Here is a 53,422-nt window from a genome sequence, read left to right on the forward strand (position 1 = left end):
CGCGTCGGTGAGGGCGGTGAGCGCGGTGCGGGCGGCGACGACCGTGATCTGCTGCCCGATCATCGCGCGGATGAGCATCTCGTGCGGATCGGCAGCCCCGGGCACGCGGATGCCGGGGGTCCGCGCCACGAGGGGGGCGAGGGGCGGGTGCGCGGCCAGGGCCTCGTCGACCGCGAGCGGGTCGGCGTCGAGGTCGAAGATGCGGCGTGCCGTGGCCACCAGCGGCGCGAGGTCGCCGAGCTGCGCGACGCGGGCCCGGAGATGCAGCCGCTCCGTCTCCTCCTGACGCACCTCGAACCACGCGGGGCCGCCCGACATCCGGAGATGACGGGAGAACGACGTCGCCGTGGCCTCCTCGACGCCCGTCACGGCTCGCGCGGCCATCCACGCGAAGACCCCGGCCGCATCCAGGGGGCCCCGGTACGGCAGGACGAGGTCGATCGTGCCGGGTACGGCCGCGGAGGGTGTGCGGCGGCGGGCGCGCAGCTCCCCCGGCGTGAGACCGAACACCTCGCGGATCGTGTCGTTGCCCTGACGGACGCTGTGGAAACCGGCGGCGAAGGCGACGTCCGCGATGGGCATGTCGGTGCCCACGAGGAGCATGCGGGCCGTGTGGGCGCGGTGCGCTCGCGCGAGTGCGAGCGGTCCGGCGCCGAGCTCGGTCGTCAGCAGCCGCGTGAGATGACGGCTCGAGTAGCCGAGTCGCGACGCGAGTCCTGGCACACCCTCGCGCTCGACCACGCCGGACGCGATCAGGCGCATGGCCCGCGCGGCCGTGTCTCCGCGGACGTCCCACGCGGGCGACCCGGGGGCGGCCTCCGGCAGGCACCGCTTGCACGCACGGTAGCCGGCCTCGTGCGCCGCGGCACTCGTCGGATAGAACGTGACGTTCTGCGGCTTCGGCGTGCGGGCCGGGCAGCTGGGCCGGCAGTAGATCCCCGTCGAGCGCACGGCGGTGACGAACTGCCCGTCGAAGCGGGTGTCCCGAGCGCTGATCGCCCGGTAGCGCTCGTCGAAGGAGGGGCTCATGTCCTCCACTCTCTCACCCCCGCACGGCTCCGGCTGGCGGAAATCGGACATCGCGGTTCCTTCCCCGAGACCCCGCCTACGCGGCGAGGCCCCGGCGTGCAGACGTGCGCACGCCGGGGCCTCGGCGGAAGACCGGGGGCTCGATCAGTGGAAGAAGTGACGCTCCCCCGTGAAGAACATCGTGACGCCGGCCTTGCGCGCGGCATCGACGACCTCCTCGTCCCGCACGGAGCCGCCGGGCTGCACGATCGCCGTGACACCCGCGTCGATGAGCACCTGGGCACCGTCCGCGAACGGGAAGAACGCGTCGGAGGAGGCGACGGATCCGGCGGCACGATCTCCCGCACGCTCCACCGCGAGGCGGCACGAGTCGACGCGGTTGACCTGGCCCATGCCGACGCCGACCGTCGCGTTGTCCTTTGCCAGCACGATCGCGTTCGACTTCACGGCCCGGCAGGCCTTCCACGCGAAGATCAGGTTCTCCATCTCCTCGTCGCTCGGACGCTCCCCCGACACGAGCTCCCAGTTCTTGGCGACCGAGACGATGTCGTCCGGGAAGCGGTCCGCGTCCTGGAGCAGGAGGCCGCCGGACACGAGGCGCACGTCCATGCGCTCCTGCTGCCAGTCCTCGGGGAGCTGCAGCAGACGCAGGTTCTTCTTCGCCTTGAACATCTCGAGGGCGGCGGGCTCGAACGACGGCGCGACGATGACCTCGGTGAAGATGTCCTTGAGGTTCTCGGCCATCTTCAGCGTCACGGTGCCGTTCGCGGCGATCACGCCGCCGTACGCCGACACGGGGTCGCACTCGTGGGCGCGGAGGTGCGCGCTCGCGATCGGGTCGAGGGCGTTCGGCGCGGTCGTGGCGATCCCGCAGGGGTTCGCGTGCTTGATGATCGCCACCGCCGGCTTGACCATGTCGTAGGCGGCGCGCAGGGCGGCGTCCGCGTCGACGTAGTTGTTGTACGACATCTCCTTGCCCTGCAGCTGCGTGGCCTGGGCGATGCCGTGGCCGCCCGCGCGGGTGTAGATGGCGCCGCGCTGGTGGGAGTTCTCGCCGTAGCGGAGCGTGGCGAGGCGCTCGGCCTGGATCGTCAGGTGCGCCGGGAGGTCGCCCGGGTCGTTGAGGGTGCCCTCGGCGAACCACTGCGCGACGGCCGTGTCGTAGGCCGCAGTGTGCGCGAAGGCCCGCGCCGCGAGCTCCCGCCGCTGGGCGAGCGAGGTGCCGCCCTGCGCCACGGCCGCGATGATCGCCGGGTAGGACTGCGGCGACACGACGATCGCGACGTTGGCGTGGTTCTTCGCCGCCGCCCGCACCATGGCGGGGCCGCCGATGTCGATCTGCTCCACCACGTCGTCACCCTCGGCGCCGGAGGCCACGGTCTCCACGAACGGGTAGAGGTTGACGACGACGAGCTCGAACGGCGCGATGTCGAGGTCGGCGAGCTGCCGCTCGTGGTCCTCCAGGCGCAGGTCGGCGAGCAGGCCTCCGTGCACCTTCGGGTGCAGCGTCTTGACCCGGCCGTCGAGCATCTCGGCGACGCCCGTGACCGCGGCCACGTCGGTCACCTCGAAGCCGGCGTCGCGGATGGTGGACGCCGTCGACCCGGTCGAGACGATCTCGACGCCCGCCTCGGCGAGCGCGGCGGCGAGCACGAGCAGGTCGGTCTTGTCGCTGACCGAGACGAGAGCGCGCCGGATCGGCACGGTGTCGCGATCGCGGTAGAGCGTGGGGTCGTGGCGGGGGCCGGCCATGATGGGCTCCTTCGTGCGGGGGCGTCGGGGGGTCAGGGGGCGGAGGTCAGGGCGAGGTCGCCGGTCGCGATGCGCCGGACGACGTCGATGAGGAGCCGGCGCTCGACCGGCTTGATGCGCTCGTGCAGCGTGTGCTCGGTGTCGTCGGCCCGGATCGGCACGCGCTCCTGGGCGAGGATGGGGCCGGTGTCGACCCCGTCGTCCACGACGATCACGCTGGCGCCCGTCTCCCGGACCCCCGCGGCGAGGGCGTCGCGGACGCCGTGCGCTCCGGGGAACTCCGGGAGGTACGCGGGATGGGTGTTGATGATCCGCGGCGCATAGGCGGCGACGAGGGAGGACGGCAGCAGCCGCATGAGGCCGCTGAGCACCACGAGGTCCGGCGACCACACGGCGAGCTGACGGCCCAGCTCCTCGCCCCACGCCTCGCGGCTCTCGTGCTCGTGCCACGGCACGGTGAAGCTGGGGATGCCGAACTCCTCGGCATGGGCCAGCCCGTCGGCTTCGCGATCCGCCCCGACGACGACGACACGCGCCGGGAAATCGGGGTGACGAGCGGCCTCGAGGAGGGCGCGAAGGTTCGAGCCGGCGCCCGAGATGAGTACGGCGACCGTGAGCACGCGCCCAGTCTACCGGCGTGCCGCACAGGCGCCGTCCCGACCGCGGGGCGGGCAGGGCCGCTAGGGGCGATCGTCCTCGACGGGTCCGCGCGGTGTCCCGCGGTCGCGCAGCGCGTCCAGTGGCGCGGTGTCTTCGGAGGACGGAAAGCCCGGGTGCGGGCTCCGGTCGTCGCCGGCGTCCTCGGAGGTCAGCGTGGACATCTCGGCGATCCAGCGGTCCGTGCGCTCCTCGGCGAGTTCATCCCGGTGACGGGGCGACAGCAGCAGGATCGCCGCACCCACGAGGACCTCCGCGCCGAGGGACAGCGCGAACGGCAGCACCGCCGGACCGACCGTCCCGAGGCGTCCCGGCCCCATCGACCCGTTCGCGAACATCGCGGCGAGCGCGGCGACACCGGCCGCGACCGCAGCGATCCCCACGGCGATCACGGTCCGCTGCGGGATGCCGAGCGGTGTCCCCTCCCACACCAGACGCGAGCGGACGGTCCACCCCGCGAACGCACCGGCGGCCACGGGGATCAGGACCACGATGAGCATCCAGATCGAGGAGTTCTCCGGCAGCAGGCCGAACGCCGGGATGCCGGGCACGACACCGAGCTGGGTGCCGGCGGGCGACACCGCGGTCCCCGCACCGACCGCGAACCCGGGCCCGGCCAGCCACGCGGCAGCCCACACCACGAAGGTCGGCAGATACGCGAGCTGCCCGAGGGTCAGCACGGTCGCGCCGAGGGCGTCGACCCGCGCCGCCTGGAACAGCGCGACGACCTCTCCACCGCGCGTGAGGACCGACAGGGCGACGGCCAACGCGGCGGCTCCCGTCACGCCCACGAGCGCGAACGCGGCGCCGCGCACGATCGAGGAGGGCACCGGCGCCCAGTCCTCCCTGGCGTCCAGGACGTCATGGACACGGTCGAGCAGTCCGCCGTCGCCGTCCTCCCATGCCACCCGCACGGCGCCGCACACCGCGCCCACGAGGTACACAGCGGGCGGCAGCAAGATCGCGAGAGCCAGCGGGACCCGCGCGGCCCCGAGCGCCGATGTGAGGGCGACGACCGTGGAGATGACGGCGAACACGACGGTCCCCGACAGCGACCCCAGAAGCCATGCCCCGGAGCGCGCCGCGCGGCCCCCGGAGCGCGCGGCGAAGAGCAGGGTGAGGAGCAGGAAGGCCAGCGGCGTGACCGAGACGACGAACCGCGCGGCGTCTGCGGGGATCGCCAGGGCGACGAGCAGCGTGTCCGGGATCGTGATCTCCAGGGGGACGCCGTGGCCAAACTCCCAGAGCGTGCCGGTGAGCGGCCAGAGTGCGCCCCAGTCGGCCGTGATCCCGAAGGCCAGCGTCCAGAGGAGCGTCAACGGCGCCAGCAGCACGACGAGCCCGATGGCCGCCGCGATGGCGGCATCGAGGGCGGCGAGGAGCGCGACGAGGAGGCGTTGCATAGCGCTTCCGAGACTACGACGAGTTCCTTCCCGTCCCCCGTGGGCGCGCGCGGGGGCGGCGACACGGTAGCGTTTCTCCGGAGGTTTCCCGATGACAACTGCCCCGCCCGCCCCGGCGTCCACCGGCCCCACCGGTACCCTGGACCGCTTCTTCGAGATCAGCAAGCGCGGATCGACGATCGGCACCGAGATCCGTGGAGGCCTCGTGACGTTCGTCACGATGGCCTACATCGTGATCCTGAACCCGATCATCCTGTCCGGAAAGCCGGACGTCGCCGGCGACATGCTCGACTTCAACGCCGTCGGCGCCGCGACGGCCCTGACCGCCGGCGTCATGACGATCCTCTTCGGCGTCGTCACCCGTCTGCCGTTCGGCTTCGCCGCCGGTCTCGGCATCAACGCCTTCGTCGCGTTCTCCGTCGTCGGCCAGGTCACCTGGCCCGAGGCGATGGCGCTCGTGATGATCAACGGCGTCGTGATCGTGCTCCTCGCCGCCACCGGGCTGCGGAAGGCGATCTTCGACGCCGTGCCGTTCCAGCTGAAGATCGCGATCACGGTCGGCATCGGCCTCTTCATCGCGTTCATCGGGTTCGTCAACTCCGGCTTCGTCACCGCGACCGGCGCCTCGTCCCCGCCCGTCGGCCTCGGCGTCAACGGCTCCGTGGCCACCGTGCCGAGCCTGCTGTTCGTGATCACGCTGCTGCTCACCGGCATCCTCGTCGCACTCCGCATCAAGGGCGGCATGCTCATCGGCCTCATCGGCGGCACCGTGCTCGCGGTCGTCGTCGAGGCGATCTGGCACATCGGCGCCCGCGGCGTCGACGATGAGGGCAATGTCGTCAACCCCGGCGGCTGGGGTCTCACCGTCCCGGCGCTGAACGGCTCCCCCGTCAGCGTCCCCGACCTGAGCCTCATCGGCGCCGTCGACTTCTCGTTCGACCTCGGCAAGGTCAGCCTCGTCGCGCTCGTGATGATCGTCTTCACGCTCCTCTTCACGAACTTCTTCGACGCCATGGGCACCATGACGGGTCTGGCGAAGGAGGCGAACCTCGCCGACGACAACGGCGACTTCCCGCGCATCAAGTCGGCGCTGGTGGTCGAGGGCGTCGGCGCGATCGCCGGTGGTGCGACCTCGTCGTCCTCCAGCACGGTCTTCATCGAGTCCGGCGCCGGCATCGGCGAGGGCGCCCGCACGGGACTGGCGAACGTCGTGACGGGCATCGTGTTCCTCATCGCGATGTTCCTCACCCCGCTGACCTCGATCGTCCCGACCGAGATCGCCGCCGCGGCCCTGATCATCGTCGGTGCGATGATGATGGCCCAGATCCGGCACATCGACTTCGGCGACTTCCGGGTCCTGCTGCCGGTGTTCCTCACGGTCTCCGTCATGCCGCTGACGTACTCGATCGCCAACGGCATCGGGGCGGGCTTCGTGAGCTGGGTGCTCATCCACGCCTTCTCCGGCAAGGCCAAGACCATCAGCCCGCTGCTGTGGGTGGTCGGCGCCGGCTTCCTCATCTTCTTCGCCCGCGGTCCCATCGAGGCCCTCTTCGGCGTCGGGATCTAACCCCGCTTCGAATCGCGCAAATGGCCCCATTCCGACACGGAATGGGGCCATTTGCGCGACTTGAGGGAGGTGGGAGCTCCACCGTCAGGAGGAGTGGGCCGGGGCAGACGGCTCGCCGGAATCGCGTGATTGGTCCCATTCGGCCGCGGAATGGGACCAATCGCGCGACTTGAGGGAGGGGGCGGCAGGAACCGGGGGTATGACGAAGGCCCCGGGGTGGAGCCCGGGGCCTTCAGGTCAAGCGTAGCTCAGATCAGAGCGACTCGATGATCTCGCGCATGAGAGCGGCGGTCTCGGACGGCGTCTTGCCGACCTTGACGCCGGCGGCCTCGAGGGCCTCCTTCTTCGCCTGCGCGGTACCGGCCGAGCCGGAGACGATCGCACCGGCGTGACCCATGGTCTTGCCCTCGGGGGCCGTGAAGCCCGCGACGTAGCCGACGACGGGCTTGGTGACGTTCGCCTTGATGTACTCGGCCGCACGCTCCTCGGCGTCGCCGCCGATCTCGCCGATCATGACGATGGCCTTGGTCTCGGGGTCGGCCTCGAACGCGGCGAGCGCGTCGATGTGCGTGGTGCCGATGACCGGGTCGCCGCCGATGCCGATGGCGGTCGAGAAGCCGAGGTCGCGCAGCTCGAACATCATCTGGTAGGTCAGGGTGCCCGACTTCGACACGAGACCGATCGGGCCCTTGCCGGTGATGTTGGCGGGCGTGATGCCGACGAGCGCCTCACCGGGGGTGATGATGCCGGGGCAGTTCGGCCCGATGATGCGGGTCTTGTTGCCCTTGCTCTGCGCGTAGGCCCAGGCCTCGGCCGAGTCGCCCACGGGGACGCCCTCGGTGATGACGACGAGCAGCGGGATCTCGGCGTCGATGGCCTCGATCATCGCGTCCTTCGTGAAGGCGCCGGGGACGAAGGCGATCGACACGTCGGCGCCGGTCTCCTTCATGGCCTCGGCGACCGAGCCGAAGACGGGGAGCTCGACGGCGTTGCCGTCCTTGTCCGTGTGCGAGACCGTGGTGCCGGCCTTGCGGGCGTTGACGCCGCCGACGACCTGGGTGCCGGCCTTGAGCATCAGCGCGGTGTGCTTGGTGCCCTCGCCGCCGGTGATGCCCTGGACGATGACCTTGGAGTCCTTGTTGAGGTAGATCGACATGTTCTGTTCCTTAAATCCTGTCGAAGCGTCAGGCGTTGGCGAGCTCGGCGGCCTTGTCGGCGCCCTCGTCCATCGTGGCGGCCAGGGTCACGAGCGGGTGCGCGTAGTCGGCGAGGATCGCACGACCCTCGTCCACGCGGTTGCCGTCGAGGCGGACGACGAGCGGCTTGGAAGCCGTGTCACCCAGCGTCTCGAGGGCGCCCTTGATGCCGTTGGCGACGGCGTCGCACGCCGTGATGCCACCGAACACGTTGACGAACACGCTCTTGACCTGCGGGTCGCCGAGGATGACGTCGAGGCCGGCGGCCATGACCTCGGCCGAGGCGCCGCCGCCGATGTCGAGGAAGTTGGCGGGCTTGACGCCGTTGTGGTTCTCACCGGCGTAGGCGACGACGTCGAGCGTCGACATGACCAGGCCCGCGCCGTTGCCGATGATGCCGACCTCGCCGTCGAGCTTGACGTAGTTGAGGCCGGACGCCTTGGCCTTGGCCTCGAGCGGGTCGGCGGCGTCCTTGTCCTCGAGCGCCTCGTGCTCGGGGTGGCGGATCTCGGAGGCGTTGTCGTCGAGCGTGACCTTGCCGTCGAGCGCGATGATGTCGCCGTCTTCGGTGCGGACGAGCGGGTTGACCTCGACGAGCGTCGCGTCCTCACCCTTGTAGACGTCGTAGAGCTTCACGAACACGTCGGAGACCTTCTCCACGAGGTCCTCCGGGAAGTTCGCGGCGCGGGCGATCTCGACCGCCTTCTCCTTGTCGATGCCGGTCAGCGGGTTGACCTCGACGCGCGCGAGCGCCTCGGGCTTCTCGACGGCGAGCTGCTCGATCTCCATGCCGCCCTCGACGGAGCAGAGGGAGAGGTAGGAGCGGTTGGCACGGTCGAGCAGCACGGAGAAGTAGAACTCCTCGGCGATGCGGGCGCCCTGCGCGACCATGACGCGCTTGACGACGTGGCCCTTGATGTCGAGCCCGAGGATGGCCTTCGCGGCCTCGTACGCCTCGTCGGGGGTCTTGGCGACCTTGACACCGCCGGCCTTGCCGCGGCCTCCGGTCTTGACCTGGGCCTTGACGACCACGACACCGCCGATCTTCTCGGCAGCCGCCTTCACCTCCTCGGGGGTGTCCGCGACGATGCCGGCGAGGACCGGCACTCCGTACTTCTCGAAAACGTCTCGTGCCTGGTACTCGTACAGATCCACTGTGCTTCCTTCACTGGGCTGCGGTCTGGTCTGGTGATTCTCTCGATGTCGAGACATCGACCAGTCCCCCAGCCTACTACCGCAGGCTGAGCGCTCCGACGCCCCGACGCCCTCCCCGACGCGCCGACGCCTCCGGTACGATTCTTGAGCGTCGAGGCAGGGGAGACGAGATGACGGACACCTTCGACTGGTCTGATCCGGTGGCGACACGCGCGCGCATCGAGCAGCAGGTGAAGGACGCGGAGCGCCGCGCCGCGCAGGCCGCGCAGGTGCGCGACGACATCGCGGGCGTGCGCGAGCAGGCGGCCTCTCCGGGCCGCGACGTCACCGTGACGGTGGACGCCTCCGGGCGCCTCGCCGACGTCGCGCTCACGGACGCCGCTCTGCAGCGCTCCCCCGCCGCCCTGGGCGCCCTCATCGTCACCCTCGCCGCCACCGCGCAGAAGGCGGCGGGAGCACGGGCGGTCGAGATCGCGGCGGAGGCGTTCGGCGCGGAGGACGCGGCGGTCGCGCATCTGCGTGAGGAGATCGCCGAGCTCCCCGACCCGAGTCAGGACGGCCGACCGCAGATCGAGTACCGCTGATGGCCGAGCTGATCGCCGTCGACACCGAGACCGTCCGCCAGCACGCCCAGCGCGTCGCGCAGATCGCCGCGGACGTCCGGCTCGCCGAGAACGCCGCCGGCTCGATGAACGTGGGCGGCGGCGCCTTCGGCGTGATGTGCGCCTTCCTCGTCCCCCCGGCACAGATCGTCTCGTCGATCGCCGCCGGGGCGATCACCGCCGCCGCGACGATGCTGGAGAAGTCCGAGGAGCAGCTCCGCGGCCTGGCGGACGACTTCGATGAGGGAGAGCAGCGTCAGCTCGATTCGATCCGCGGGCTGCTGTCGTCCGTGGAGGGCGCTCGCCGATGACCCCGCCGAACCCGCTGGTGGCGGGACCGATCGACCCGACGACACCGTTCAGCGGAGCCGGTCTGCTCGAGGACGGCTACGACCTCGTGAACGCGATCGAGAGCGGGGACTGGGTCTCCGGAGGACTCGCGTCCTTCTCCGCCCTCGCGAACACCGTGGCCACGGCCATGGATCCGCTCGGCTCGCTGATCGCCGCGGGATTGGGGTGGCTGATGGACCACCTCGAGCCGCTCAAGGGCTGGCTCAACGACCTGACCGGCGATGCGGGCGAAGTCGCCGGTTTCGCGGCGACCTGGGGCAACATCGCGCAGCAGCTGCAGCAGGCGGGCGAGACCCTCGACGCCCGCCTCTCCGACGTCAGCTCGATGTCGGGCGAGGCGATCGCGGCCTACCTCCGGCTGCAGTCCGACGTCGCCGCCCACATCTCCGCGGCCGCTGCCTGGGCCGGCGGGATGAGGACCGGCATGGAGACCGCGTCCATGCTGGTGCAGATCGTGCACGAGCTGGTCCGCGACACCCTGTCGCAGCTGGTCGGCTCCCTCATCTCCTATGCGAGCACGCTCGTCGTGTCGCTGGGCACCGCCACCCCGTACGTCATCGCGCAGGCCACGAGTCGCGTCTCGGCCATGACCGCCCGGATCTCCGGCACCGTGCTCAAGCTCGTGGATGCCGTGACGGCCCTCACGAAGCACCTCGACGAGCTCAAGTCGCTGTTCCAGCGCCTCGGCGACCTCTTCTCGCGCGGCCCGGGCGGTGGGCATGGCCCGTCCGGCCCCGGAGCCCCGCACGGCCCTGACGGCAGTTCCCCCGGGGGCTCGTCCCCCGACGGCTCGTCTCCCGACGGCACCTCGCCTGGCGGCTCCGGCCCCGCGGGCCCCAGCGTGCGCGACCAGAGCACGCTCACAGACGAGCAGATCCAGACGTACCTCGACCGCAACTACCCGGAATACGCTGACGACTTCGCGGACAACGGCACGCTCCCGCCCGACGTCCAGATCCCCAAGGGACCGGACGTGCTCCAGCCCGACGGGAGCATCGACTGGAGCCAGGTTCCCGGCGAGGGGTACGTGCTGGATTCGGGCGGGGAACCGATCCGGCAGCCGCACACTCCACAGGTCGGGGACGTCCTCGACCGCTACGGTCCTCCGGAGGGCCGTTACACATCCCCGGTCCCCGAGAGCGGCCCGTATACCTACGATCAGCGGTCCCTCCCGTATGTGGAGAACCCGGCCCACTACCACCGCTATGAAGTGGTCGGCGACATGTCCGATCTTCGGAGCGTCTACGACCGCGCTCCGCAAGACGTCAAGGACGAACTCCTGGCGGGCGGGTTCAAGCCCGAGTATCTGGGTTCGCAGGGCTACCGAGGAGACATCGCGCCCGGGTTCGGCTCGACGGGTGGCGGGGTGCAGGTCCAGCTTCCCCTCACGGCCGCACAGTTGATCACACTCGGCGTATTGAAGGAGATTCCATGACCGAGCTCACCTCCGACGACGTGCAGCGCATCATCGCCGATGAGAAGCTCACCGCCACCGCGAACTGGTTCGGCCTCACCGGTCGACCACAGTCATCGGCGTGGATCGACCGCGACGGCGACGCGTGGATCGTGTGGGAGACGGACGAGCGTGGCGGCAGATTCCACGATCCCGTCCGCTTCGACTCGGAGTCGGAGGCGTTGGACTTCTTCCTGCGGATCGCGCGCCGCTACCGGGCGTCGGACTCGCACGCCGTCCGACGGATCGAGGGCCGGGAATGACGGAGCTGTGGATCGGACCCGACGGCGTCGCGATCGATCGCGAGCCGCTCCCCCGCGGCGCGGAGGTGTGGGACATGTACGGGCCGCTCAACACGCGCTACGTCTACCTCGTGGAGAACGGACGGCCGGCCGCCTATCCGGAGCGCTCCCTGCCCTGGGTCGAGAACCCCGCGGCGTACCACCAATTCCTCGTCGTCGGCGATTGCGTCCACATCCGCGCAGCATACGAGTGCTCGGAGGACGCCGTCCTCCGACGGGACCTGGACGACCTCGTGGACATCGGCTACTACCGCTGGGACGCCCCGATCTTCCGCGGCACGGTGGCCCCGGCCTTCGGCGACCCCGGCGGCGCGACCCAGCTCCTGCTGCCCCTCCCCCTCACGTTCTACCTGCGTCTCGGCCTGGTCCGGGAGCTGGCCGTCCCCGGAGCATCCGCATGAACCGCGACACCGTCCTCGCCGACCTCCGCGCGCGAGGCTCCGTCGGCTTCTGCTTCTTCGACGACCCCCGGGGCAAGACGAACACCGTCGTGGTGTCGTACGGCAGAGAGGGCTACCAGACCTGGATCCAGGACGAGCGCGCGCAGCCGATCGAGGGGTCGCTGCGGGTGTTCACCGCAGAGCAGGAGGCGCTGGCCGACTTCGCCCATCGCGTGCAACTCTGGAACCGCGTCAGCGGCGTGCTCTCGCCGGGGCCGTCGGGCGCGAGCCCCACGGCGGTCTAGGCTTTCGCCATGCACGAATCCGCAGAGCTGCGCACCGGGGGCGTCGTCGCCGCCGCGCTCGAACTCTTCAGCGCCCAGGGGTTCGACCAGACGTCCGTGGAGCAGATCGCCAAGGCCGCCGGCGTCTCCCGGTCGACCTTCTTCCGGCAGTTCGGCGGCAAGGAGGACGTGGTCTTCGCCGATCACGAGGTCCTGCTGGAGCAGCTCCGCGAGTTCCTCGACGAGGGGCACGACGATCCGTGGGGCGCGGTCTGCGCGGCATCGGAGTCCGTGTTCACGCACTTCGCGAACGACCCGGAGCTCGCGCGACGGCGCTACCAGATCGTGCGGGAGGTGCCGGTGCTCCGCGAACGCGAGATCATCACCGTGTTCCGCTACGAGCGGCTGTTCGACGAGTACCTGCGCAGTGCCCTGCCGGGGGTGGATCCGCTGGACGCGGTGGGCTTCGCCGCGCTCGTGACGGCGGTGCACAACCACGTGCTGCGGCAGCTCCTGCGCGGACGGAAGAAGGTGCCGCTGTCCACCCTCCAGTCCGCGCTCGCGGATGCACGTCGGCGGTACGGCGTGGGCGAGGCCGCCGACGCGGGCGCTCCGGACGACGTGGTGGTGGCGGTCTTCCCCCGGTCGATGCCGATCGCCGAGGTGACCAGGAGGCTCCGCTCCGAGCTCGACTGAGCCGACCGGGGCGGTCGTGGTACCGAGTATCGAGGAGTACGATACCTGGTGTCACGAAGGAGCACCCATGAGCACTGAAGCCTCCCCCTTGCACGGCGAGCGCGTCTCGTCCTACGACGTCACCGGGCGGCAGGACAGCGACTACTACGCGGTCTTCGCCGACATCCCCGCCGCCGACCGGGAGGCCTGGGACCGCGCGAAGGGGTACGTCGATGAGGTCGCCCCGCAGATGGCCGAGGCGTGGGACCGCGCCGAGTACCCGCTCGACGCCGCCCGCCGCATGGGCGAGATGGACCTCGTCGTCGACGGCGTCGACCACCCCGCGCTGACCCGGCTCTCGCCGCTCGCCGCGGGCCTGGTCAACATGGAGATCTCGCGCGGGGACGGCTCCCTCGGCACGATCCTCGCGGTGCAGGGCGGGCTCGCGCTGCGGACGCTCGCGCTGTTCGGCTCGCCCGCCCAGCAGGACCGCTGGCTCACGGCACTCGCCGACGGCACGGTGCTCGGTTCCTTCGCCCTGACCGAGCCCGACCACGGCTCCGACTCCGTCTCGCTGGAGACCGTGGCCCGCCGCGACGGGGACTCCTGGGTGCTCCGCGGTGCCAAGAAGTGGATCGGCAACGGCGCTTCGGGCGGGATCACGTTCGTCTGGGCGCGGGTCGACGACGAGTCCGCCGCCGAGCACGGCGCGGTGCGGTGCTTCCTCGTCGAGCAGGACACCCCCGGATACACCGGCACCGTGATCCGCGGGAAGGCCTCCCTCCGCGCGATCCATCAGGCCCACATCCGCCTGGACGACGTGCGGGTGCCGCGGGACGCGGTGCTGCCGGGGACGAAGAGCTTCAAGGACGCCTCGACCGTGCTGTACGCGACCCGGTCCGGGGTCGCCTGGTCGGCGCTGGGTCACGCGACGGCCTGTTACGAGGCGGCGCTGGCCTACGCGAAGCAGCGCGTGCAGTTCGGCAAGCCGCTCGCGAAGTTCCAGATGGTGCAGGAGCGGCTCACGCACATGCTGGAGGATCTGACGGCGATGCAGCTCTACTGCCGCCGCATGGCCGATCTGGAGCAGGCGGGGGCGCTGCGGCCGACGCAGGCCTCGCTCGCGAAGTTCCACAACACCCGGGCGGCCCGGCGGATCGCCGCGACGGCGCGGGATCTCCTCGGCGGCAACGGCATCCTCCTGGAGAACGGCGTCATGCAGCACCTGGCCGACATCGAGGCCATCCACACCTACGAGGGCACCGAATCCGTGCAGGCCCTGCTGCTCGGCCGCGACATCACCGGGATGAGCGCCTTCGCCTAGCCCTTCGAATCGCGCACTTTGCTGGATTCGGCGGCCGGATGCAGCGAAGTGCGCGACTCGAAGCAGAGGAGGCGGTCGCGGTCGTCCCAGGGGTCGACGGGACGGAAGCCGCGGGACGCGTAGAGCCGGATCGCGGCGTCGCGCCAGTCCCAGACCGACAGCCGCACCGCGCCCTCGGCCTCCACCAGGACGGCGTCGAGCAGCGCGGAACCGACGCCGCGACCGCGGACCGCCGGATCCGCCCAGAGCCGCTTGATCTCGGTGTACCCGGCATGCGGAAGCGCGATCACCACGCCGACCGGAGCCCCGGCGAGCTCCGCCACGAGCACCCGTCCGCCGGCGTACGCGGTCGCCGGATCGCGGACCTCCGGCCGGTATCGCTCGGGGAGTTCGGCCTCGGGCTCCGCGGGGTCACCCAGGACGTCGTGCTTCTCCTGCTCGGTCTGCCGGAGATACGTCGACACCGCGGCACCGACGAAGGCCGCGTCACCCGGCCACTCCGCCTCGCGGACGGTGACGCCGCGGCGCGACGCGGAGGCGGCGGGCATCAGTCGCAGCCGCAGCCGCCGGCGGGGGTCTTCACCATGAAGCACACGTCGCACACGCCGTAGTCGCGCTCGACGGGCTTCGGAGCCGCGGGCGTGCGGGGAGCGGCGGGGGTGCGCGGCGTCGTGGAGCGCTTGGCCTTGACCGGGGCCTGCGGGGCGAATTCGCTCGGGTGCGTGACGTAGAAGTAGGGCGCGCGCCCCTCGCTGGGCTGCAGGCGGAGGCGGGTGGACCCGACGGTCACGACCTCGTCCTCCGTGAAGCCGTTGGTGTACGTGCGGCCGATGTGCAGCGCCGCCCCCTCGCGGCGGATCGCCTCGATGTAGCGACCGCGGTCGATCAGCGAGGTCACCCCCGCGACCTCGACGATCTCGGTGATGAACGCGTGGTTCACCGGATCGATGCGATGGGCGCGGAGCGCCTCGGGAAGCGAGCGGTACGGACGGGAGGTGCCGGCGGGGGTCGGGCCCTGGACTTCATTCATCCCTTCCAGGATCGCACGGCGCAACCCCCTCCGCTGACCGCGGGCTCGCGTGCGAGACTGGCCGCATGGCACTCGCGACGATCATCGGATCCGGACCGAACGGCCTCGCCGCCGCCGTCTCCCTGGCCCGCGCCGGCTACCGGGTGCGCGTGCTCGAGGCCGCGGACACGGTGGGAGGCGGCCTGCGCACCCAGGAGGCCACCCTCCCCGGCTTCCGTCATGACGTCTGCTCGGCCGTCCACCCTGCGGCCGTGGCCTCGCCGTTCTTCCAGGCGTTCCGGCTCGACGAGCGGATCGAGTGGATCCGCCCCGAGATCTCGTTCGCCCATCCGCTGGACGGGGGCCGTGCCGCCATCGCCTGGCGCGACATCGAGCGCACCGCGGCCGAGCTCGGCATCGACGGCGACGCGTGGCGGCGCCGGCTCCGCCCCCTCAGCACCCACATCGACGGCGTCACGGACTTCACCGGGAACCAGCTCCTCCGCCTCCCGCACGACCCGGTCACCGCGGTCCGCTACGCGATCCGCATGCTCGACCAGGGCACTCCCCTGGCGCGCGCCGCCTTCCGCACCGAGGAGGCGGCCGCGCTCATGGCGGGAGTCGTCGCGCACGCGAACTCCCCGCAGCCCACGCTCGCGGGGGCTGCGGCCGGGCTCCTGCTGGCCGGACTCGCCCACGCCGGCGGCTGGCCGTACCCCCGCGGCGGCTCGCAGGTGATCGCCGACGCCCTCATCGCCGACCTGGAGGCTCACGGGGGCTCGATCGAGACCGGCACCCGGGTCACCGATCTCGCCGCGCTGGACTGGGGCGACCCCACCCGCGGCGACGTGCTCCTGCTCAACGCCTCCCCCCGGCTCGCCCTCACCCACCCGGACATCCCGGCGTCGTATGCCCGTGCGCTCCGCGGCTACCGCTACGGCGCCGCGGCGGCCAAGGTCGACTTCGCGCTCGACGGCCCCATCCCGTGGACGAACGAGCACGTGCGGAACGCGCCCACCGTGCACGTGGCCGGGACGAGGGACGAGGTGTGGAACAGCGAGAACGCGGTCGCCGTCGGTCGCGTGTCCGAGCGCCCCTACGTCCTGGCCGTCCAGCCGTCGCTCTTCGACCCGACCAGGGCACCCGACGGCAGGGCCGTGCTCTGGGCGTACATCCACGTGCCGAACGGCTCCGACCTCGACCCGACCGAGCTCATCACCGCGCAGGTCGAGCGGTTCGCGCCGGGCTTCCGCGACCGGATCCTCGCCCACCACGCGGTGCCGGCCTCCTCCCGCGAGGCGATCAACCCGGCCGAGATCGGCGGCGACATCTCCGGCGGCGTCTTCGATATGCGTCAGGCCCTGCGCCGCCCCGTCCTCTCCCCCGCGCCGTGGCGCACACCGATGCCGGGCGTGTACCTCGCGTCGGCCTCCACTCCGCCCGGGCCCGCGGTCAACGGCATGGCCGGGTGGCACGCGGCACACACCGTGCTCCACGATGCCGGCACGCCCGCGGAACTCGACGACCTGTTCGGCTGATCCTGCCCTTTCCCCCGCTCGCCGCCCGGTCCAGGATGGGTGCATGCGCTACGAGATCCCGGCCCCTATGCTCGCCAAGGCCGTCGCGGCCGTCCCCGACCCCGACAAGACCCCGGGCGGGCTGCTCTACGAGCCGAAGTGGGACGGGTTCCGGGGGCTCATCGCCTGGGACGGCGAGACGGTCGAGATCGGGTCCCGCGGCGCGAAGCCCCTCACGCGCTACTTCCCGGAGCTCGTCGATGCGATCCCTGAGCTGCTGCCCGTGCCCTGCCTCCTCGACGGCGAGATCGTCGTGGCCACGGGTCCGCACGGCGCGCAGCGTCTGGACTGGGAGGCCCTCAGCCAGCGCATCCACCCGGCCGCCTCCCGGGTCGCGAAGCTCGCCGTCGAGACCCCGGCCCTGTTCATCGCGTTCGACCTGCTCGCCTCCGGTGAGGACGACCTGCGCGACCAGTCGTTCGAGACGCGGCGGGCCCGGCTGGAGACGCTCATGGAGTCCGTGGAGCACCCGCTGCACCTGACCAGGACCACCCGCGACCGTGACGCCGCCGTCCGCTGGCTCCAGGAGTTCGAGGGCGCGGGCCTCGACGGCGTCGTGGCCAAGCCGCTGGCGCAGCCGTACGCACCGGGGAAGCGCACCCTCTTCAAGATCAAGCACGCGCGGACCGCCGACGTCGTCGCCCTCGGCTACCGCATCCACAAGTCCGGCACCGGGGTCGGGTCGCTGCTCGTCGGGCTCTACGACGCCGAGGGGACCCTGCGTCAGGTCGGCGGGGTCGCGGCATGGAGCGACGCGAAGCGGAAGCAGCTCGTGGAGGAGCTCGCACCGTTGGTCGAGCGTGACGAGGACGGCGCGGCGGTGACGGGCGAGGGCGAGCGCTCGCGGTTCAGCGGGTCGAAGGATGTCTCGTTCGTGCGGCTGCGTCCCGAGCGGGTGCTGGAGGTGCGGTACGACCAGCTCGAGGGCGCCCGCTTCCGTCACACCGTGCAGTTCGAGCGGTGGCGGCCGGACCGCGACGCCCGCTCCTGCACGTACGACCAGCTCGACACCGTCGAGGGCTACGACCTCGCCGACGTCCTGAGCTGAGCCCGCTCAGTCGTCGGCGGGGTTGCCGTCGGCGTCCCAGTTCGCGGCGTTCTTCTTGCTCGGCTGCACGCGCGGCGGCTCGCCCGGCATCTTCGGGAACTCCGGCGGGAAGGGCAGCTCCCCGAGGCCGTTCGCCGTGTCGCGCTCCCACCACTCCAGGAGCGTGTCGATGCGCCCGGGCTTCGCCTGCATGTCGGCCCACGGGTCGCCGACCTCTTCGAGCCGCTGCGGGATGCTCCGCACGGTGAAGACGCGCGGGTCGAGATCGTCGAGCTCCTCCCAGTGCACGGGCGTCGCGACGGTCGCACCGGGGAGGGCACGCGGACTGTACGCGCCGGCCATCGTGCGGTCGCGGTTGGCCTGATTGAAGTCGACGAAGAGGCGCTCGCCGCGCTCCTCCTTCCACCAGTTCGTCGTGACCCGGTCCGGCATCCGGCGCTCGAGCTCCCGGCCGGCGGCGATCACGGCATGCCGCACGTCGAGGAACTCGTGGGTGGGCTCGATCGGGGCGAAGACGTGCAGGCCCCGGTTGCCGCTCGTCTTCGCGAACGCCTCGAGGCCGGCCTCCCGCAGCACCTCCCGCAGGGCGTGGGCCGCGGGGACGGCCTCGGCGAAGCCGGTGCCCGGCTGCGGGTCGAGGTCGATCCGCAGCTCGACGGGGTTGTCGGAATCGGTCGCCAACGACGCCCAGGGATGGAAGACGATGGTGTTCATCTGCACCGCCCACACGATCGCGCTGGTGCGGTTCAGGACGATCTGGGGATGGCGGCGGCCGCTGTTGTACGTGACCGTGACGGCGTCGACGAAGTCCGGAGTGCCCTTGGGCGGGTTCTTCGAGAAGAAGCCCTCCGGCCGCGGTCCTCCGGCGGTCCCCACGCCGTCCCGGAAGCGCTCCAGAGACACCGGCCGGTTGCCGTTCGCCGCGAGGAACGGCACCGACACGAGCTGCACGTACTCGGCGAGCTCGGCCTTGGTGATGCCGAGGTCGGGCCAGACGACCCGGTTCGGGCTGGAGAGCGCGACCTCACGCCCTCCATCGGTGTCGGCGACGGTCAGGGTCACGCGTTCAGAGGCCATGCTCCGACCCTAGGGCGCGGTCACGACCCGCGGAACCCCCGGCGACTCCGGGTGCGCGCCGTCAGTCCTCGATCCGCACCGCGCGCACGAGCACCGGCGCGAGGGCGTCGCGCTCCACCACCATGGAGGGCCCTGCGGAGTCGATGATGACGCCGGCCATCTCGGAGTGGCTCGACAGCACCTTCGCGAGCTGGTCCGGCTCGAACGGCAGCGGGCGGTCGCCCCGGCCGAGCGCGATGACCTCCAGCGGGTGCGAGAAGAGCTGGAGGAAGCGGCGGCCGTCGGCGGTCTGCGCCTCGGCGATGCCGACCTGCCCGGTGCCGGATCCGTCGTTCACCGCCACCCACATGCGGGTCGTGGCGAGAGCCTCGCCCACCTTGGCGGGCGAGTCCTGCTCCCGCGGTGCCGCGAGCAGGGACTTCACGGTCATGTCGACGTCGGCCTGCTCGAGCGTCTTCTGCAGGAGCTCGGTGGGGAACACCACACGATGCGGCGCGGACGCGTTGTCGATGATGAGACCTGCGAAGTCGCCGGAGACGACCTGCTGCATCACCGAGGTCGTCGGCTGGGCGACAGCGGAGGTCGCGGACGGATCGGCTTCGAGCTGCACGGAATCCCGGACGGCGGCCGCCGAGCTGAACGCCAGCATGAACTGGCGCTCCCCATCGCGGACCACGGCGACGGCGAGCGGCTTGCCCTCGCTGATCTGCGCGCGGGCATCGCCGTTCACGCGGATGTAGAGGTGCCCCTGGAGAGCCTGGCGGAGCACCCCGAGGAGCTGCTCGTTCGAGGCCCCCGCCTCGATCTGCGCCAGGGACTCGCGCAGAAGGACGTTGTCCTTCATGCCGGCCACGGTCTCGGTCTGCTCCGGCGGGAGCGCGGGAGCGAGCGGGAGCTTCCGCTCGGCCGCCGGTGCCGCGGGCTCCGCGGTGGGGCTCGGCGGCGTCGGCGCGGCAGCGGGCGCCGCGGCTGCCGCCGCGGCCTCCGGATCCGGAAGCGCGACCTCGGGCCCGGCTTCGGCGCCGACACCGCGGAACGCCTGCACCGAGATGCCGACGGTGGGCGAGGCCTCGGCCGTCGGAGCCTCCGACTCCTCGGTCGCCGTGCTCGCGTCCTCCTCGCTCTCGGTGGCCGGAGCGGCGGAGGGGGCGGGAGCGACGGCGTCGTCGCCGGACTTCTTACGGCGGGAGAAGAGGGCCATGGGAGCCAGCCTAACCGTGTCTCCCCGCCCTCTCCGCCGCGACGTCAGAGCTTCTGGATCGGGGCGACCTTGATGAGCAGCTTCTTCTGCCCTGCCGTGTCGAACCGGACATGGGCGATGCGCTTGGCGCCTTCGCCCGTGACGGCGTCGACCCTCCCCTCGCCGAAGTCGTCGTGCCGGATGCGGTCGCCGGCGGCGAGCTCGAGGTCGCCGTTGTCGCGCATCTTGGCGGTGACGCGGTTGGGGATCTTGTCCATCGCCGTGGAGAGCGGCTTGAGGGACTCGCGGGGCAGGGCCTTCACGCCGAAGCGGTCGCCGGACCCACCGGAGCGACGGGCGTTCAGCGCACGCGACTGCATGCCCCCGCGGGAGTTCACGTCGCCCGGGGACTGCCGCCAGTCGATGAGGGAGGCCGGGATCTCCTGCAGGAACCGGCTGGGCATGGCGACCGTCACCTCGCCGAACTGCGCGCGGGTCATCGCCAGGGACAGGTGCAGGCGCTTGCGGGCGCGGGTGATGCCCACGTAGAACAGGCGTCGCTCCTCCTGCGGTCCCCCGGGCTCCCCCGCCGAGATGCGGTGCGGGATGAGGTCTTCCTCGACGCCGGTGACGAAGACCGCGTCGTACTCCAGGCCCTTGGCGGTGTGCATCGTCATGAGCGAGACCGATCCGGACTCGTCGTCGAGGTCGTCCGCGTCGGAGACCAGCGCGACCTCGGTGAGGAAGTCGGTGATGGTGCCCTCGGGGTTGTTGCGCGCGAAGTCGCGGGTCACCGCCACGAACTCGTCGAGGTTCTCCACGCGGGCCTCGTCCTGCGGATCGCGGCTGGCGCGCAGCGCGTCGAGGTAGCCGCTCTTGGAGAGCAGCAGGCTGAGCCCGTCCGCCACGGAGGTGGGCGGCGGCACCTCCCCCGTCGGCGGCAGCATGATCGCCGTCGCCTCGGCGAGCACGGCGTCGAGCTGGGCGATGGCAGCCTGGATCTTCGGTCCCACGCCGAGCTGGCCCGGCAGCGACAGGGCATCGCGGAAGGAGATGCCGTGCTCCTCGGCGAAGCGGGCGATGGCGGTCTCGGTGACGTCGCCGATGCCGCGCCGCGGCTTGTTGAGGATACGGCGCACCGCCATCTCGTCGGCGGGGTTGGCGACCGCCACGAGATAGGCCAGCGCGTCCTTGATCTCGGCGCGCTCGTAGAACTTCGTGCCGCCCATGATCTTGTAGGGCACGGCCGAGCGGATGAAGATCTCCTCCAGCGCGCGGGACTGCGAGTTCGTGCGGTAGAAGACGGCCATCTCCGAGTACGGCATGCCCTTGCGGTGCAGGGCCTCGATCTCGTCGGCGACGAACTGGGCCTCGTCGTGCTGCGAGTAGCCGGTGAAGCCGATGATCTTGTCGCCCTCGCCGCGGTCGCTCCAGAGCTTCTTGTCCTTGCGGTCGAAGTTGTTGCCGATGACGGCGTTCGCCGCGGAGAGGATGTTCTGCGTCGAGCGGTAGTTCTGCTCGAGGAGCACGACCTTCGCCCCCGGGAAGTCGCGCTCGAACTCGCTGATGTTGCGGATGTCCGCGCCGCGGAAGGCGTAGATCGACTGATCCGAGTCGCCGACCACCGTCAGCGACGCCCCGGCCTCACCGGCTCCCGGCGCAGGCTCGGGATCGGGCTCGAAGATCATCATGCCGTTGGCGGCATACGGCTCCGGCGTCGCGCCGACGCCGGACACCGGACGGGTGAGCTCGTGGATGAGCGCGTACTGCGCGTGGTTGGTGTCCTGGTACTCGTCGACGAGGATGTGCCGGAAGCGGCGGCGGTAGGTGTCGGCGACCTGGGGGAACGCCCGGAACAGGTAGACCGTCTGCCCGATGAGGTCGTCGAAGTCGAAGGCGTTGGCCTTCTGGAGCTGGCGCTGGTAGTCGGCGAAGACCTCGACGAAGACGCGCTCGGCCGGGTCGCTCATGTTGGCCTGTCGCGCGTAGGACTCGGCATCGGAGAGTTCGTTCTTGAGCTTGGAGATGCGCCCCTGGACCGCCGCCGGGGTGAGCCCGTAGGCGTCGGCCTCGTGCTCCTTGACCAGCCGCTTGAGGAGGGCGCGGGAGTCTCCGGAGTCGTAGATGGTGAAGTTCTTGGTGAACCCGAACTGCTGCGCCTCGCGGCGGAGGATCCGCACGCACGCGGAGTGGAACGTGGAGATCCACATGCCGCGCGCGGCGTCGCCGATGAGCCCCTCGACGCGCTCGCGCATCTCGCCGGCGGCCTTGTTGGTGAAGGTGATGGCGAGGATCTGGCTCGGCCACGCCTCGCGGCTGCGCAGGAGCGAGGCGATGCGGCGCGTGAGCACGCTCGTCTTGCCCGAGCCGGCACCGGCGACGATGAGCAGCGCGGGGCCGCGATACGTGACGGCCTCGAGCTGCTGGGGGTTGAGGCCGGCGAGGAGGTCGTCCTGCGCGGGGGCGCCGGAGGACTGCGGGCCGACGGAACCGGGGACGATGAGAGGGGCTTCGGTCATGACCTCTCGAGTCTAGGCGGCGGCACCGACATCGAGGTCCCCGCCGGGGAGGGATGCAGGCGACCGCCCGCACCCCTCCCCCGGTCAGGCGGTGCGCTTCCGACGGCGCAGCGCGAGGACCCCGGTCGCGAGGAGCATCAGCGCGAGCGCGGTGGCGGCCACCGGCAGGTCCGCTCCGGTCGCGGCCAGCCCCTCGCCCGCGGCAGTGACGCGCAGGTCGGCCCAGCCGAGGAGCGTCCCATCCGCCGCGTAGACGGCGATGCGGTGCGCGCCCAGCGGCGCGTCCATCGGAACGGTGACCGTGAGGGCACCCGTCGCCGAAAGCGTCCCCGCAGCCAGGCGGACCGGGTCGGAGTACATCCAGACCTCCGCCCGCGCTCCGACGGCATCCGCGCCGACCGTGACGGTGACCCGCTGCCCCCGTGCGGCCACCGCCGGATCGACGGTGACGCCGTGGCGGTTGCCGTCCTCGAGCTCCGAGCCGGGAAGCGGCGGGTTCTCCCCACCAGGGTTCTCCCCACCAGGGTTCTCGCCGCCGGGGTTCTCGCCGCCGGGGTTCTCGCCGCCGGGGTTCTCGGCGCCTGTGCCGCCCGGCAGCGTGCCGGTGCGCAGCGCCTCCGAGGCGAAGCCATCGGCGAACCACCACACCGGACGCCGTCCGTCGACCGCGAGCGACGCGGGAGCCGTGGCGAAGCCCTCGTTGTTGATGACGGGCATGCCGGCGGGCCGCGCGTAGTGGGCGATCCCGGGCTGGGCGGTCCCGTTCAGGGTGAGCTCGGCGGAGCGGCCCTGGCACCCGTCGTCGCACACCGCCCACAGGGTGCCGCGGACGGCATCCCAGTCGAGCGCCATGACACCGGTGAGCCCGGGGGAGATCTCGGAGACGAGCGTGGCCGTGCCGTCCCCGGCGAGCGCGAAGGCGTAGACGTGCCCATTGTCCTCCACCGCGACGAAGAAGAGACCGTCGCCGTGTCCCGGATGCACGGCCGGGTCGTAGGCCGTCCCGGTGGTGTCGTCGAAGAGCTTTCCGTTCAGCGCACTGTCCGGCACCCACTGCACGGCCTCGATGCCGAGGTTCGCGCCGACCGCCGGGAGCATCGCCGTGAGATCCCATTCCCGCTGCGCCACGAGATCGCCGGCCGCCGCGTCCGGATCGACCTGCAGCAGCACGTTCTGGTTCACACCCTTGGCGCTGTTGTCGCGCTCGGACGCCACGTAGACCAGGCCCCTCCCGTCGACCGTGATGCCTTCGGTGTCCGGCCCTGCGGCGCCCGGGTTCCCGGCGTCCTTGGCGAAGCGCACGCGCTTGCCCTCGTCCCAGCCCGCGGCCTTCTCCACCGAGCCGTCCGCGTGGGCCTCGAGCTTCCAGATGCGCCCCTCGCCGTTGTCCACGGCCCAGAGGAATGCCCCGTCCGCGGTCTCCTGCACGTCGAGGCCGGAACTGTCCTCGAGGAACGTCGGCACGTCGTCGAGCACCCGCACCTCGGCCGACCCCGGCCAGGTGCCGACGGCGACCTCGCCCGCGCACACGTTCGGCGCGCCCTTCGTCGGCGTCGCGGTCGCCGCGAAGGCTCCCGTGGTGTCAGGGCAGCGGCCCCAGGAGGTCGCCGCGTGGCCCTCGCCCCAGGCGGTCTCGTCGATGAGCAGCTCACCGTCGAAGAGGCGGACGGCGTCGCCCGCGCCCAGCCCGAAGCCGAGGGCCGAACGCTCGATGACGAAGAAGCCTCCGGCCGGGATCGTCGTGCCGACGGGGACGGTGTAGGCGTGGGCGTCGTCGTCGTCCTTCACGACGGCGCCACCGATGTCGAGCGAGGCGCCGGTCGGGTTGACGAGCTCGATCCAGTCGTCCGGCGCCCCACCGTCGGACTCGACCTCGTTGATCCGCACCGGGTTCCCGCAGGCGTTGCGCTGCCCCTTCGTCGCTGCCGGCGCGTCGATGAACGTGCCCGTCCCGTCGGCGCAGCGCGCCCAGACGCCGTCGGCATGCGCGGAGTAGACGTGCTCGTCGATGGTGAGTCCGTTCGCGTCCCGCAGCGTCACGGTGTCGCCGTTGCCCAGCCCGAAGACGAAGTCGGTGGGCTGATCGAAGACCCGGTATCCGCCCGGGGGCAGCAGCGTCCCCGCCGGCAGCGGCGTCGTCTCCGAGGCGTGTCCGACCGGATCGCCGTCCATGACGGTCCAGCCGGACAGGTCGACCGTGGCGCTGCCGGTGTTCACGACCTCCACCCAGTCGGTCGCGTCGCCGTTGGACTCGATCTCGTTGATCGCGACGTCCGGGAGGACGCAGGAGTTCGCCGCTCCCGGGGTCGCGTGGGCGAGCACGAAGGCGCCGGCACCGTCCGGGCAGCGCGCGAGCGTGGCGGCGGCGAAGTCCCCGTCGATGGCGGCGTGTCCCTCCCAGGGCTGCGTGTCGTCGACGAGCGTGCCCGCGGTGTCGAAGAGGCGGATGCGGTCGGCGCTGCCGATCCCGATGGAGTCGCGGAACGCCGCCTCCACGCCGTCGACGAGCCCGATCGTGCCCTCATCGACGACGAGGAACGCTCCTGGTTCGATCGTGGCGCCCGGCAGGAAGCGCCACCGGTGGTCATCGGAGTTGTCGCGGATCTCGTATCCGGAGACATCGAGCGCCTCCGTCCCCGGGTTGTGGAACTCGACCCAGTCGGCCGGCTGCGAGTCGACCTCGTTGATGCGGATCGACCCCGCGACCGGCGCGACCCGGCAGTCGTTGGGCGCGCCCGGTGTCGCCGCCATGGCATGCGCCCAGGCGCCCGTCCCGTCGGCGCAGCGCGCCCAGACCGCCAGCGGCGCGGTGTTCGCGTAGGCGTAGGAATCGACCTCGACCCCCTCCGGGTCGTGGAGGACGACCTCGTCCCCCTTGCCCAGGCCGAAGGCGAAGTCCACGTCCTTCACCAGGACGAGGAACGCGCCCGGTGCGAGCACCGTCCCGGCCGGTGCCGCGCCGAAGCTGTCGCGCTTCTCGTCCGAGACCCTCCAGCCGGTCAGGTCGACGCTCGCCGAGCCCGCGTTGTAGATCTCGATCTGGTCGGCGAGCCCGGTCGCCGCGTCGTCGTACACGATCTCGTTGAGGACGAGCCCTGCTTCGCCGGTCGGCGCGGGCTCGCCGGGAGGGATGGCACCGGAGGCGGCGACGGGGGCGGAGATCAGGGCGGCGGCGCTCAGCGCGCACGCCGCCGTGACGGCGGCCACGGAGTGCAGTCGGGGCATGGGGGCTCCTGGAAGAAGGCTCGACTGAGCGCAGACGGGTACCCGTCCAGACCACCGCTGCCGCATGGCCGTCCGTCGACCCGTCGGTGGACGGCCGGTGAACGGTCGGTGGCGTCTTCCTCGGCCCCGACGCTCAGGCGATCCGCGTGCCGGGCGGCAGCCGCCGCGCGGGCGTCCGGGTGCGGGCCCATGCCCCCGCGAACAGCGCCCCGGCGAGCACGACCTGCACGCCGAGCCCGACGAACCAGCTCGGCACGGTCTCGTCGATCACCTGTTCGGCCGTCTGGGAACCGCTCTCCGGATCGCAGTCGTCCCAGCGCTGCTCCAGCGGCGAGAGCTGCGCGCTGCGGACGCCCCACTTGATCTGCCCGTACAGATCGACCGGGTAGCCGTCCTTGCTGAACTCGGTGGGGGTCGCGTCGGCGAGCACGACGAACGGGTTGGCGGCGAGCGCCCACCACACGAGGTCGAACCGCGGCGCCTCGTACGTGTAGCTCTCCCAGCTCTCGCAGTCCACGTTGCCGTTGTTGTCGTAGGGGCGGCTGTAGCTGGTCGCCTCGCTGCGCACGGCCAGGCCGCCGAGCGCGAAGACGATGATCGTGCCGATGACGAGCGCCGAGACCACGAGGTAGGTGGACGCGACGGAGAACAGCGGGCGGGCGATGAGGCCGCTCAGGCCGACGCCGATCGCGGCGACGATGACGATCTCGACGGCGAGGATGAGCAGCGCCACGAACAGCACGATCGGATCGGTCCCGCCCGCCAGCAGCGACGCCGCGAGGAAGGGAACCGCCACCAGGAGGAACGCGCCGCCCGTCGCGATCGCCGCGAGCAGCTTGCCCAGCATGATGTCGCCGGTCGATGCCGCGGTGACCTGGATCGGCGCGAGCGTGGCCGCATCCCGGTCGCCGTTGATGGCGTTGCCGCTGAGCGTCGGCGAGACGAGCACGACGAGCAGCAGGACCACGTTGACGACGATGGACGACACGCCCGCCCCGACGTCCTCCCCCCAGGAGTACACGGCGAACGACAGGCCGGTGACGCCGAGGAGCACCAGCGCGAAGACGCCGAGGAGCACGTACCAGCCGACGCTCCGCAGCCGCTGGGTCAGTTCCAGGCGCGCGATGACGCCGATGTTCGCGAGGCTCATGCTCCCGCCTCCGTTCCGTGGGGTGCCGCAGGCGGCGGGGGCGGCGGGGTCGTCGCCGCGAGCGGCTGGGGGTGCCGGAGCGCGAGGAACGTGTGCTCCAGATCGCTCTGCGCGGGTGCGAACTCCGCGACCGGCAGCCCCGCCTCCACGAGGAGACGCAGCGACCGGGCGGCGGCGTCCTCCCCGGGGAAGCCGACGAGGACGGCGCCGCGGTCCACGGCGAGGGACTCAGGTGCCAGTCCGAGAGTCGACGCGACCTGCCACGTGTCCGCGTTCAGGCGCTCCGCGGTGGCACCGGCGAGCCGCACCCGCCAGGCGCGGACCGTGCTCTGCGCCGGAGCGGCATCCACAACGGCCCCGCCGACGAGGAAGACGGCGTCGTCGACGACCTCTTCCAGCTCGGACAGCACGTGGCTGGAGATGAGGACCGTGCGCCCTTCGGCCGCGAAGCGGCGCAGCAGCACCCGCAGCTGCACGCGGGCCTCGGGATCGAGGCCCGACGCCGGCTCGTCGAGAAGCAGCACCTGCGGGTCGTGGACGAGAGCGCGGGCGAGGCCGAGCTTCTGCTTCTGCCCGCGGGAGAGCACCTTCGCGGCGGAGTCCGCGAGTTCTCCCAGGCCGACGAGACCGAGGAGGTGCTGCGCCCGCCGCTCCGCGTCCGCGCGGTCGATCCCGTAGAGGCGGGCCGTGGTCACGATGGTCTCGCGGGCCGTGAGCGAGGGCCAGGCGCCGAGGGCGTCCGGCATCCACCCCAGCACGCGACGCGCCGCGAGCGGATCGGCTTCGGGGTCGATGCCGCCGATGCGGATCGAGCCGCTGTCGGGGGCGAGCAACGAGGCGAGCATCAGGAGCAGCGTCGTCTTGCCCGCGCCGTTCGGGCCCACCAGGCCCGTCACCCTTCCCGCCTCTGCGCGCAGCGTGGCCCCTCGCACGGCCTGCACGTCCCCGAACGCCCTGCTGACGTCGTCCACCACTATTCCGGTCATGCGGTCAGTCTGGCATCGACGGGCGCGAGCGCCGGGGACCTCCGGGCTGATGCCCAGCCGCGCCGCCCCGCGGGTGACACAATCGCTGTATGCGCACGATCCTCAACATCATCTGGGTCATCCTCGCGGGCTGGGCGCTCTTCCTCGGCTACGTGCTTGCCGGCCTGCTGCTGTGCATCCCGATCGTCACGATCCCGTGGGCCATCGCGTCCTTCCGCATCGCCGCCTACGCCATCTGGCCGTTCGGCCGCGAGGTCGTCAGCAAGCCGACGGCCGGCGTCGGCTCGTTCCTCGGGAACGTGCTCTGGGTCATCCTCGCGGGGTGGTGGCTCGCGCTCGGCCACATCGTGTCGGGACTGGCACTGTGCATCACCATCATCGGCATCCCGATGGGCATCGCCGACTTCAAGATGGTCCCGGTGTCGCTCATGCCGCTCGGCAAGGAGATCGTCTCCACCCGTCAGGGCGCGTTCGACCGCACGCTCTGACCCCGACGGGTCAACTGCGGAAGAACGCCACGCCGAGATCGGGGTGGTCGACGAAGACGCCGTCCACGCCCTGCCGGGCGATCACGCCCCACTCGGCCTCGTAGTGCCCGAAAGCGCTCTTGCCTCCCGGACCGCGGTAGGGCGCCGCGAGGAAGGCGTTCTCCGGACGGCAGGTCCAGGTGAAGACGGTCAGGCCGCGGGCATGGGCATCGGCGACCAGCGTCGTGCCCGGCGCCATGAGCATCTTCTTGTCGACGCTGATCCCGTCGACCTGACCGACCAGGCGATCCAGATTCCCGGGGGTCACGGTCTCCGGGTAGCTCAAGGCCTTCGATCCCTCGGCGACGAGCAGGTCGTACGGCTGTCCCGCCGCCTCGATCAGGTACACGAAGCTCGCGTCGACGCCCGCGGCGCGGAGCTGCCCGAGCACGGTCGACTCGAAGCTCTCCACGATCAGCGGCAGCTCCCCCGCCGCCCATCCGGCGTCGCGCAACTCCCGCGCGATGAGGGGCGCGAGGTCGAGTCCGATGCTCGCGAAATGCGTGGCGTGCTTCACCTCGAGCACGACGCCGATCGGCCGACTCTGCTCCTGCGCGGCCGCCCGCACGAGGTCGAGGACGTCGCGCAGGCGCAGGATGGGTTCCGTGCCGTCGAAGGAGGCGCTGGACGCCCGGAGCTTCGGCAGCCGTTCCCGGCAGCGCAGCGTGGACAGCTCCGCCCAGGTGAAGTCCTCCGTGAACCAGCCGGTCAGTGCGGCACCGTCCACGCGCCTCGTCGTGCGGCGATCCGCGAACTCCGGGTGATCGGCGACGTCCGTGATGCCGGAGATCTCGTTCTCGTGCCGCACGACCAGGACACCGTCTTGGGTGGCGACCACGTCCGGCTCGACCGCGTCGACCCCCATCGCGAGAGCGAGCTCGTAAGACGAACGGGTGTGCTCCGGTCGGTGACCCGGGGCACCGCGATGCCCAATGACGAGCGGGGATTTGCTGGGCACGCTCACAGCGTAAGGCACCCCGGGAGTGTCGCCTCACGGGTATCGTGGAGGAAAGCGACCTACGACCCCCCTTTTGGAGTGAGGCCCACCTGATGAGCAACTTCGCTTTCAACAATCCTGCTTTCCAGCAGCAGGACCCGCGCAACGTCGCGACCTACCCGGGTGCGCCCCAGGGCGCTCAGGGCGCGCAGGCCGCGTCGCTCCAGCACGGCGCGATGGATGCCGCCGCCAACGCGCAGCTCGAGGGCATGTACGCCGCTCCCGCCGCAGGCGCCCTCGAGACCGACCGGATGTCCGTCGAGGACACCGTGTGGAAGACCGCCGGCCTCTTCGGCATCCTCCTCGTCACCGCCGTCGTCGGCTGGGTGCTGACGCTCGGCGGCCTCGACGTGCCGCGCTACGACCCGTACAACCCCGCCGCCGTCAACGTGCTGCCCTGGGCCCTCGGGGCGCTCGGCGGTTTCGTGCTGGCGATGGTCATCACCTTCACCTCGCGCAAGAAGGTCCGCCCCGCACTGATCTTCGCCTACGCGGCCTTCGAGGGTCTCTTCATCGGCGGCATCTCGGCGTTCTTCGAGGTCCGCTGGCCCGGCATCGTCTTCCAGGCGACGCTCGCCACCGTCTCGGTCGTCGGCGTGACCCTCGCCCTCTTCGCGAGCGGCAAGATCCGCGCCTCGAAGAAGGCGACCAAGATCTTCATGATCGCGATGATCGGCTACCTGGTCTTCTCGCTCCTGAACCTCGTCCTCATGTGGACGGGTGTCAACACCAACGCCTTCGGGCTGTTCAGCCAGGAGATCATGGGCATCCCGCTCGGCCTCATCATCGGCGTCCTCGTCGTGATCATGGCGGCGTACTCGCTGGTGCTCGACTTCGACCAGATCCAGCAGGGCGTGCGCAACGGCGCTCCCCGCAAGTACGGCTGGCTCGGCGGCTTCGGCATCATGGTCACCGTCGTCTGGCTGTACGTCGAGATCCTCCGGATCATCGCGATCGCCCGCGGCAACAACTGACGCGATCCGTCGCGACGAGAGGCCCGTCTCCTGGGGAGGCGGGCCTCTTGCCATATCCGGGAGGCCGCGCGCAAGGGGTTGGCACGCGAATCCGGAGCCGGGCACAGTAGGTGTCACGAGGCCCCGGCACCCCGGGGCTCCTGACCCAAGGAGCTGACCATGAGTTTTCTCGGCTTTCTTCTTCTCGGCCTCATCGCCGGAGCCATCGCGAAGCTGATCCTGCCCGGCAAGCAGGGCGGCGGATGGTTCATCACCCTGCTGCTCGGCGTCGTCGGCGCCCTGCTCGGCGGCTGGCTCGGCAGCCTGATCCTCAACCGTCCGCTCACCGAGTTCTGGGACCTCGGCACCTGGCTCCTCGCCATCGGCGGTTCGATCATCGTGCTGCTGATCTACGGTCTCATCGCCGGCCGCGGCCAGCGGGTCAACGACTGACGCAGACCCCACTCGACGCGCCCCGCGTCACCCACGCCCGTCCCTCACGGCTGCGAGAGCATCCGTGAGGGGCGGGTCTTTTCGTGCTGCGGACGATCAGCTCCCGGCACCGCGCGCCTTGCGCTCCAGGAGTCCGCGCTCGCGGTCGTTGCCCGCCAGTGCCGCGGCGGTCGCGAACTCGCCGCGCGCCTCGCTCTCCCTGCCGAGTCGGCGCAGCAGCTCGCCACGCGTGGCCGGGAGCAGGTGGTAGCCGCGCAGCGCCCCGGACGCCGCCAACTCATCTATCAGCCGCAGCGCGGAGGCGGGCCCTGTCGCCATGGCCACGGCGGCCGCGCGGTTCAGCTCCACCACCGGGGACGGGGTGAGCCGGCCCAGCGCCTCGTAGAGGACGACGATGCGGTCCCAGTCGGTCTCCTCCACGGACGGCGCGACGGCATGGCATTCGGCGATGGCGGCCTGCAGACTGTAAGGCCCGCGTCCGCGGCCGAGTCCGTCCGCCCGCGCCAGGGCTGCTCTCCCCCGCGCGATGCGGCTGCGGTCCCACCGCCGACGGTCCTGATCGGCGAGCAGCACCGGGTCGCCGTTCCGGTCGGTCCGCGCCGGGAAACGTGCGGCCGTGAGCTCCAGGAGCGCGAGCAGGCCGTGCACCTCCGGTTCCCGGGGCTGCAGCGCGGCGAGCACCCTGGCGAGCCGGATGGCCTCGTCGCTCAGCTCCGGCCGCATCCACTCCGGACCGCTGCTGGCCGCGTGCGCTTCGTTGAAGATGAGATAGAGCACCCCGAGGACCGCGCCGAGCCGCGCCGCATGCTCCTCCCGCGGTGGCACCTCGAACGGCGCGTGCGCGGCCGCCAGCGTCTTCTTCGCGCGCACGATCCGCTGCTGCACGGTCGCCGTGGGGATGAGGAAGGCGCGGGCGATCTCCTCACTCGTCAGACCGCCCACGACCCGCAGCGTGAGCGCGACCTGCGCCTCCCGGGAGAGGACCGGGTGGCACGCGATGAAGAGGAGGCGCAGCACATCGTCGTCCACGGCATCCGGGTCCCACGGCAGCTCATGCCCCTGCGCCTGCTCCTGCTCCTGCTCCAGGTCGTGCGCGATCAGCGCCAGACGGTCGTCCAGCCGCTCGCGGCGGCGCCATCCGTCCATCGCCTTCCGCTTCGCCACGGCCGTCAGCCACGCGGCGGGATTCTGCGGCACGCCCTCGGCGGGCCATTGCCGCAGCGCGGCGACCAGGGCCTCCTGCGCGAGATCTTCTGCCAGGCCGAAGTCGCCGACCATCCGCGTCAGTGCGCCGACGATGCGCGCGGACTCGATGCGCCACACGGCCGCGACCGCGCGCTCGGCCGCCTCCTGCGCGGAGGCGGCCGAGGTCGTCGCGGGGCCCGGGGAGCCGTCCATCAGCGGACGGGGGTCACGCCTGCTCGGCGCGGCGGGCCTGCTCCTCCCGCCAGCCCGCCTCCTTCTCGATCCACTCGTTGTCGGCCGGGAAGTCCTCCGGGCCGGTCACCCGGCGCACCTCGAGGAACGATCCCGGTCCGAGCGGCGCCCGGCTCGCCCATTCCGCGGCCTCCTCACGCGAGGAGACCTCGATGATCCAGAAGCCGTTGAAGAGCTCCTTCGTCTCCCCGTAGGGGCCGTCCGTGATGAGCGGCTTCTCGGCGCTGAAGTCGACGACGAAGCCCTCCGCCGCGTCGGTCAGGCCTTCCCCGGCGACGAGGACGCCCGCCTTCATCATCGACTCGTTGTAGCGGCCCATGGCCTCGATGACCTGCTCGAAGGGCATCTCCTGATAGACCGCCACCGCGTCGTCGGTCGCGCGCATGATGAGCATGAACTTCATGATGTTCTCCTTGTTCCGAAGGGCCGTTCCTCGACCCTCTCATCACAGACGTCGAACGGGAACGGCGGAGATCGACATCGGGGCGAAAATTCCTCCCGGTCTTCTGCCGAGAGCCACATCGGCATAGAGTTTCAGTTCAACCCCTTTCAGTGGAAATTCTTTTCCAGATCGAACGAGGACTCGATGAAGAGACGCATCGCCGCCACCGCCGCGGCCGCCCTGCTCCTGCTGGCGCTCCCCACGACCGCCGGAGCGGCCCCCGACGAGGAGCCGCTGACCCGGTACGTCAAGGACGCCTCCGGCACCTACGGCTACGGCACGGAGCCCGTGCACACCTATCCGGGATCCGGCGAGCAGGTCGCCATCCCCACGACGCTGACGCCGGAGAACCGCCGCTTCTCCAGCGCCTGGGTCGGGACGATCGGCAACCTGAACTTCGGCAAACCCGCCGACGCGGCGGACTTCGACGCCCGCTACGCGACGGTGCTCGACGACTTCGCCTCCTGGAACATGAACGCCGTGATCTTCCAGGTGCGTCCGCTGCTGGACGCCTACTACCCGTCGGCGCTCAACCCGTGGTCCGAGTTCCTCACCGGCGCCCAGGGCGCCGATCCCGGCTATGACCCGCTGCAGCGCATGGTCGAGGCCACCCATGCCCGCGGCATGGAGTTCCACGCGTGGCTGAACCCCTATCGCGTGACCAACGCGAAGATGACCTCGCCGGGGATCCTCACCGCCCTCGGCCTCACCGCGGACCAGGTGAAGGCACTCTCCATCCCGCAGTACATCGCGGCACTGAACGACGCCGGCATCCTCGCCGACGACAACTTCGCCGTGCAGCACCCCGACTGGGTCCTGTCTTTCGAGGAGAAGCTGTTCCTCGACCCCGGCCAGCCCGAGGTCCCCGCGTACGTCGCGGCCACCGTCGCCGAGATCACGGAGAACTACGACGTCGACGCCATCCACTTCGACGACTACTTCTACCCGTACCGGATCACCGTCGACGGTCAGAACGTGTTCTTCGGCGCGCAGGGCGAGGACCGGGCGACGTTCGAGGAGTTCGGCCTCACGGCGGGCTATCCCGACACCGTCGCCGGCATCGAGGCGTGGCGGCGCGACAACATCACGGGTCTGATCACCCTCGTCGGCGACGCGATCGACGCCGGCAACGCGGCCCGCGGCACCGCCGTGCAGCTCGGTATCAGCCCGTTCGGGATCTGGGAGCACGAGGCGCTCGACCCGGCCGGATCCCACACGCCGACGAGCTCGTCGCAGACGTACAGTCAGGCGGTCTTCGCCGACACCCGCGGGTGGGTGCAGGACGAGCTGATCGACTACATCGTGCCGCAGATCTACTGGAGCTTCGATCAGGCGGCCGCCCCGTACGGGGAGCTGGCGCAGTGGTGGAGCGACGTGGCCGCCGGCAGCCGCACCCAGGTCTACGTGGGGCATGCGCTCTACAAGCACGTCAACAACGGCGGCTGGGAGCAGGCCTGGATGAATCCGGAAGAGGTGCCGAATCAGATCCGGTACAACCAGAAGCTCGACGGCATCGAGGGCAGCGTCCTGTTCAGCTACAACGACATGAAGCCGAGCGACCTGGCCGCTCTGCCCGCGGATCAGCAGCCCAAGCACGAGGCGAAGAACACCGCGATCGAGCTCCTCGAGGGCGAGGCCTTCGCCCACCCCACGCTCGTTCCGGCCAAGCCCTGGCTCTCGGACGGACAGGTGGCCGCCCCGGTGGCCCCCGAGGTCGTCGACGGCGAGCTCCGCTGGCAGGCCGGCGACGCGCGGGAGGCCCGCCAGTATGCGATCTATCGCGGTACCGGCGATCCGGCGCAGATCGTCACCACCCCGGGCGCGCTGGTCGACACGGTCTGGGCAGGCGGTGCGGCGTCGTTCCGCTTCCCCCTCCCCGCCGACGAGGCCCCGGCCGCCGCGCGCGCCGCGACGGAGACCTGGGTGGTGACCGCGCTGGACGCGGCCGCCGTCGAGAGCGCGCCGGTGGCTGTCGCGGTGGACGAGCCGGTGGATCCCACCGATCCGGGAACTCCGACGGATCCCACCGATCCCGGCACGCCGGAGGACCCGGACTCCGGGGGTGACGATGACGCCGCCGCCTCTCCCGTCGGCGGCGCGTCGCGCGGCGACCGCGGCGACCTCGCCGCGACCGGCGGCGATGTCCCGATGATGGCGCTGCTCCTGGGCGGACTGCTGCTGACCGCCGGCGCCGTCACGGTCGGAGTGACCGCCTTCCGGCGGCGCACGCGATAGGACCGTCGACCGCCGGGGCGTCGTCCGCGACTCTCCGGCGGTCGACCGGGTCGCGGACGGTCAGCGCCGCGAGGGAGCGCGGACGGCCGCGGCGATCGTCGCGGTCAGCGCCTCCACGGAGCGCGCCGGGCTCCACGCCGCCGCGACGAGCGGCGCCTCCGCGCGGAGCGCCGCGAGCCGGTCCGGATCGGTCAGGAGGTCCCGCAGCGCCTCCCCCAGCGCCGTGACGTCACCGGCGGGCACGAGCACACCTCCGCCGGCGCCGAGCACATCGCGGATGCCGTACCGCACGTCGTACGACACCACAGGGGTGCCGTGCAGCAGCGCCTCGACCACGCCGAGCGGCTGTCCCTCGAACGCGGTCGAGGTCACCAGGACGGACGCACGATCGAGCACGGTCGCCGGATCGGCGGTGTACCCGCAGAGCCGCACGCGGTCGGCGCCGTCGAGCTCGGCGATCAGCGCCGCCAGCCGCTGCTCCTCCGCACCCGTGCCCCAGATCTCCATCCGGGTGCCCGGCACGTCCGCCGCCAGGAAGGCGCGGATCGCGTGGTCGACGCGCTTGCCCGCCGCGAGTCGGCCCAGCACGACGACGAGGCCGTCCTCGCGCAGACTCTCCCGACGTTCCACGGGCTCGATGGGGTTCGGCACCACGACGTGGTTCGCGGAGGAGCCGAATCGCGCCACCACGTCGTCGCGCTGCGTGGCCGTCGGCCAGATCACCGCGTCGAAGCGGTCGGCCAGGCGGAACCACCGCGTCCAGAGCGTGTTCATGGGTGCGTCCGGCGTGTAGGGAGCCTCGACGTGCATGGTGTGGATGGGGTGCAGGATGCGCACGCGCGGGTCGTCCCAGTCGGCGACCAGTTCGCCGAGCTGACGGGATTCGCAGATCACGACGATCGGCCGGTCGCCCAGCGCCGCCGCGAGGTGGTCGAGCCAGGCACCGTAGAGCCCGCGGAAGCCGTGCAGCGCCCCGACGACCGCACCGCTCTCGTCGTGGACGAGGACGGGCTCGTCCGTGAGGTGCCAGTCCGGGTCGCCGGGGATCACCGGGAGGGCCACGAAGGGACGACCCTCCGGGTCCGCGAGCACCCGGTACTCCACGTCGGGGTCGGCCGTCACCGCGTCATCAGCCGCGTCTCGCAGCCAGGCGGCGGCTCCGCCCTCCGGGGCGACGGCCTCGTCGAAGAGGTTCCGCAGACGATCCGGGTCCGCAAGCGCGCCGCGGTCGGCGAACACGCGGCGATGCTCGGCGTGATCGGCGATCGTCCCCGGATCGAAGGTCAGCAGCTGCGGACCCCGGCCCTCGCCGGCGCCCGCTCCGGCGAGCAGCCGGGCTCGCGCGAGTGTCGCGATCGTGTACCCGCCGTCCAGCCCGGGGATCAGACGGCTGGACAGCACCAGGTACTCGGCGTCCGGGAGGACCGGTGCCGAGACCGGGGGCATCGCGCCCCCTACTCCCACTCGATCGTCCCCGGCGGCTTCGACGTGACGTCCAGCACCACCCGGTTGACGTCGCGGACACCGTTGGTGATCCGGTTCGAGATCTTCGAGAGCACGTCGTACGGCAGACGGGTCCAGTCGGCGGTCATCGCGTCCTCGCTGGAGACCGGACGCAGCACGATCGGGTGGCCGTAGGTGCGGCCGTCGCCCTGCACGCCCACCGAGCGCACGTCGGCGAGGAGCACGACCGGGCACTGCCAGATCTCCTGGTCGAGCCCGGCCTTGGTCAGCTCCTCGCGGGCGATGGCGTCGGCCTCACGCAGGATCTCGAGGCGGTCAGCGGTGACCTCACCGATGATCCGGATGCCGAGACCGGGCCCCGGAAACGGCTGGCGCCCGACGATCGCCTCGGGGATGCCGAGCTCGCGGCCGATCGCGCGGACCTCGTCCTTGAACAGGGCCCGCAGCGGCTCGATGAGCTCGAAGTCGAGGTCGTCCGGAAGACCGCCCACGTTGTGGTGCGACTTGATGTTGGCGGTGCCCGCACCGCCGCCCGACTCCACCACGTCCGGGTAGAGCGTGCCCTGCACGAGGAACTTCACCGGGGCGCCGCCGTCGGCCTTCGCCTCCTCCACGAGGTCGAGCTGCACCTTCTCGAACGCGCGGATGAACTCGCGGCCGATGATCTTGCGCTTCTCCTCGGGGTCGGTCACGCCCTGGAGGTGACCGAGGAAGGTCTCCGCGGCGTCGACCGTGATGAGCCGCACACCGGTGGACTCGACGTAGTCCTTCTCGACCTGCTCGCGCTCGCCCTTGCGGAGGAGACCGTGGTCGACGAAGACGGCCGTGAGCTGGTCGCCGATGGCCTTGTGCACGAGAGCGGTCGAGACGGCGGAGTCCACGCCGCCGGACAGCGCGGAGATGACCCGGGCGTCGCCGACCTGCTCGCGGATGCTCTCGATCTGCTCGGCGATCACGTTGTCGGGGTTCCAGTCGGACGCGAGGCCCGCGCCCTTGTGGAGGAAGTTCTCGAGCACGCGCTGACCGTGATCCGAGTGCTTGACCTCCGGGTGCCACTGCACGCCGTAGAAGCCGCGCTCCTCGTTCGCGAAGGCGGCGACCTTCGTGGCCTCCGTCGTCGCGAGCACCTCGAAGCCCTCCGGTGCCTTCGCGACCTGGTCGCCATGGCTCATCCACACGTTCTGCTCGGTCGGCTGCCCGCTGAGCAGCGTGCCGCCGTCACCGGAGATGACGGCATCCGTGGCGCCGTACTCGCGGAGGCCGGTGTGCGCGACCTCGCCGCCGAGGGTCTGGGCCATGTACTGGAAGCCGTAGCAGATGCCGAGCGTGGGGACGCCGAGGTCGAAGACCGACGGGTCGAGCTTCGGCGCGCCCTCCTCGTACACCGACGAAGGTCCGCCGGAGAGGATGATCGCGACGGGGTTCTTGGCGGCGATCTCCTCGGCCGTGGCGGTGTGCGGCACGATCTCGCTGTAGACGCCGGCCTCGCGGACGCGGCGGGCGATGAGCTGCGCGTACTGGGCGCCGAAGTCGACGACGAGCGCGGGGCGCTGCTGGGTCTCGGACTGTTCGGTCAACGGACACCTTCCGGGGCGATCGCGGAGGCCTCGGCGGCCTCCCGGGTGGCGAGATAGGTCTTGACTTCACGGGCGACGATCGCCTCCATGAAGAACGACAGCAGCGGGATGACGCCGCCGAGGGCGAGGAGGATGAACCGGCGGAACGGCCAGCGCATCAGGCTCCACATGCGGAAGCACGCGAAGAGGTAGACGACGTAGAACCAGCCGTGGGCGACGAGGATGAACAGCGAGATGTTGAAGCCGTCCCCGAGGGAGGTCATCTCGCACGAGTTCGTCCACGGCGCGAACAGCGACCACCACTGGCAGTCCGGCCCCGCGATGACGCCAGCGAACCAGAGCGGGCCGCCCGATCCTCCGGCGAAGAGCTCGAGGTGGATCGGCGTGTACTTCAGCACCATCTCGGCGAGCAGCAGGAGCAGCATGACTCCCGTGATGATCGACGCGATCTGGTAGAACTTCAGCGCACCGCGGATCGCCGGAAAGCTGGCGACTTTCGGTTCGGGCATGCCCCCAGTCTAGTCGGCGGCGGGCGACGCCCCGACCCCGCGGAAACGACGGAGGCCGCCGGGTCTCCCCGACGGCCTCCGCCTCGTCATCCGCCGATCGGCATCAGAACCATCCGGTCAGGAGGTCCCACAGCCAGTCGACGATGTCCTTGATGATCCCGCCGATGCCGCCGGCGCGGTTGACGGTGACGGTGGCCGTGGCCTCGTCCCCGTCGGCCTGCGCCACCGCGACGGTGTACTTGCCGGGCTGGGCGTTCTTCGGCACCGTCACCGAGGTGCTGAAGGTGCCGTCCTGCCGGACCTGCACCGTGCCCACCTGGACGCCCTGGCCCTTCTTCGGCCGGAGCTCCACCGTGACGGTCTCGCCGGGCTGGTAGCCCTCGCCGGTGACGTCGAGCTTCTTGCCCGCGGCCACCTTCGAGGAGCCGAGCGCGATGGTCCCCGCGAACTCCTCCTCGCCGGCGATCGTGAACGGCACCTGCACCGTCGTGCCCGTCGCCGGGACCTCGACCGTGAGCTGCTGCTCGCCGAACACCCCGGACGGCACCGTGAAGGTGAGGGTGGCGCGGCCGCCCTCGTCGGTGGTGTCCACGATGGTCGGGTCGACCGTGCCGGCCGCGAGCTGGGTGTCGCCGAGCGACAGCGTGACCGCTCCCGGCGCCGCCTCACCACCGCTGAACGCCAGCGAGGAGAGCGAGACCGTCACCTGGTCGCCGGCGCGGTAGCCGTCGGCGTCCGCCGGACTGACGGTCACACCGACCGCACGCTGGGCGAGGTCCGGCGAGGCCGTCTTGTTCGCATCGAACCAGTCGACCATCGACTGGAGGTCGATCTTGCCGGTGTCCCGCTTGCCCGCCCCCTCCTTGAAGGTGGCGAAGTTGTCGCCGCCCGCCGCGAGGAAGGAGTTCGCCGCCACCGTGTACTCCCCGTTCGGGTCGATCGCGGTGCCGTTCAGCGTGATCGAGGTGATCCGCGAACCCGCGGCCGCCGTCGGGTCGTACGTGTAGACCAGACCCTCGGAGACGCCGAGCTTGAGGAACGGTCGGGCCGATCCGGCGGGCTGCCACTGCTCCTCCAGCACACCCTTCAGCTGCGTGCCGGTGAGGGTCAGCGTGACGAGCGTGTTGGCGAAGGGCTGGACGGTCGCCGCCTCCCGATAGGTGACGTTGCCGTCGGGGTCCTCGGGGTTGCTCGACGCGTAGGTCAGGTTGGCACGGATGCCACCGGGGTTCATGAGAGCGATGTCCGCACCCGTGGACCACTTCTGCACGTCGGCGACGAAGTTGCCGATGGTGGACTCGCCACCGCGGTTCTCCGAGCCGTTGGTCTGCCGCGCGCGGTTAAAGTCGGCGGTGATGTCGCCCACCTTGACCGCTCCCAGCACGTCGGCCTCCGCCTTCGCCTTGTCGACGATGGCCTGCACCTCCGGCACCGCCGGGTACAGCGGCTTGCCTGCGGACGTGAGGGGCTTGATCTCGTTGGTGATCGAGAGCAGCTCCTTCGTCTTCGGGTCGACCTGGATGTTCATGAGGCCGAGGTTCTCGCCGTACTGCCCCGCCGAGACGACCGGCCGGCCGTCGATGACGTGGTTATAGGCGAGGTGCGTGTGCGCCGAGACGATCGCGTCCACGTCGTCGTCGACTCCGTAGACGATCTCGCCCAGCGGCGAGTCCTCGGTGATCGCGGACAGCGCGGTGCTCTCCGCACCCTCGTGCACGAGCAGGATCACGACGTCCGCTTCGCCGTTGGCCGGGTCCCCGTCGCGCAGGTCGTCGGCCACGGCGTTCACGGAGTCGACGATGCTGCGCACCTCGAGATCCGCGATGCCTTCGGGCGAGACGAGCGAGTCGAGATCCTCCGTGACGGCGCCCACGAAGCCGACGCGCACGCCGTCGAGCTCCTTGACCCAGGCCGGGGCGAGCGCGGGCTCACCGGTCTCCGTGAGGAACACGTTCGAGGAGATGTACTCCCAGTCCGCGCGCTCCTGCACCCGGTCGCGCAGGTCTTCCCAGCCCTGATCGAACTCGTGGTTGCCCGCGGCGCTCACGTCCAGGCCGGCGGCGTTGAGCGCGTCGATGGTCGGGTTGTCGTCGTTGATGAAGGAGGTGAACGTCGACGCACCGATGAGGTCGCCGGCTCCGGCGAAGATCGTGTTCGGGTTCGCCGCACGGAACTGCTGCACCGCCCCCGCGAGCACGGCGGCGCCGGCCGCGGCCCCGTCGGCCTCGATACGGCCGTGGAAGTCGTTCACCGTCACGACGTCGATGTTCACCGGCGGGACCTCCGAGGAGACGCCGACGAGGATCGGGTCGTGGTCGCTGGACCGGTACGGGGTGCCCTCCTCGGTGGCGCCGAACGCGTAGCCGCGGTCGCTCCACTCCGGCGAGTTGATGCCCCACACACCGGCGCCCGTGATCGAGGAGACGAGCGACGGCGAGGCGATCACGTGGTCGAGCGAGCCGAGCTCCCCGTCGAACGTGTACGTGTACTGCCCTGCGGCCTTGTCGGCGGCCACGTCGCTCCACCCCTGCGAGGTGAACACGTCGATCGGGTCTTCCTGCCCATAGGCGTTGAAGTCGCCGATCAGCAGCATGTCGCTGCTGCCGCTGCTCTCGGTCAGCTCATCCGTGAAGGCGAGGATGGCCTGCGCCTGCTTCACCCGGTCGGCGTTGAAGAACCCCTGGCCGTCGGCCGGCTCCGCGCCGGCACCCTGCGGCGGGGACTTCGACTTCAGGTGGTTGGCGACGACGGTGACGACGCGGCCGTCGATGTCGAATGCCTGCGCGATCGGCTCGCGGGCGTTGCCCCACACCGACTCGTCGGTGACGGTGGCGCTGTCGCCCACCGTGCTGACGGCGTCCTTCTTGAAGATGATCGCGTTGGTGATGTAGTCCGTCGTCGCCGGGTCCTGCAGCGCCTTGGGCGTGCGCACGTAGTCCCACACGTCCGCGCCCGCGTCGACGTTGAGGCCGGCGACGAGGTCCTTCAGGGCGGTGTCGACGGGCTTGCCGAGCTTGACCGAGTTCTCGATCTCCATCAGCGCCACGATCTCCGCGTCGAGGCCGTTGATGGCCGAGACGATCTTGGACTTCTGGATCGCGAACTGGGCGGCGTTCGCCGCACCGCGGGCGTCCGCGTTCTCGCTCTTCAGCGTCGTGAAGTAGTTGTAGACGTTGAACGACGCCACCTGCGCGTCGCCGCCCACCTCGGGGGCCTTCTCGGGGCGCGGGTTCGTCGGCTCGAAGGTGACCTTGCGCTCCGCCGGGGAGGCGTCGTCGATCGGGACGACAGGCTGCAGGCGCCAGTCGTCGAAGCCCCACTGGAGCACGTAGCCGTTGGACCCGAAGTCGACGGTGTCGCCGTTGCGGACCACCGTGTCCTCCGTGAAGTACGGCTGCTGGCCCGGGTGGCCGTTGTTGGTCACCTGGATGGACCAGGCGTCGTCGAGCAGGATGCGGTTGGCGCGGTTCTCGGCCGCGATGGCGGCCGCGTCGGCCCCGGGACGCGTGGTCTCGGTGCTCTTGACGTTGAGGTCGTCGCCGGCGTTCAGCCACAGCGCCCCGTAGTTGTACAGCTGGTGGCTCGACGCGAGCCGGTAGGTGCCGGTCGGGGCGACGTACATGTTCTCGTACTGCTCGCGGTCGGCACCGCGCACGGTGTCCGGGAGCGGCGTGAGGGCCGGCACGCCCACACCGGCGGTGACGACGGAGACGTCGGCCACCGCGGCGGGAGCGATCTGGGTCTGGCCGTAGTACTCGCTCACGGTGCCGGTCACCGAGACGAGGTCGCCGATCTCGAGCGTGGGCGCGAGCGCGTTCAGGAAGACGAACACGCCATCCGAGGCGCCGGGAGTCGCGTCGGTCTCGCCGCCCGAGCCCTGCGTCTGGATCACGATGCCCTTGTAGCCGCCCGTCCGATGATCGGCGGTGACGACGCCCTCGACGCGGACGCGCTGTCCGGCCAGCGGCGAGACGTCGCCGGTGCCCTGGACCTCGGCGATCGTGGCGGTCGTGGGCTCCGTCTCCGGCTCCTCGCCCGGGTCGGTGCCGGGATCGGTGCCGCCGGAGTTCTGCGGGGTGATGGTCGCCGACAGCGCGAAGTCCGTCTTGTTGTCGTCCGCGTCCGCGCCGTCCGTGCGGTTCAGCGACCGGACGTCGGTGTTGCTCGTGGGGGCGGCGGCGGCCGCCGTCTCGAAGGTGTTCGAGGTGCCGTAGCCGAGGAGGTCGATCACGCCGTCGACGCCGACCGTCGAGCCGGGAGTCAGGGTGACCGCCGCGGTGCCCTCGACGAGGGCCAGCGTGCCGTTGGTGCCGCTCGGGCTCAGCGTCGTCGTGGCGTCGGGGGTCGGGAGGGCGGCGCCGTTGGTGCCGTTGCTGTTCCCCTGCACGAGGAAGTAGCCGCCCGCGGGGATCGTCCCCTTCAGCGGTGCGACGCCGTTGAAGGCGCCGGTCCCGGTCGCGGAGCGGTACTGCAGGGACAGGCCGTCCAGGGTGACGGGCGCCGTCGTCGGGTTGTACAGCTCCACGAACTTGTTCGTGAACGCCGCCCCGGCGCTGCCGCCGGACAGATACGCCTCGTTGATCACCACCCCGGTGCCGTCGGTGTTCGCCGACGCGGGCGCGGCCACCAGCGAGCCGAGGCTCAGGGCGGCGACGCACGTCGCGGCGAGAGCGCCCACGCGCCCTCGGATTCTGCGGTGCGAGACGGGGGTCAGGGTCTCCCCGTGCTCAGGAGCGGACATCATCGGTGCTGTCTCCTCGATCGTGTTCCGGCGCTGCTCAGGACGCTGTCATCGCACACATCGGGAACTCCCAGCGTGCGCACATGGAGCGAGCATACGGAGCGGTTCAGACATCCTCAACGGAGTTTTCCCATTGGTCACCGAGCGCTCACCGAATGGCCGCGACACCCCCTGACGAAGGTTCACACCGGGCCGACCCGACGCGCAGAAGCGCAGCATCCGACGCGCGGATGCGCAGCGGGTGTCAGGGAGCCGCGGAGCCCTGCGCCTCGTCGAACTCCTCCACCTCGCGCTCCCAGGCGTCCTTCGCCAGGCGGTACCAGAGGTAGAACGCGAAGCCGGCGAAGATGACCCACTCGGCGGCGTAGAACACGTTGAGCCAGTTGACCGGCGACTGCTCGTCGGGCGCCGGGGAGGCGATGTCCACGAGTCCCGCGGTCGCGGTCGTGGCGGTCAGGTAGGGACGGTAGACGTCGAGCTGCTCGGTGTCGTGCCAGCGGCTCAGGAGAGCGGCCGGCGACATCCGGTCCATCTGCTCCGGATCCGAGCGCGGAGGCACCGCCGGCCCCTCATCCGAGATGATGCGACCCGCGACGGGGACCACGCCGCCGTCCGCCTCGGCTTCGAGGCGCTCCACCGCGGCATCGGCGGCCTCGCGATCCGGCGCCCAGCCGATCGCCACCGCCAGCGAGACGCGCTCGTCGACGCGGAGCTGACCGGTGACCCAGTACCCCTCGGCGCCGTCGTTGAAGCGGCTGCCCACGACGAGGAAGTCTCCGGGGATCCAGACGCCCTCGGTCTCCACGCGCTGTCCGACGAGGGGCTCGGGCAGGTACTCCCCCGGCTCCACGACCTCGTCGAGCGGTCGGACCTGCTCGGTCGCCCCCGGCGCCGGAGGATCGGTCTCGATCGCCCGCTCCAGCTGCCACTGGCCGAGCCAGGCGAACACGCCGGCGACGACCAGGCACAGCAGCAGCATCGCGATCCAGCGTCCCCGCAGCATGACCTCACGGAGGGTCGGCGGGAAGGGAGCAGGTGCGGTCACGGTGATGCGGAGACCTCAGGCCTCGTACGGAGCCAGCACGACCTCCACCCGCTGGAACTCCTTGAGGTCGGAGTATCCGGTGGTGGCCATCGACTTGCGCAGCGCGCCGATGAGGTTCGCGGTGCCGTCGGCGACCGGGGCGGGGCCGTAGAGGATCTCCTCCAGCGTTCCGATGCCGCCCACCTCGACGCGTCGTCCGCGCGGGAGCTTGGGGTGGTGTGCCTCGGGACCCCAGTGGAACCCCTGTCCGGGGGCGTCCGTGGCACGGGCCAGGGCGACACCGAGCATGACCGCGTCGGCGCCCATGGCGAGCGCCTTCACGATGTCGCCCGAGGTGCCGACGCCGCCGTCGGCGATCACGTGCACGTAGCGCCCGCCGGACTCGTCGAGGTAGTCCCGACGCGCGGCCGCCACATCCGACACCGCGGTCGCCATGGGGGCGTGGATGCCGAGAGTGGCACGGGTGGTGGACGCCGCACCGCCGCCGAAGCCCACGAGCACGCCGGCCGCGCCGGTGCGCATGAGGTGGAGCGCCGCGGTGTAGGTCGCCGCTCCGCCCACGATCACCGGAACGTCGAGATCGTAGATGAACTTCTTGAGGTTCAGCGGCTCCGCCACGCTCGACACGTGCTCCGCGGAGACGGTCGTGCCGCGGATGACGAACAGGTCGACCCCGGCCGCGGCGACGGTGTCGTAGAACTCCTGCGTGCGCTGCGGAGTGAGGGAGCCGGCGACGGTGACGCCCGCCTCCCGGATCTCGGCGAGGCGGCGGGTGATGAGCTCGGGCTTGATGGGCTCGGAGTAGAGCTCCTGCATGCGCACGGTCGCCCGGTCCTCCGCGAGGCCCGCGATCTCGGCGAGCAGCGGCTCTGGGTCCTCGTAGCGGGTCCAGAGCCCCTCCAGGTCGAGCACTCCCAGACCGCCGAGCTGCCCGAGCATGATCGCGGTGCGCGGGCTGACGACCGAGTCCATCGGCGCACCGAGCACCGGGATCTCGAAGCCGAAGGCGTCGATCGTCCACGCGGTGGACACGTCCTCCGGGTTGCGCGTGCGCCGCGAGGGCACCACCGCGATGTCGTCGAACGTGTACGCGCGACGCGCGCGCTTTCCTCGGCCGAGCTCGATCTCCATGGTCACCCGTCCAGCCTACCCGGCACCCGGCGGCCTCCGCGGCGGTCAGCGCGCACGCGCCACCCGCCGCTCGTCCCACACCGGCTCGTCGGACTCGTAGACCTCGCCGTCCGTGCCGAACACGAGGAACCGGTCGAAGGAGCGCGCGAACCACCGGTCGTGCGTGACCGCCACCACGGTGCCCTCGAAGCGTCCGAGCGCCTCCTCCAGCGCCTCGGCCGACTCGAGGTCGAGGTTGTCGGTGGGCTCGTCGAGGAGGAGCAGGGTCGCGCCGGAGAGCTCGAGCAGGAGCACCTGGAACCGCGCCTGCTGTCCGCCGGAGAGCGATTCGAACGGCTGCTGGGCCTGGCGGACGAGGCCGTATCTGTCCAGCGCCGAACTCGCCGCGTCGCGGGGCATCCCGTCTCGGAGGTCGTCCCCGCGGTGCAGGATCTCGAGCAGGGTGCGGCCGACGAACTCCGGATGCGCGTGGGTCTGCGCGAAGAGCCCCGGCACCACGCGGGCGCCCAGCACCGCACGCCCCGTGTGCGCGACGGGACGGAGCTCCTCCGCGACCGCGGTCACGTGCCCGAGGGACGGGTCCGGGTCGGTGCCGCCGCAGGCCAGCAGCCGCAGGAAGTGCGACTTGCCCGAGCCGTTGGAGCCGAGCACGCCGAGGCGGTCGCCGTACCAGATCTCGGTGTCGAACGGACGCATGAGGCCGGTCAGCTCCAGCCGGTCCGCGACGACGGCCCGCTTGCCGGTCCTGGCGCCGCGGAGGCGCATGTCGAACTCCTGCGCCGGGGGCCGCTCCTCGGGCGGGCCCGCCTCCTCGAACTTCCGCAGCCGCGTCTGCGCCGCCTGGTAGCGGGACGCGAAGCCGTCGTTCGCGGACGCCTTGACCTTGAGGTTCGCGACGAGGACGCGGAGCTTCTCGTGCTGCTCGTCCCACCGTCGGCGCAGCTCGTCGAGCCGGTCCATCCGATCGGTGCGCGCCTGGTTATAGGTGGCGAAGCTCCCGCCGTGCACCCAGGCGGTCGACCCCGCCGCGCCGGGCTCCAGCGTGATCAGACGATCGGCGGCCCTGGCGAGGAGCTCGCGGTCGTGCGAGACCAGCAGCACGGTCTTGTCGGTGGCGCGCAGCCGCTCCTCGAGCCATCGCTTGGTCGGCACGTCGAGGTAGTTGTCCGGCTCGTCGAGCAGGAGCACCTCGTCCGGGCCGCGCAGCAGCGCTTCCAGGGCGAGCCGCTTCTGCTCGCCGCCGGAGAGGGAGGTGAGCTCGCGGTAGCGCGCCCGCTCGAACGGCACGCCGAGCGCCGCCACGGTGCACTGGTCCCACACGGTCTCGTGCTCGTAGCCGCCGGCATCCGCGTACTCGGCGATCGCGGAGGCGTAGGCCATCTGGGTGTCGTGCTCGTCGCGGTCGATGAGGGCGTTCTCCGCGGCCTCCAGCGCCTCCGCGGCGGCACGGAGGCGGGTGGGAGCCACCCGCACGAGCAGCTCGTGCACGGTCTGGCCCGGCTCGCCGTGTCCGACGAACTGGTCCATGACGCCGAGGCCGCCGTCGATGGTCACGACCCCGTCGTCGGCCGGCTGCTCGCCGCGGATGATCCGCAGCAGCGTCGTCTTCCCGGCACCGTTCGGTCCGATGAGAGCACTCGTCGAGCCCGCCCCGACACGGAACGACACCTCGTCGAGAAGCGGTCTGCCATCGGGAAGCGTCAGCGAGACTCCGGATGCGTCGATGTACCCCACAGGCGTGGCCGTCCTTCCGCCCGCGGACAGCGAGCCGACCAGGCTATCAGTCCGCGGGGCTTCGCGACGACCGGGACGAGCTACGGTCGTAGCTGCTCGATGCGCCCGCCGTCGCCCCATGCCCGGTCCGCGGTCAGCACCGCCGCGTCCATCCGTTCGGCGAGCGCCAGGCACAACCGGTCTCCGAGAGAGAGCCCGGTGCCCCGGGCCCAGAGCGCTGCCGCCCTTTCCGCGTCGCGATGCGAGACGGGCTCGATCGTCAGACGATAGCTGAGGAGGAGTCCGGAGGCGATGCCCCAGTCGGCCCCGGCGGCGCGCACCTTCTGGGCCACCTCCGACCAGTTCGCCGCACCGATGACGCCGCCATCGAGAGCCTGCTCCACGCGGGCGGCACCGGGCTCGTCCTGAAGGAATGCCAGCACAGCCGACGCGTCGAGGACCGTCACGCCGCGTCGTCCTGCGCAGCGGCCGCGCGGCGCTCGGCGAGCAGAGCCTCCAGGACGCTCTGCCCCTCGAGCTGACTGCGGATGAGCGCCTTCGCCTGTTCGCGAGTGAGGAGGACGACGCCGCCCTCCGCTTCGATCATCAGGAGGGGAACGCCCTGATCCCAGTGCTGCCGCGCGCGCAGCTCAGCCGGAATCACCAGACGGCCGCGGTCTCCCATCGGAGCGACGAAGGTGGTATCCATCAACCCACGATACCACTGCCCGTCCTCGCGTGGTCAGTCCGCGCGGCTGAGGGTCTGCAGCACCTCGGTCTTGGGAGCCGCCGGGAGGAAGAACCGGAACTCGGTGCCCACCCCCTCCTCGCTGGTCACGTCCATGGACCCGCCGTGGGCCAGCACGATCGCCCGCGTGATCGTGAGCCCCAGCCCCACCCCCGGCACGGCGTTGCGGGTGGCCGTCGAGGCCCGGAAGAACCGGGTGAAGAGCATGCGCTGCTCGTCCTGCGGGATCCCGACCCCGGTGTCGGCGATGGCGACCTGCACCCCGCCGTCGAGGCGACGCACGGCGGCCGTCACCCGACCCCCGCGCGGGGTGAACTTGATGGCGTTCGAGAGGAGGTTGTCCACCGCCTGCCCGAGGCGTCCGGGATCGACGAGCAGCGGGATCGGCTCGTCCCCGACCTGCAGGTCCAGCTCGATCCCCTCGCGCTGCGCGTGCGGCCCCGCCGAGGCCACGGCCGTACGCACGAGCGCCGCGACGTCCGCCTCGTCCCGTTCCAGGGGGAAGCGCCCCGACTCCACCTGCGCCGTGAAGAGCAGGTCGCCGACGAGGTTCAGCAGGCGTTTCGCGTTGCGCTCGATGATGCCGACGAACTCCTGCTGGTCCTCCGTCAGCGGCTGACCCGGATCGTTCTGCAGCAGGTCGAGGAAGCCGATGATCGCGCTCAGCGGCGTCCGCAGCTCATGGGAGATCATCCCCACGAACTCGTCCTTCATGCGCGCGACCTCGACGGCTCTCGTCTCATCGGTGAGCACGAACAGGTAGCCCTGCTGCGCGCCGGACGGATCCTTGTGCGGCGTCACGGTCACCCGGGCGGGTACCGTCGTGCCGCCCGCGGTCTTGACCTCGATGTCGCCGTCGACCGTGTTCCCCGCGTCCGCCTGGGCGAAGAGCTCGCAGAGGCCCTCCGGCACGTCCGCGCGCTCGTCGGGCGCACCGGGCACGCGCGGTGCGCGCGCGACCCCCTCGCGTGCGGCGGTGTCCTCGGCCAGCATGGTCAACGCCGACGACGAGAAGAAGCGATCGACACGTACGTCGTCGAGAGCCTCGTCGTGAGAGAGCCCGAGCAGGCGGACAGCCCCGGGGTTCCAGGCCGTGACGCGCCCCTCGCGATCGGTGCCGATCACGGCCTGCGCGGTGATCGACGCCCACAGGCCCTCGAACGAGTCGAGCAGCACGCGGTACTCGTGCTCCTTCTGCCGCAGCTGCACGATCATCGAGACGTTCTCGGACAGCGCCTTGGTCCGCTCCGTGACGAGCTCCTCCGCCTGCTGCACCCGCAGGCGCTGTTGCCGGGAGAGCTCGTTCACCACGGCCGCGACGGCCGCGAAGACGAGAGGACCGACGACGCCGCGGAGCCACACGACCGCGTTCGTCGGCGGTTCGATGACGTAGGGGATCAGGAGCGCGAGCGACGTGAACGCGCCGACGACGAAGACCCAGCGGATGCCGGGCGCCGCCGCGATCCAGATCACGGGGAGCAGCACGAGCGCGCTGAAGAGCGAGGCCGCCCCTCCCGTCCCCGCGCGGAAGAGCCCCAGTCCCAGGATGTCGACCATCGGGACCAGGAGCACGATCCAGCCCTCCCGGATGTGCAACGCGCTGAGCACTCCGGCGTGGAGCGTCGCGACGAGGACGATCGCGAGGCCGGCGAGGGCGAGGGTGAGATCGGTGAACGGCAGGCTGGGGATGGCCCAGGTCATCACGCCCGCGATCGCCGCGGCGACGAGCGTCGGGACCTGCTTGATGATCGGGTTCGGGTTGTCGACGACCCGGTACCAGCGGTTCTCGGCGCGCTCCAGCGGTGTCGCCCTCATCGCGGAACCCGTTCCACGGCGCGATGGAGGTCGGCCCCGGTGATCGGCTTCGGCAGGGCCGCGTCCGCCGGCGGGTACTCCGCGACATCCAGCACCGAGCTGACGATGAGGAAGCACTCCGGATAGCGTTCGTGGATCAGGCGGCAGCAGGCCTGCCCGGAGATGCCGGGCAGCAGCAGGTCCAGGACGGCGACCTGGGGGTCGATGTCCGGGAAGGCGGCGATGGCAGACTCCGCATCGGGCGCGACGAACACGTCGAAGCCCTCCCGGTCGAGGTACCGCCCCAGGAGGGTCGCCTGATCCGGAGCGTCCTCGACGACCAGGGCGAGCGGCCGTCCGGTCATCGCAGGAGCAGCTCTCGGACGACGACGATCACGACCACGACGGCGAGGGAGATGAGCGCCTGCGGGATGAGGCGGCGCTCCTTCCGGGCGTCGGCCGCGATCTCCTCCACCTCGGCGTCGTGCGATGGTGCGTCGGTCATGAGTCGACCCGTCCGATCTTCTCGGTCTTGATCCAGGAGGCGTCCGCGCGACGCCACTCCTTGAGGTACGAGTCGGCGGTGATCGCGCACAGCAGCGATCCGTACCCGCAGACGTAGAGCAGCAGGCCCGCGAAGAAGCGTCCGGCCGGAAGCGGCTCGACCGCCCGCGCGAGCCAGATGCCGAGCATCGACACCGGCCCCCAGAGGGCGAACGCCATCAGCCACAGCACCCGCGTCTGCTCCGTCGACTCCTGCCCCGCCGCGCCGATCAGACCGTCCAGGGCCCAGGGGAACAGCGCCAGGGCCATGAGGATCAGCGCCCCGAGCCCTGGGAACATGATCGCCTCGCGCCAGGACTGCCGCCCGATGCGCGGATCGAGCTGGACGGAGTAGAGCATCGAGAAGATGTAGATGGCCGCCGCGGCGATCCACATGAACCGGAACACGAACTCCGCGACGTCGCTGTGCAGGAGCAGGAGGACGATCATCGCGGTGGCGGCGAGGAGCAGGAGCGCCGGCATCAGCAGGATCGTGAACCAGGCCAGCCCGAAGGGGATGCTGCCCAGGTTGTGGTCGCGACTCGGACGGAACCAGAGCTTCTTGTAGATCGAGGTGAGCTGCACGTTGCCGCGCGCCCAGCGCAGCCGCTGCTTCCAGAGACTGTCGATCGTCCGCGGCTCCTCGGCGAGCACCACGGCGTGCGGTTCGAACACCATCCGGCGGCCGTGGAGCTGACTCTCGAAGGTCGTCATGGTGTCCTCGGCGAGCGTGCCCGTCGGGATGCGTCCGCCGATCGCCTCGAGGTTCGCGCGGGAATGCAGCTGGGCGCCCCCGGCGAGGCAAGCGATCGCTCCCCCGACGTTCTGCGTGCGCCGTGCCGAGAGCTGGCCGATGACGTACTCGATCGCGATGAACCGGGTGAGGTAGTTGCGGTCCCTGCTGCCCTCCGCGATGTAGGCCGTGACGGCCCCGACCTCCTCGTCCGCGAGGTGCCGGGTGAGCTTGCGCAGGGAGTTGCGCGCGAAGATCACGTCGGCGTCCATGATGAGCACCGCCTCGGTCCACGGGTCGGCGAGCACGACGTCGAGGCCGTGGTTCAGCGTGTGCGCCTTGCCTTCGCCACCCTTCTCGCGTCGCAGGTGGACGACCCGCCCCGGATAGGTCGCCGCCTTCTGCTGCACGATGGCCGGGGTGTCGTCCGTGGAGGCGTCGTCGACGACGAAGACACGGAGGCGCTCGGCGGGGTACTCGAGCTGGAGCAGCCGCTCGATCGCGGGGCCGATGACGAGGCCCTCGTTCCATGCCGGGATGACCACGGCCACGTTCGGGTGGTACGGGGCGGCCTTGCCGTAGTGATTGCGGAAGGCGTGCAGCGGCAGCATGAGGAACTGCAGACCGGTGTTGACGACCGGCAGCGTGCCGATCAGCACGCAGAGGAGGAGGATGACGACGACGACCGTCTCGATCCAGGTCAGTTCGGGCATCAGCGTCCTTCCGTCCCGGTGAGCAGCGGGACGATGCGGGAATACCGGCCGACGTCTGCGGCCACGTGGCTGTCGGTGGAGGCCACGATGCCGGCGCCCGCGCGCTCCAGGGCGTTCAGCGCCTCCGCCCCGGGGCACACCCATTTCTCGTTGACCTCGACGAGCGTGTCCGTCTCGGCGGCGGCTCGCGCCCACGCGTCGAGGCGCTCGCCCCCGAGCTCCTCCTCCGCGAGGCCGATCTTCGGCAGGATCGAGAAGCAGTGCGCGAGCTGGTTGCCCGGATGGCGGCGCATGGTGGCGATGACGGCGTCCACGAACTGGTCGAGGACGTCGGCCGGCGCCCAGCCCGCGGCGATGCGCTCGCGGACCGCGGTGGGTCCGAGCGGCCCGTCCACGCCGGGGAACTGATGATCGGCGATGAGGATCCGGTCGATGCCCGCCGGAAGCGCCGGGATGTCGAGCGCGCCCGAGGCGTCGAGGATCTTCGCCTCCACTCCGGTGAGCACGGTCAGCCCGTCCGGGACGGACAGGCCGCGGACGGCGGCGAGGTACTCCGGCACCCAGGTCGTGCCCTGCCGCACGTGGTCGACGAGACGGACGGTGTCGAGACCGACGGCCGCAGCCGCGGCGACGTTCTCCTCCAGGGTGGAGACCGCGTCGTCGGAGAACGTGGAGTGGACGTGGTGGTCTCCGCGCAGGGCGGGATGACTCACAGCTCCTCCTGGTGACCGGCGTGCGCCGACACGAGCACGTCGTCGACCTCGACGATCACGTCCTCCAGGAAGCGCACGGAGGCGACCTCACGGAAGGGCACCTGCACCGGGATCTCCCGGCCGAGGAAGAGATCGGCGACGAGCGACGGGATGTCGACCCCGGCGGCGATCGTCAGCGGGAGCGCCCCGGGGAAGCGCGGGTTGACCTCGAGCAGCACGGCCCGCCCGTCCCGGTCGCGGCGGAGCTGCACGTTGGCGACGCCGACGAGGCCGATCGCCCGCGCGATGGCGGCGGCGGTCTCCTCGAGCTCGGGGTCGCGGAGGGTGCGGCCGGCGATCGCGACCCCGGAGTCCACCCGGGCACGGGTGCGCGGCACCGCCGCGACCACGCCACCGGAGGCGTCGGCGATCACATCGACCGAGTACTCCTCGCCGGGGAGGAAGTCCTGCACGATCAGCCCCTCATCCGTGGGGAGGGCGGCGAGCGCCTCCGCGTCGGGGACGAGGCGCACGCCGCGGCTGCCCGCCCCCTGCCGGGGCTTGGCGAACACGGGGAACTCCCACGCGACCTCCGCGGCATCCGGGCCGGCGAGCACGGTGCGCGGCACACGACCGGTCGGCGCGCAGCGCGCCGCGAGGGCGAGCTTGTCGAGGGCGGTGTGCAGCGTGTCGGCGGGCGGCGCGGCGAGGACCGCGGGGGCCAGCTCGTCCCGGCGGTCCGCGAGCGCGATCAGCTCCACGTCGACGGTGGAGACCACGAGGTCGAGACCGTCCTCGGCGACCATCCGCGCGATCGCCGGCACGAAGTCCGCGTCCCGCCCCGGGGGAACCAGACGACGCTGCGCCGGCGGGACGAGGTAGATGCCGCTCGCCCAGCCGTCCATGTCGGCCGCGAAGACCGTCAGATCGGACCGGCGCAGCAGGGAGCGGATCACCGCGACTCCGGCGGGGCCCCCGGCTCCGGTGACCAGTACGCGCTTCGTCATCAGCTCTCCCGTCGGGTCAGTTCATGGGCGCCGATGAACTCGGCGGTCTCGCGCACGACCTAACTGC

47 protein-coding genes (1 of these 47 only partly in view) are annotated in these 53,422 nt (G+C 71.2%); 15 read left to right on the plus strand and 32 right to left on the minus strand.

Annotation, left to right across the window (positions count from 1 at the left end; translation table 11 throughout):
- The 4 genes from B7W94_RS12585 to B7W94_RS12600 all read right to left on the minus strand — a co-directional run.
- Nucleotides 1-1,029, minus strand: the 5' portion of a protein-coding gene (locus tag B7W94_RS12585; RefSeq protein WP_085606839.1) for a DNA-3-methyladenine glycosylase 2 family protein. Its footprint begins 480 nt before the window's first position; only the first 1,029 of its 1,509 coding nucleotides appear in the window; the start codon lies at nucleotides 1,027-1,029; its stop codon lies off the left edge, out of view.
- Between the two features lie 144 nt (nucleotides 1,030-1,173).
- Nucleotides 1,174-2,781: a bifunctional phosphoribosylaminoimidazolecarboxamide formyltransferase/IMP cyclohydrolase gene (gene purH / locus B7W94_RS12590; RefSeq protein WP_085606841.1), complete on the minus strand. Its 1,608-nt coding sequence runs from the start codon at nucleotides 2,779-2,781 to the stop codon at nucleotides 1,174-1,176.
- Nucleotides 2,782-2,813: 32 nt separating this feature from the next.
- A complete protein-coding gene (purN, locus tag B7W94_RS12595; protein ID WP_025103781.1) occupies nucleotides 2,814-3,401 on the minus strand; it encodes a phosphoribosylglycinamide formyltransferase in 588 nt (195 codons plus the stop codon).
- 60 nt (nucleotides 3,402-3,461) lie between these two features.
- Nucleotides 3,462-4,841, minus strand: coding sequence for a cell division protein PerM (locus B7W94_RS12600; RefSeq protein ID WP_085606843.1), 1,380 nt, complete (start codon nucleotides 4,839-4,841; stop codon nucleotides 3,462-3,464).
- Nucleotides 4,842-4,932: 91 nt separating this feature from the next.
- Here B7W94_RS12600 and B7W94_RS12605 point away from each other — a divergent pair, with 91 nt between their 5' ends.
- Complete coding sequence (locus B7W94_RS12605) at nucleotides 4,933-6,408, plus strand: NCS2 family permease (RefSeq protein ID WP_025103779.1); 1,476 nt, start codon at nucleotides 4,933-4,935, stop codon at nucleotides 6,406-6,408.
- Between the two features lie 253 nt (nucleotides 6,409-6,661).
- On the opposite strand, the gene sucD is transcribed toward B7W94_RS12605, so the two are convergent.
- Together sucD and sucC are read right to left on the minus strand one after the other, a co-directional pair.
- Nucleotides 6,662-7,564: a succinate--CoA ligase subunit alpha gene (gene sucD / locus B7W94_RS12610; protein ID WP_025103778.1), complete on the minus strand. Its 903-nt coding sequence runs from the start codon at nucleotides 7,562-7,564 to the stop codon at nucleotides 6,662-6,664.
- A gap of 28 nt (nucleotides 7,565-7,592) precedes the next feature.
- Entirely contained in the window at nucleotides 7,593-8,759 is a 1,167-nt protein-coding gene (sucC, locus tag B7W94_RS12615) for an ADP-forming succinate--CoA ligase subunit beta (RefSeq protein WP_025103777.1), read from the minus strand.
- Between the two features lie 170 nt (nucleotides 8,760-8,929).
- Between sucC and B7W94_RS12620 the strand changes: the two genes are divergently transcribed.
- The 8 genes from B7W94_RS12620 to B7W94_RS12655 all read left to right on the plus strand — a co-directional run bounded on the left by B7W94_RS12620 (nucleotide 8,930) and on the right by B7W94_RS12655 (nucleotide 14,130).
- The gene (locus B7W94_RS12620; RefSeq protein WP_062635924.1) at nucleotides 8,930-9,343 is read left to right on the plus strand and encodes a YbaB/EbfC family nucleoid-associated protein; all 414 of its coding nucleotides are present in this window, start codon (nucleotides 8,930-8,932) and stop codon (nucleotides 9,341-9,343) included.
- Complete coding sequence (locus B7W94_RS12625; RefSeq protein ID WP_025103775.1) at nucleotides 9,343-9,672, plus strand: type VII secretion target; 330 nt, start codon at nucleotides 9,343-9,345, stop codon at nucleotides 9,670-9,672. The genes B7W94_RS12620 and B7W94_RS12625 overlap by 1 nt, the downstream gene beginning before the upstream one ends.
- Nucleotides 9,669-11,147: a TNT domain-containing protein gene (locus tag B7W94_RS12630; RefSeq protein WP_085606845.1), complete on the plus strand. Its 1,479-nt coding sequence runs from the start codon at nucleotides 9,669-9,671 to the stop codon at nucleotides 11,145-11,147. Before B7W94_RS12625 ends, B7W94_RS12630 begins: the two co-directional genes overlap by 4 nt.
- The gene (locus tag B7W94_RS12635; RefSeq protein ID WP_025103773.1) at nucleotides 11,144-11,428 is read left to right on the plus strand and encodes a hypothetical protein; all 285 of its coding nucleotides are present in this window, start codon (nucleotides 11,144-11,146) and stop codon (nucleotides 11,426-11,428) included. Before B7W94_RS12630 ends, B7W94_RS12635 begins: the two co-directional genes overlap by 4 nt.
- Nucleotides 11,425-11,868, plus strand: a complete 444-nt coding sequence (locus B7W94_RS12640; protein WP_025103772.1) for a glycohydrolase toxin TNT-related protein — start codon at nucleotides 11,425-11,427, stop codon at nucleotides 11,866-11,868. Before B7W94_RS12635 ends, B7W94_RS12640 begins: the two co-directional genes overlap by 4 nt.
- On the plus strand, nucleotides 11,865-12,152 hold the full coding sequence (locus B7W94_RS12645) for a hypothetical protein (protein WP_025103771.1): 288 nt from the start codon (nucleotides 11,865-11,867) through the stop codon (nucleotides 12,150-12,152). Before B7W94_RS12640 ends, B7W94_RS12645 begins: the two co-directional genes overlap by 4 nt.
- A gap of 9 nt (nucleotides 12,153-12,161) precedes the next feature.
- A complete protein-coding gene (locus B7W94_RS12650) occupies nucleotides 12,162-12,827 on the plus strand; it encodes a TetR/AcrR family transcriptional regulator (RefSeq protein WP_025103770.1) in 666 nt (221 codons plus the stop codon).
- A 67-nt stretch (nucleotides 12,828-12,894) separates the two neighbouring features.
- Complete coding sequence (locus tag B7W94_RS12655) at nucleotides 12,895-14,130, plus strand: acyl-CoA dehydrogenase family protein (RefSeq protein ID WP_085606847.1); 1,236 nt, start codon at nucleotides 12,895-12,897, stop codon at nucleotides 14,128-14,130.
- Here the strand turns inward: B7W94_RS12655 and B7W94_RS12660 are convergent.
- Entirely contained in the window at nucleotides 14,127-14,678 is a 552-nt protein-coding gene (locus B7W94_RS12660; RefSeq protein ID WP_085606849.1) for a GNAT family N-acetyltransferase, read from the minus strand. The genes B7W94_RS12655 and B7W94_RS12660 overlap by 4 nt on opposite strands.
- Entirely contained in the window at nucleotides 14,678-15,160 is a 483-nt protein-coding gene (locus B7W94_RS12665) for a hypothetical protein (protein WP_085606851.1), read from the minus strand. The genes B7W94_RS12660 and B7W94_RS12665 overlap by 1 nt, the downstream gene beginning before the upstream one ends.
- A 65-nt stretch (nucleotides 15,161-15,225) precedes the next feature.
- On the opposite strand from B7W94_RS12665, the gene B7W94_RS12670 reads away from it, so the two are divergent.
- Nucleotides 15,226-16,677, plus strand: coding sequence for a phytoene desaturase family protein (locus B7W94_RS12670; protein ID WP_085606854.1), 1,452 nt, complete (start codon nucleotides 15,226-15,228; stop codon nucleotides 16,675-16,677).
- 43 nt (nucleotides 16,678-16,720) lie between these two features.
- The gene (locus tag B7W94_RS12675) at nucleotides 16,721-17,764 is read left to right on the plus strand and encodes an ATP-dependent DNA ligase (protein ID WP_025103765.1); all 1,044 of its coding nucleotides are present in this window, start codon (nucleotides 16,721-16,723) and stop codon (nucleotides 17,762-17,764) included.
- 6 nt (nucleotides 17,765-17,770) lie between these two features.
- On the opposite strand, the gene ligD is transcribed toward B7W94_RS12675, so the two are convergent.
- The 6 genes from ligD to B7W94_RS12705 all read right to left on the minus strand — a co-directional run bounded on the left by ligD (nucleotide 17,771) and on the right by B7W94_RS12705 (nucleotide 27,901).
- Nucleotides 17,771-18,841, minus strand: coding sequence for a non-homologous end-joining DNA ligase (gene ligD, locus B7W94_RS12680; RefSeq protein WP_085606856.1), 1,071 nt, complete (start codon nucleotides 18,839-18,841; stop codon nucleotides 17,771-17,773).
- Nucleotides 18,842-18,902: 61 nt separating this feature from the next.
- Nucleotides 18,903-20,042: an SseB family protein gene (locus B7W94_RS12685; protein WP_085606857.1), complete on the minus strand. Its 1,140-nt coding sequence runs from the start codon at nucleotides 20,040-20,042 to the stop codon at nucleotides 18,903-18,905.
- A gap of 44 nt (nucleotides 20,043-20,086) precedes the next feature.
- On the minus strand, nucleotides 20,087-22,540 hold the full coding sequence (locus B7W94_RS12690; RefSeq protein WP_085606859.1) for an ATP-dependent helicase: 2,454 nt from the start codon (nucleotides 22,538-22,540) through the stop codon (nucleotides 20,087-20,089).
- A gap of 84 nt (nucleotides 22,541-22,624) precedes the next feature.
- A complete protein-coding gene (locus B7W94_RS12695; RefSeq protein WP_085606860.1) occupies nucleotides 22,625-25,765 on the minus strand; it encodes a lamin tail domain-containing protein in 3,141 nt (1,046 codons plus the stop codon).
- A 133-nt stretch (nucleotides 25,766-25,898) separates the two neighbouring features.
- The gene (locus tag B7W94_RS12700) at nucleotides 25,899-26,915 is read right to left on the minus strand and encodes an ABC transporter permease (protein WP_085606862.1); all 1,017 of its coding nucleotides are present in this window, start codon (nucleotides 26,913-26,915) and stop codon (nucleotides 25,899-25,901) included.
- Nucleotides 26,912-27,901 carry an ABC transporter ATP-binding protein gene (locus B7W94_RS12705; protein ID WP_085606864.1) on the minus strand — a complete coding sequence of 330 codons (990 nt, stop codon included), beginning with the start codon at nucleotides 27,899-27,901 and terminating at the stop codon, nucleotides 26,912-26,914. Before B7W94_RS12705 ends, B7W94_RS12700 begins: the two co-directional genes overlap by 4 nt.
- 89 nt (nucleotides 27,902-27,990) lie before the next feature.
- Between B7W94_RS12705 and B7W94_RS12710 the strand changes: the two genes are divergently transcribed.
- Nucleotides 27,991-28,389, plus strand: a complete 399-nt coding sequence (locus tag B7W94_RS12710) for a YccF domain-containing protein (protein WP_025103758.1) — start codon at nucleotides 27,991-27,993, stop codon at nucleotides 28,387-28,389.
- 10 nt (nucleotides 28,390-28,399) lie between these two features.
- Here the strand turns inward: B7W94_RS12710 and B7W94_RS12715 are convergent, their stop codons facing one another.
- Nucleotides 28,400-29,386, minus strand: coding sequence for a glycerophosphodiester phosphodiesterase family protein (locus B7W94_RS12715; protein WP_085606916.1), 987 nt, complete (start codon nucleotides 29,384-29,386; stop codon nucleotides 28,400-28,402).
- Nucleotides 29,387-29,478: 92 nt separating this feature from the next.
- Here B7W94_RS12715 and B7W94_RS12720 point away from each other — a divergent pair, with 92 nt between their 5' ends.
- Both B7W94_RS12720 and B7W94_RS12725 read left to right on the plus strand, forming a co-directional pair.
- Entirely contained in the window at nucleotides 29,479-30,399 is a 921-nt protein-coding gene (locus B7W94_RS12720) for a Bax inhibitor-1/YccA family protein (RefSeq protein WP_025103756.1), read from the plus strand.
- A 159-nt stretch (nucleotides 30,400-30,558) separates the two neighbouring features.
- A complete protein-coding gene (locus B7W94_RS12725) occupies nucleotides 30,559-30,831 on the plus strand; it encodes a GlsB/YeaQ/YmgE family stress response membrane protein (protein ID WP_025103755.1) in 273 nt (90 codons plus the stop codon).
- Between the two features lie 96 nt (nucleotides 30,832-30,927).
- Here the strand turns inward: B7W94_RS12725 and B7W94_RS12730 are convergent, their stop codons facing one another.
- Together B7W94_RS12730 and B7W94_RS12735 are read right to left on the minus strand one after the other, a co-directional pair.
- Nucleotides 30,928-32,229 (minus strand): RNA polymerase sigma factor, encoded by a 1,302-nt coding sequence (locus tag B7W94_RS12730; protein ID WP_085606866.1) that lies wholly within the window; start codon nucleotides 32,227-32,229, stop codon nucleotides 30,928-30,930.
- A 13-nt stretch (nucleotides 32,230-32,242) separates the two neighbouring features.
- The gene (locus tag B7W94_RS12735; RefSeq protein WP_085606868.1) at nucleotides 32,243-32,671 is read right to left on the minus strand and encodes a YciI family protein; all 429 of its coding nucleotides are present in this window, start codon (nucleotides 32,669-32,671) and stop codon (nucleotides 32,243-32,245) included.
- Nucleotides 32,672-32,854: 183 nt separating this feature from the next.
- Here B7W94_RS12735 and B7W94_RS12740 point away from each other — a divergent pair, with 183 nt between their 5' ends.
- A complete protein-coding gene (locus tag B7W94_RS12740) occupies nucleotides 32,855-34,945 on the plus strand; it encodes a glycoside hydrolase family 10 protein (protein WP_085606870.1) in 2,091 nt (696 codons plus the stop codon).
- Between the two features lie 60 nt (nucleotides 34,946-35,005).
- Here the strand turns inward: B7W94_RS12740 and B7W94_RS12745 are convergent, their stop codons facing one another.
- The 15 genes from B7W94_RS12745 to B7W94_RS12810 form a co-directional block, all read right to left on the minus strand.
- The gene (locus tag B7W94_RS12745) at nucleotides 35,006-36,391 is read right to left on the minus strand and encodes a glycosyltransferase (RefSeq protein WP_139833322.1); all 1,386 of its coding nucleotides are present in this window, start codon (nucleotides 36,389-36,391) and stop codon (nucleotides 35,006-35,008) included.
- An 8-nt stretch (nucleotides 36,392-36,399) separates the two neighbouring features.
- The gene (gene guaA / locus B7W94_RS12750) at nucleotides 36,400-37,986 is read right to left on the minus strand and encodes a glutamine-hydrolyzing GMP synthase (protein WP_085606874.1); all 1,587 of its coding nucleotides are present in this window, start codon (nucleotides 37,984-37,986) and stop codon (nucleotides 36,400-36,402) included.
- Nucleotides 37,983-38,495, minus strand: coding sequence for a DUF3817 domain-containing protein (locus B7W94_RS12755; protein ID WP_062635876.1), 513 nt, complete (start codon nucleotides 38,493-38,495; stop codon nucleotides 37,983-37,985). Before B7W94_RS12755 ends, guaA begins: the two co-directional genes overlap by 4 nt.
- Before the next feature lie 103 nt (nucleotides 38,496-38,598).
- On the minus strand, nucleotides 38,599-43,239 hold the full coding sequence (locus tag B7W94_RS12760; RefSeq protein ID WP_085606876.1) for an ExeM/NucH family extracellular endonuclease: 4,641 nt from the start codon (nucleotides 43,237-43,239) through the stop codon (nucleotides 38,599-38,601).
- Nucleotides 43,240-43,480: 241 nt separating this feature from the next.
- Nucleotides 43,481-44,239 carry an SURF1 family protein gene (locus B7W94_RS12765; protein WP_085606918.1) on the minus strand — a complete coding sequence of 253 codons (759 nt, stop codon included), beginning with the start codon at nucleotides 44,237-44,239 and terminating at the stop codon, nucleotides 43,481-43,483.
- A gap of 57 nt (nucleotides 44,240-44,296) precedes the next feature.
- Nucleotides 44,297-45,412: a GuaB3 family IMP dehydrogenase-related protein gene (locus B7W94_RS12770; RefSeq protein ID WP_025103746.1), complete on the minus strand. Its 1,116-nt coding sequence runs from the start codon at nucleotides 45,410-45,412 to the stop codon at nucleotides 44,297-44,299.
- A gap of 45 nt (nucleotides 45,413-45,457) precedes the next feature.
- Nucleotides 45,458-47,146 carry an ABC-F family ATP-binding cassette domain-containing protein gene (locus tag B7W94_RS12775; protein WP_025103745.1) on the minus strand — a complete coding sequence of 563 codons (1,689 nt, stop codon included), beginning with the start codon at nucleotides 47,144-47,146 and terminating at the stop codon, nucleotides 45,458-45,460.
- Nucleotides 47,147-47,226: 80 nt separating this feature from the next.
- Complete coding sequence (locus B7W94_RS12780) at nucleotides 47,227-47,592, minus strand: type II toxin-antitoxin system VapC family toxin (protein ID WP_025103744.1); 366 nt, start codon at nucleotides 47,590-47,592, stop codon at nucleotides 47,227-47,229.
- Nucleotides 47,589-47,834 (minus strand): AbrB/MazE/SpoVT family DNA-binding domain-containing protein, encoded by a 246-nt coding sequence (locus B7W94_RS12785; protein WP_025103743.1) that lies wholly within the window; start codon nucleotides 47,832-47,834, stop codon nucleotides 47,589-47,591. The genes B7W94_RS12780 and B7W94_RS12785 overlap by 4 nt, the downstream gene beginning before the upstream one ends.
- 33 nt (nucleotides 47,835-47,867) lie before the next feature.
- Entirely contained in the window at nucleotides 47,868-49,688 is a 1,821-nt protein-coding gene (locus B7W94_RS12790; RefSeq protein WP_085606878.1) for a sensor histidine kinase, read from the minus strand.
- Nucleotides 49,685-50,032 (minus strand): response regulator, encoded by a 348-nt coding sequence (locus B7W94_RS12795; protein WP_025103741.1) that lies wholly within the window; start codon nucleotides 50,030-50,032, stop codon nucleotides 49,685-49,687. Before B7W94_RS12795 ends, B7W94_RS12790 begins: the two co-directional genes overlap by 4 nt.
- Nucleotides 50,029-50,172 carry a hypothetical protein gene (locus tag B7W94_RS18135; protein ID WP_157524008.1) on the minus strand — a complete coding sequence of 48 codons (144 nt, stop codon included), beginning with the start codon at nucleotides 50,170-50,172 and terminating at the stop codon, nucleotides 50,029-50,031. The genes B7W94_RS12795 and B7W94_RS18135 overlap by 4 nt, the downstream gene beginning before the upstream one ends.
- Nucleotides 50,169-51,656 carry a glycosyltransferase family 2 protein gene (locus B7W94_RS12800; RefSeq protein WP_025103740.1) on the minus strand — a complete coding sequence of 496 codons (1,488 nt, stop codon included), beginning with the start codon at nucleotides 51,654-51,656 and terminating at the stop codon, nucleotides 50,169-50,171. The genes B7W94_RS18135 and B7W94_RS12800 overlap by 4 nt, the downstream gene beginning before the upstream one ends.
- The gene (locus B7W94_RS12805; RefSeq protein ID WP_025103739.1) at nucleotides 51,656-52,369 is read right to left on the minus strand and encodes a PHP domain-containing protein; all 714 of its coding nucleotides are present in this window, start codon (nucleotides 52,367-52,369) and stop codon (nucleotides 51,656-51,658) included. Before B7W94_RS12805 ends, B7W94_RS12800 begins: the two co-directional genes overlap by 1 nt.
- A complete protein-coding gene (locus B7W94_RS12810) occupies nucleotides 52,366-53,355 on the minus strand; it encodes an ATP-grasp domain-containing protein (RefSeq protein ID WP_085606880.1) in 990 nt (329 codons plus the stop codon). Before B7W94_RS12810 ends, B7W94_RS12805 begins: the two co-directional genes overlap by 4 nt.
- Nucleotides 53,356-53,422 lie beyond the last annotated feature (67 nt).

Source organism: Microbacterium sp. LEMMJ01 (assembly GCF_002114135.1).
GTDB lineage: Bacteria > Actinomycetota > Actinomycetes > Actinomycetales > Microbacteriaceae > Microbacterium.

Coding starts and splice junctions, on each gene's coding strand:
- B7W94_RS12690 (WP_085606859.1), bottom strand. CDS start 22,540: ATGACCGAAGCCCCTCTCATCGTCCCCGGTTCCGTCGGCCCGCAGTCC.
- B7W94_RS12790 (WP_085606878.1), bottom strand. CDS start 49,688: ATGAGGGCGACACCGCTGGAGCGCGCCGAGAACCGCTGGTACCGGGTC.
- B7W94_RS12800 (WP_025103740.1), bottom strand. CDS start 51,656: ATGCCCGAACTGACCTGGATCGAGACGGTCGTCGTCGTCATCCTCCTC.
- B7W94_RS12640 (WP_025103772.1), top strand. CDS start 11,425: ATGACGGAGCTGTGGATCGGACCCGACGGCGTCGCGATCGATCGCGAG.
- B7W94_RS12625 (WP_025103775.1), top strand. CDS start 9,343: ATGGCCGAGCTGATCGCCGTCGACACCGAGACCGTCCGCCAGCACGCC.
- B7W94_RS12740 (WP_085606870.1), top strand. CDS start 32,855: ATGAAGAGACGCATCGCCGCCACCGCCGCGGCCGCCCTGCTCCTGCTG.
- B7W94_RS12675 (WP_025103765.1), top strand. CDS start 16,721: ATGCGCTACGAGATCCCGGCCCCTATGCTCGCCAAGGCCGTCGCGGCC.
- B7W94_RS12620 (WP_062635924.1), top strand. CDS start 8,930: ATGACGGACACCTTCGACTGGTCTGATCCGGTGGCGACACGCGCGCGC.
- B7W94_RS12760 (WP_085606876.1), bottom strand. CDS start 43,239: ATGATGTCCGCTCCTGAGCACGGGGAGACCCTGACCCCCGTCTCGCAC.
- B7W94_RS12665 (WP_085606851.1), bottom strand. CDS start 15,160: ATGAATGAAGTCCAGGGCCCGACCCCCGCCGGCACCTCCCGTCCGTAC.
- B7W94_RS12660 (WP_085606849.1), bottom strand. CDS start 14,678: ATGCCCGCCGCCTCCGCGTCGCGCCGCGGCGTCACCGTCCGCGAGGCG.
- B7W94_RS12755 (WP_062635876.1), bottom strand. CDS start 38,495: ATGCCCGAACCGAAAGTCGCCAGCTTTCCGGCGATCCGCGGTGCGCTG.
- B7W94_RS12685 (WP_085606857.1), bottom strand. CDS start 20,042: ATGGCCCTCTTCTCCCGCCGTAAGAAGTCCGGCGACGACGCCGTCGCT.
- B7W94_RS12635 (WP_025103773.1), top strand. CDS start 11,144: ATGACCGAGCTCACCTCCGACGACGTGCAGCGCATCATCGCCGATGAG.
- B7W94_RS12670 (WP_085606854.1), top strand. CDS start 15,226: ATGGCACTCGCGACGATCATCGGATCCGGACCGAACGGCCTCGCCGCC.
- B7W94_RS12630 (WP_085606845.1), top strand. CDS start 9,669: ATGACCCCGCCGAACCCGCTGGTGGCGGGACCGATCGACCCGACGACA.
- B7W94_RS12770 (WP_025103746.1), bottom strand. CDS start 45,412: ATGGAGATCGAGCTCGGCCGAGGAAAGCGCGCGCGTCGCGCGTACACG.
- B7W94_RS12695 (WP_085606860.1), bottom strand. CDS start 25,765: ATGCCCCGACTGCACTCCGTGGCCGCCGTCACGGCGGCGTGCGCGCTG.
- B7W94_RS12720 (WP_025103756.1), top strand. CDS start 29,479: ATGAGCAACTTCGCTTTCAACAATCCTGCTTTCCAGCAGCAGGACCCG.
- purH (WP_085606841.1), bottom strand. CDS start 2,781: ATGGCCGGCCCCCGCCACGACCCCACGCTCTACCGCGATCGCGACACC.
- B7W94_RS12730 (WP_085606866.1), bottom strand. CDS start 32,229: ATGGACGGCTCCCCGGGCCCCGCGACGACCTCGGCCGCCTCCGCGCAG.
- B7W94_RS12700 (WP_085606862.1), bottom strand. CDS start 26,915: ATGAGCCTCGCGAACATCGGCGTCATCGCGCGCCTGGAACTGACCCAG.
- B7W94_RS12655 (WP_085606847.1), top strand. CDS start 12,895: ATGAGCACTGAAGCCTCCCCCTTGCACGGCGAGCGCGTCTCGTCCTAC.
- B7W94_RS12645 (WP_025103771.1), top strand. CDS start 11,865: ATGAACCGCGACACCGTCCTCGCCGACCTCCGCGCGCGAGGCTCCGTC.
- B7W94_RS12735 (WP_085606868.1), bottom strand. CDS start 32,671: ATGAAGTTCATGCTCATCATGCGCGCGACCGACGACGCGGTGGCGGTC.
- B7W94_RS12605 (WP_025103779.1), top strand. CDS start 4,933: ATGACAACTGCCCCGCCCGCCCCGGCGTCCACCGGCCCCACCGGTACC.
- B7W94_RS12710 (WP_025103758.1), top strand. CDS start 27,991: ATGCGCACGATCCTCAACATCATCTGGGTCATCCTCGCGGGCTGGGCG.
- B7W94_RS12810 (WP_085606880.1), bottom strand. CDS start 53,355: ATGACGAAGCGCGTACTGGTCACCGGAGCCGGGGGCCCCGCCGGAGTC.
- B7W94_RS12705 (WP_085606864.1), bottom strand. CDS start 27,901: ATGACCGGAATAGTGGTGGACGACGTCAGCAGGGCGTTCGGGGACGTG.
- sucD (WP_025103778.1), bottom strand. CDS start 7,564: ATGTCGATCTACCTCAACAAGGACTCCAAGGTCATCGTCCAGGGCATC.
- B7W94_RS12650 (WP_025103770.1), top strand. CDS start 12,162: ATGCACGAATCCGCAGAGCTGCGCACCGGGGGCGTCGTCGCCGCCGCG.
- B7W94_RS18135 (WP_157524008.1), bottom strand. CDS start 50,172: ATGACCGACGCACCATCGCACGACGCCGAGGTGGAGGAGATCGCGGCC.
- B7W94_RS12795 (WP_025103741.1), bottom strand. CDS start 50,032: ATGACCGGACGGCCGCTCGCCCTGGTCGTCGAGGACGCTCCGGATCAG.
- ligD (WP_085606856.1), bottom strand. CDS start 18,841: ATGGCCTCTGAACGCGTGACCCTGACCGTCGCCGACACCGATGGAGGG.
- B7W94_RS12725 (WP_025103755.1), top strand. CDS start 30,559: ATGAGTTTTCTCGGCTTTCTTCTTCTCGGCCTCATCGCCGGAGCCATC.
- B7W94_RS12600 (WP_085606843.1), bottom strand. CDS start 4,841: ATGCAACGCCTCCTCGTCGCGCTCCTCGCCGCCCTCGATGCCGCCATC.
- B7W94_RS12745 (WP_139833322.1), bottom strand. CDS start 36,391: ATGCCCCCGGTCTCGGCACCGGTCCTCCCGGACGCCGAGTACCTGGTG.
- B7W94_RS12785 (WP_025103743.1), bottom strand. CDS start 47,834: ATGGATACCACCTTCGTCGCTCCGATGGGAGACCGCGGCCGTCTGGTG.
- B7W94_RS12765 (WP_085606918.1), bottom strand. CDS start 44,239: ATGCTGCGGGGACGCTGGATCGCGATGCTGCTGCTGTGCCTGGTCGTC.